The following is a 57,671-nucleotide window of genomic DNA, read 5'->3' on the forward strand; positions in this document are numbered from 1 at the left end:
AACCTGCCAGCACCACCATCGCCAGCGACATAAGGATGCATTGGTTCAGGCCTACCAACAGTGTGGGTGCAGCAGTCGGCAGTTCAATTTTGAACAGAATGTCTTTAGGTGAAGCACCGGACGCCTGGCCCAACTCAAGGAGATCCTTGGGCAACTGCTTGAAGGCCAGAGTCGTCAATCTGAGCATCGGCGGGATGCCGTAAACAATCGTTGCGATGATCGCGGGCACCCGTCCCAAGCTGAACAGCATCACTGCGGGGATCAGGTATACCCAGGGCGGCACCGTTTGCATGATGTTCAGAATCGGCAGCAACGCTTCATCTACACGCTTCACCCGGGCGGCCAGAACCCCCAGCGGGAAAGCAATGGCAACAGAGATCAGGACCGACACGCTGACGAGCGCAATCGTCTGGATGGACGCGACCCAAAGGCCAGCGAACAAACAGAAAGCCAACATCACCGCAGCGAAAACAGCGACTCGTTTATTGGCAAAAAAGAAGGCCGCAACGACGACAATACCGATGAATAAGTACGGATGGGGAGCAAGCAGCGCCCCCTCCACTGCACCGAGTACCGCCTCAATGACCTGACTTATCCCTTTGAACAATCCATGTAAATTAGTGTTCAGCCAATCAACGGCGGGAGCCAGGTAATCGCCTGGAGAAAATTGAATGTGCGTTGTCATTGGGAAGCCCTCACCCGCGCCTGTGCAGCACTCTGCGCCAGACGATCCAGGATCATGGTCAGGATAACGATAGCGATGGCCGCGTTGATCGACTTGGCGATATCCAACGTACGGATGGAACCGTAAATCGCCTCGCCCAAACCGCCCGAACCCACAATGCCGGCGATGACGACCATACCGAACGCCATCATCAGGCTTTGGTTGACACCGGCCATGATGCTGGGCATGGCGAACGGTAAGCGGATCTTGAAAAACATCTGCATTCCAGTCACGCCGCTGGCATCTCCCAACTCGATGAACTCCTTGGGTGTCATGCGAATACCCAGCGAGGTCAGTCGTAGCGCAGGGGGAAGCGCGACGATAAAAGTCGCCAACAGCGCCGTGGCAGGGCCGTAGCCGAGCAGTGCAATGGCCGGTAGCAGGTAGATGTAGGGCGGCATCGTTTGGATCAAATCCAGACAAGGATCAACCACGCGATCAAAGGCCGGCGCCAGACCGGCAATGACCCCCAGCGGAATGGCGACAACCAGTGCCAGGACAGTTGCTGTGAGCACCAGGGCAAGCGTGCTGACTGTCTCTGGCCACAAGCCGATGACGTCGCAAAACAACAGGGCCAAACCTGCAAGAATTGCAAAGCGAACGCCAGCCAGACGCCAGCCAATCAACGCCATGACAATCGCTACAACGTAGTGCGGTGGATAGGCGACACACCACAGCACGCCTTCGTAAATGCCCTTCAGCACCGCATTGACGGCATCGAACACGAACTCGCCATTGTCCGAAAGCCATTCCAGTCCTGTATCAATGGAGGTATCAAACTGACTAGAAAAATCCGGCGTGCTCATGCGGACGCCTCCATCGCACCGGCGGTTGGTACTGGCGCCAACTCGTTGGGAATACCTTGAACGCCACGCAGCAGATCACGAGGCGTAATGATCCCGACCACTGTTCCGTTATCGACGACGGCAAGCCCGTCGCGCTTGGACTTCATCGTCAAGCTGATGAGTTCATCAATATCGGCGTCAAGCGAGGTTTGGGTGAGCCTGGAAATATCGCAAGTCGGCTGTGCAGCCTTGTAGGCCTGGACAGACGTCATGACCGAGTGAGCCTTGACCAGATGCAATCGGGAAATGCCGGCGACGAATTCCGCCACGTAGTCGTCAGCCGGGTTGAGCACGATTTCCTCGGCGGTGCCAACCTGAATGATGGCGCCATCCTTCATGATCGCAATGCGGTCACCGATGCGGATGGCCTCGTCCAGGTCGTGTGTAATAAACACCGCGGACTTGCCCAGCTCCTTGGTCAGCTGGCGGAACTCATCCTGCAACTGTCGGCGAATCAGCGGATCAAGCGCGCTGAACGGCTCATCCATCAAAATTATTTCTGGGTCAGCTGTGAGTGCACGCGCCAGTCCGACCCGTTGTTGCATGCCGCCTGACAGTTCGTTTGGATAGCGTGAAGTCCACTCGCTCAATCCAACCTTTGCTAGCGCCTGCTCGGCCACTTTGTAACGTTCAGCCTTGCCCACACCCTGCACTTCCAGGCCAAACGCGGTGTTCTCAAGAACCGTACGGTTAGGCAGCAAGGCAACGCTTTGAAAGACCATACCGATGTGACGCGCCCTCACCTCTCGCAGTTGTGACGGCGACAAGGATGAAACGTCCTTGCCTTTGACCAGCACCTTCCCCGAGCTCGGGGTGATCAGCTTGTTCAGCAACCTTATAAGGGTGGATTTGCCACTGCCGGACAAACCCATGATGCAAAAAATTTCCCCCCGGCGAACCTGGAGACTGACATCGGAAACCCCGACCACGCAGCCATGGTTTTGCAGGATCTGGGTCTTTGAAAGACCCTGCTGGACAACCGCGTCCATGGCTGCCGGTGCATTTTTACCGAAGATTTTCCAAACCGACTGGCAATCTACCAGCACTTCGTCAGTATTAATTGTGGCCATTGTCATTTCGCAATCCATCGAACCAGTTGTTTGCTGGTTTCTTTAATTAATCAAAGGGCGGCAGTGGCAAACAAACAAAACTTAATAGTTCTTGATATTTCCCCAACGATTAACAAGATCTGTATGACTATCAATCCAACCCTTGATAGCCTCGTCCATGGTCTTGCCATCCTTGACTTCAGCATTCATCGCGGTGATGTCCGTGATAGGCACATAAACACTGGCCATCAGTTCACGCGCACGCGGATTGGCTTCAGCGAAGCCTTTGTGTCCTATCCAGTAATAACCCTGCAACGGCGGGAAGACCCCTTTTGGATCTTTCAAGAATTTGAGATCAAATTTCTTGGTCATCCAGGAAGGATCCCAGACGGTTACCGCCACCCATTCTTTTCGGTCGACTGCCGACTTTAAAGCCGCGGTCATGGCCGAAGTACTGCCTTCGACCAGCTTGAGCTTGATGTCGTACGCTTTGACCACGTTGTTCGCGTCACTCATCAAACCCGAACCTGGCTCAATACCAATGATTCTGTTCCCCAGCTTGTCCGCGTTTGCATTCAGCTGTTCGATGGAGTCGATGTCTACGTAACTGGGTACTGCCATGCCCTGATAAAGACCAAAGGAGACCGGTGACAGCTTCTCGATTTTGTTCTTGTTCTTTTTCCAATAATCGGCAGCGGCGTAATCAATCTGGGATGCCAACACCTGAATATCCCCTTTGCTGAGTGCAGCGTAGGCGATACCCCACTCGGAAAACTCCACGACTTTTACGGTATACCCAGCGTTCTCAAGTACCTTCTTGGTAATGCCGGTAATGGGCACCAAATCCTCCCAAGACATGGTCCCCATTACTATGTTTTTTTCTTCAGCGTGTGCCTGCAAACTCATCATGCCCACAAACGCGAGCGCGCAGAATGCCTTCCAAATATTCTTCATGGATTGTTCCGTTCTTATTAGTGACTTATTAAACGGCCTTTATAGGAAAAGCCGACAACTTAAACTTACTAACCTTCTCGCCCGGCCCAAAATTCATGCCAACGAATGACCGAACTGACGCCCAGCTTCGTTATTATTTGGGGGGGTAGCCTGCTGGGTCCTGGCGCGTGACTGAAACTATCCAGAAAATCAGAACGTATACCCGAAGCCAATTCCGCCGCCATTACACCTGCCAGAGTGCTCTTGACCGTTCCCAACCCATTTTCGCAGCAAGCCGAATACAGGTTTTCTTCGATCTCGCCAAATGCAGCGGCGCTGTTACGACTCAAACACAGACGGCCGGCCCAGCTGAACTCCAACGCAGTGGATTTCAATTCGGGAAAGCGTGCATCCAGAGAATGTCGCTGTTCTTTGGCAACCGCCGCTACACGCTCTGGCGTGACCTGGATACTCGGGTCATAGGTGAACTTTGTCCGGATGACGATACGCGAGAGACCGTCTGTAGAGATTTTACGAACAGTCGCTCCCATTGGATCAGCTGGCAACAATGCCCACTTGGATCTACCCGGCACGTCTTTCTTGAATGCATCATCTCTGTACGCTGCCGTCATGGAGGCGTACGTAAAGACGTGCAGCAGGCGTCCCTGATAATGACCAAAGTCTTCAATGTGACCGTTAACCCCAAGAATGACCTTGGGTGCGTGCACCGTCCCGTTATGAGATCGAGCGATCCAGCCGCTGCCCTGCTTCGACAATTCAATAACTGGAGAGCGCTCAAAGAGAGTGATTTTCCCTTCCAGCCCTGCTGCCAGGTCTCTGATGTATTGTGCGGGTTGAATCAACACAGCTCCGGGGGTATAGATCCCTCCATGGTAATAGGTAGACCCGGTGATTTCACGCATTTGCACTGCATCAAACATCTCGAACTTTTCGCCAATGCGCTCAAGGGATTTGGCATAATTGACGTTCAGCTTCAATCCACGCTCAGTGGCGGCAGCGTTGATCTTCCCTGAAGGGTCAAAGGTGTCTGCGGACATGCCGTACTCGCGTGCGGCTTGCGCAGCAAAATCAATCGCAAAACGATTTTGCGTGATCTCCAGCGCCGTTGCAGACTCACTCGCCACGGAGTATTCCCCTGACGACAGACTGTGCGGCACATCGATCATGAAGCCAGAGTTTCTGCCCGCTGGGCCCTTGGCGACTTCATGAGCATCGACCACAACAATGCTGTCACCCGGGTGTAACTGTGAAAGTCTGCGAGCGGCGGACAGGCCGGCAAAACCGGCACCGATAATCAGCCAATCCGCCGTCACGTTTCCATCAAGCCTGCGGACAGGCGCAGTGCGTGCGGAAATCGCCTCCCAACCTGAAACCCCGGTGTCTACCGGCAGGCGCTTGATGGTATGGGTGCTCATTTTTCGGTCTCTTCATCCGACCGATCAGACACATCGATCCAGATTGTTTTGATTTCGGTGTACTGGTCATGGGCAAAAATGGATTTGTCCCGACCACCGAAGCCCGACTCTTTGTAGCCGCCGAATGGCGTTGAGGCATCGCCCTCACCAAAGCAGTTCACGGTGACAATGCCGGCGCGAATTTCCCGCGACAACTTGATTGCTCGGCGAAGGCTGCCGGTGTAAACCGAGGCCGCCAGGCCGTACACCGTGTCATTGGCCAGGGCAATGGCTTCGGAGATCGTGTTGAAGGTGGTGACCGAGAGAATCGGGCCGAAGATCTCTTCCTGGAACAGCCGGTTGTCTCGACCAACACCGTCAATCACCGTCGGTTCTACGAAGGCACCGTCTTTGGTTGCGCCGCCATACACGACTGCGAGCTTCCCGGCAGTGGCGTGCTCAAGGTACGACTTCACTTTTGCGAAATGCTCTGGGCTGACCAGCGACCCTACGCGGTTCTGCGGATCGAGTGGGTCACCCATCTTCCATTCGCGGATGTAGGCGCCCATGCGCTCCAGCAGCTCGTCCTTAACAGACGCATGGACGATCAGGCGCGAAGTCGCGGAGCAGTTTTCGCCCATGTTCCAGAACGCGCCGTTGACGACGTGTTGAGCGACGAGATCCAGGTCTTGGGCATCGTCCATCACCACGGCCGGATTTTTTCCGCCGCACTCAAGGACGATGCGTTTCAGGTTCGAATCGGCGGCGTAATGCAGGAAGCGGCGGCCGGTAGCGGTGGAGCCGGTGAAGCTCACCATGTCGACATCGTTATGCAAACCGATCGGCTCACCGACTTCTTTGCCCGTGCCGGTCACAATGTTGAGGACACCGGCGGGTATACCGGCGTCAAACGCCAGCTGAGCGACGCGCAACGTGGTCAGCGACGTTTGTTCTGCAGGTTTGACGATGACCGAACAGCCCGCAGCGAGCGCCGGGCCGATTTTCCAGGCGAGCATCAGCAGCGGGAAGTTCCAGGGCAATACGCAGCCCACCACGCCGATCGGCTCCCGGACCACCATGGTCAGCGCGTCGCTGCCCACCGGGGCGGTGTTGTCATAAATCTTGTCGATCAGTTCCGCGTGCCAACGCAGGGTGTGGATGGTGTCCGGCACATCGACCAGCTGACACTCACTCACAGGCTTGCCGCTATCGAGGCTCTCGAGGACGGCCAGTTCGTGTTGATGGCTTTCAAGCAGGCTCGCAAACTTCAGCAGAACAGCTTTACGCTCCCTGGGAGAAATCGATCTCCAGCGTCCATCCTCGAAGGCCTCTTTGGCGTTACTCACCGCAAAGTCGACATCCTCGGACGAACAGGCAGCGACGTCTGTCAAAAACTCACCCGTTGCCGGGTTGTTCGTGGCGAAGGTTTTGCCCGAGATCGCGGATTTAAACGCGCCATTGATGAACGCCTTGGATGGCAGCGAAATGTCTTTGGCCAGTGCGGCGTACTCGGCCTTGCTCAGAAGATCACCCATGGCTGGCTCCCGAAGAAATGTTGGCTACGTTACGTTTGAGTTCAGTAATGATCGACGCGAAACTCTGCTTTTCGTCCGTTTCAAGTGGCTGCAATGGCAGGCGCACGTTACCGACTTTCAATCCGGCAACTTCGCAGCCGTACTTGATCGACTGCACGAACTTGCCACCGTCCAGGGCATTCATCAGCGGCATCATTGCCGACATGATTTGACGGCCTTTGTCGAAGTTCTTTTCGATCACGCAGGCTTCATAAAGCGCAACGTGTTCCTTGGGCAGGAAGTTGGAACCTGCGCACACCCAACTGCGGGCGCCCCAAGCAAAAAACTCGAGGGCCTGGTCGTCCCATCCGCAGGACAAGGCGATGTTGGGGAACTGCCGGGCCAGCATATGCACCTGGCCCATGTCGCCGGAACTTTCCTTGATGGCGACGACGTTTTTCGATTGGCTGACACGCGTGAAATACTCTTCATCCATCGAAACGCACATGCGCCCCGGATAGTTGTAAAGCATGATCGGCAAATCCGCTGCGCGATCGATAGTGAGCGCGTGAATCGCGTTTTCCTGTGAGGTTGGCAGCGCGTAAGGTGGAGACGTGACGAGAATGGCGTCCGCTTTGATCGATTTGGCATCCTTGGCGTACTGAACCGCATCTTCGGTGCGAATCGCCCCGGTACTGACGATCAGTTGCACCCGAGTGCCGATCACATCTTTGGCGTAGGCCGCCAACTCGGTGCGTTCTTCCGAAGTCTGCGCATAATACTCGCCGGTTGAGCCGCCGATAATAATGCCGTGTACCTTCGCCTCAATCAGCGACTCCAAAACTTCCGAGTACACATTCCAGTCAATCTCCCCATCAGAGTTATAAGGAGTTACTGCTGGCGTATAAATACCTTCAAATTTCAAGATAAATGCTCCGAATGCGAGTTAGGTGGAAGATCAACGAGCGCGTCAGCCTTGATGCCTTGAACACGATAAAAGTCGCCATGTTTTCACGGGACAGTTCCCATTGCTCAAACACGAGATCAACTACGGCACTTTGGCTACTGTTGAATCCAGACTGGCATGGGCCAAGAAGGCGGTCAATAGAGTGTATTTCTGACGTATACATTTCTAAATGGACGCATCACTTGTCACAGGAAATAAATATCCCTTTATATTCAATGACATAAGATTTCCTCGCCGCGTCCACGACGTCAATCGATAACATTTGTTTATGCATTGATCAGAGTAAATGTTTCTTGTTGATGCATGATTGCCGTCGTAGCCTTACAACAGCGATATTCTACCGACGAATTGGAGAAGAAGATTTCTCGTACATTCGTCCCGTTAGTTAAGATTCGTTTGCCCGGGATCGAATATGGTGCTGTAGAAATATTGCTGTTGATGCAAACATCGGCATTAAAGAATTGTCTGCATTAGTAATGGATCAGAAACGAAATGAGTGCACGGATGGCACCCCCATCCAAGAAGGCACATTTCGTAAGGCGCTTCCTGGACGTGGCAAACCGTTCCGGTTCGCGGATAGAAGCAGCACGGTTTGATGGGCTTGCATCCACAGACGGTACTGCGAACTCAAGACCGTTTGGCCTTACCTCGCTGAGCAGGCTGAATGTGTCGCCCCCTTGGTATTTTGGAGTGTGTTGACCGTGAGCACTAAATCGGCAGTTTCAAATCTAATCGCGCAGCGCAAGCCTGACCACGCGCTGCCAGGTGCCCTTTATAGCGATCCAGACGTTTATAGGCAGGACCTGGAACAGATCTGGCACAAAAGCTGGATCTTCGCAGGGCACACATTTGAGCTGGAGAAGTCGGGTCAGTACCTGTCGCTGCAAATTGGCGATTACCCTGTCGCTATCGTGCGTGGCGCAGACAAGCAGATTCGTGCATTCCACAACGCCTGCCGCCATCGCGGCTCCAAGGTGTGCCCGGAAGCAAGCGGCAAGGTCGCCAAGCTGGTGTGCCCTTACCACAAATGGACCTTCGAGCTGGATGGCAGACTGCTTTTCGCCGGGAACATGGGGGACGATTTCGACAAGTCTCAGCATGGGTTGAAAACCGTGCATTGTGAGGTCGTCGAAACGTACATCTATGTGTGCGTAGCAGATGTCGCCCCAGACTTTTCGTCGTTCAGAAAATCCGTCACCCCTTTCGTTGCGCCTCATAACCTGGACGACTGCAAAGTCGCGTTTGAGTCGAACATCATCGAGAAAGGCAACTGGAAGCTGGTTTTCGAGAACAACCGCGAGTGTTACCACTGCGATTTTACTCACCCGGAATTGATGCACTCATTCGTCGACAACCCATCAGTGGGTGGCGCCGGCGGCGATGAGGATCTTGAACTCAAAGAGCATTGGGATCGTTGCGAAGCAGCAGGCCTGCCCAGCCAATTGGTCATGGACGAAGACGGTCGCTTCCGCATGACGCGCATCCCCCTTTTTTCCGGGGCCGTCAGCTACACAATGGATGGCAAGCCTGCGGTTGCCGGTCGCTTGGACACAACCGGTGAAGCCAACATCGGTGCGCTGCTTTATTTCAACTACCCATCAACCTGGAACCACTTTCTGGGCGATCACGCGCTGAGCTTCCGCGTTCTGCCCATCGGTCCGGGCGAGACGTTGGTCACTACAAAATGGATCGTCAAGAAGGACGCGCAGGAAGGTGCCGACTACGATATCGATCGCCTGACCAAGGTTTGGCTTGCAACCAATGACCAGGATCGCACCTTGGTGGAAGGCGCACAGGTCGGGGTCAGCTCTCCTGCTTACGAGCCGGGCCCATTGTCGGTGGCCAGCGAAATTGGTGTGTGTCAGTTTGATGACTGGTACTGCAAAACGATGCTTGAGCAACTCAATGACACGATCCCGTTAAGATCTGTCGGCTAAGAGCAAAACTGCCGGTGGTGAGAACCACGAATGATCACCACCGGCATACCCAAACTTCTCCCCTTCTCGCACCCCGAATCACTGCTCAGTCAGTACTCCTATCTTCTAAACAGCTCAGGAAAACTGGGCGAGAATCCAGTCTCGTAGCCGGCAACAGGCGTCGTCATTGATCCGGTCTTCACGAAATGTCAGATAGTGCTGACTTTCATGGAGAACCACTTCCTCTTCTATCGGCCGAATCAGCGTGCCGTTTTCGATCAGGTTTGCAACCAGGTGATTCCATCCGAGGGCGACGCCCTGATGGGTCAACACCATGCTAATTACCAGGTTGTAGTCGTTCGCGTTGAACACGTGAGGGCTGTCGTGGGGGCGTTTCTCGATATCAACATCGTGATAAGCCAGCCAAACGCCCCAGTCAACGTGCTCCGCTACCTGGGATCTGCCATAGGGGCTGAGGTTTAGCAAAACCCCGTCGCGTAATCCTTCCAGGCTGGACAGCTCAGGGTGCTCCTCTTTGTAACGAGGTGTGCACACCGGGTAGATGACGTCATGAAACAACGGATAACTGCGGTAGCCATCCTGAATCCTGGCCATTTTGGTGATGAAGATGTCCGGCGTTACACCCGGTTCCATCGACAAAAAGTTTTGAGTGGTTACCAGATTGAGGTCGATGTCTGCGTTCTTGGTAAAAAAACCTGGCAGCTTCGCTGCGAGCCAGAGGGCTGAAAACGCGGGAGAACAGCAAAGCGTCAACGTGCGCTTGCCTGCATTGTTGGTGCGAATGCGCTCCGCCGCCTGGGAAATGTTGACGAAAGATAGCTGTGCCGCATCAAAAAAGATGGATCCGGCTTCCGTCAACTCGACTGCTCGCCCCACCCTCTTGAAGAGATCCACCCCAAGGTACGCCTCAAGTTCCCGAATCTGACGGCTGATTGCCGCTTGAGTAACGCACAGTGCTTCTGCCGCACGCGTAAAGCTCTGATATTTTGCGGCGGCTACGAATGACTTCACTGCTTTCAGAGACGGCATTTTCAGCAGCGTCATGTCTGGATCGATGTGCTTAACCATAACCTAGAGTATTGAATATCCGGTTCGGGGCCCTTTGGAGGGCCTTAAGGGATGAGATCGGTGGGAGGGTGCCACCTAGAGCCTACGCTGGAGCGTAGCTCAAACACAGGGTCTAAGACAGGGCCAGCCGCAGTCGTCTTCGCAACTAGCACTGCCGCAGTCGCAAATTGACATGATTAAATGATTGATAACATGACGTTATTGATTGGCTGGAAGAAATGTTGTTAGACGCTGACTCTATTAGGTAATAACTTGGTTCTCAAGGTACTGCTTAATTCAGCGCCGATAAAACAAAAATAATAAACATCACATAATAAAGAGGATGGTCACAATGACTATTTCCCAACCTTTCTCCCAGCTTGACTGCCCCCACAAGCACCGTCTGAACTGATCAAGACACGTACACCTAAATTCTTGATCTTACGTCGTAATTGCAGCAGGAGGGGTTATGAGTCTTGGTGACGAGATACTCTCGGTAAAAAACATTTACAAAGTCTTTGGTGCTCAGCCAAAACTCGCGATGGAGATGCTGGCTCGCGGTGCTGATAAAAGTGAAATTTTCAGCAAAACCGGTCAAGTCGTTGGCGTTTTTGATGCCAGTTTCTCCGTAAAACGTGGAGAGATTTTTGTCATCATGGGGCTTTCCGGTTCCGGGAAGTCGACGATGGTCCGCTTGTTCAATCGACTGATCGAGCCAACCTCCGGAACAATCCATCTTAACGGACAGGAAATTACCGGTCTGTCGGATGCTGATCTCCTCAGCGTTCGTCGCAAAGACATGAGCATGGTGTTTCAGTCGTTTGCCCTGATGCCCCACATGAGTGTGATCGACAACGTTGCTTTCGGTCTGGAAATCTCGGGTGTCGAGGAAAGTGAAAGGCATAAACGTGCACTCGAGGCACTCAAACAGGTGGGGCTCGATGGCCACGCCTACAGCTACCCGCACCAACTGTCCGGCGGTATGCAACAGCGGGTAGGCCTGGCCCGAGCGCTGGCTAACGACCCAGCCATCCTGCTAATGGACGAAGCCTTCTCGGCACTTGACCCGTTGATTCGCCACGAAATGCAGGGCGAACTGATCCGCCTGCAGGCAGAACAGCATCGCACCATCATCTTCATCTCCCATGACATTGACGAGGCGATTCGCATCGGCCATCGCATTGCGATCATGGAGGGTGGCCGGGTAGTACAGATCGGTACCCCGCAAGAGCTGCTTTGCAACCCGGTGAACGATTACGTCAGGGCTTTCTTCAAAGGTTTCGATGCCTCGAAGATCCTGAAGGCTGGCGATGTTGCCAAGATTTGTGCAGAGCATCCGTACGCCGTGGACCAATCCACGCCTACGCTGCGCGACGATGTACTCCTGCAGGACGTCTTTCACATCGTTGCTGATGCAGTTAATCCAGTTGCCGTCCTGGATCGCCAGGGTGTGTTCAAAGGCACGATCTCCAAGAGCCTACTGCTTCAGACAATGAGCCGACACTAATAGTCTCTATTTGCTGGCTTGCCAGGCTCGGACATTCAGGTGATGACATGAACGAATTCAGTTTTCTAGACCCGTTTCAATCCATCAACGTCCCTTTGGGCCAATGGGTAGAAGTTGCCTTAAATTATCTGGTTCATAATTTCCGCGAGGTATTCCGCTCAATTAGATGGCCAATCGACCAGGTACTCAATGGTATTCAGTTCGGATTGTTGGCTATTCCTCCGTCAATATTCATTATTATTGCGACGCTCCTCGGCTGGCAGGTAGGAGGGAAAAAGATAGGGATCCTTTGTTTCGTTACCCTTACCCTCTTAGGAGTGATCGGCGTATGGAGTGACGCCATGGTCACCCTCGCCCTGGTGCTCACTTCACTGTTCTTCTGTGCAGTTATTGGCATACCGCTGGGTGTCCTGTGTGCCCGGAGTGACAGACTGGAGATGCTTCTGCGGCCGGTACTCGATGCAATGCAAACACTGCCTGCATTTGTTTATCTGGTGCCCGTGGTGATGCTGTTTGGTATCGGCAACGTACCGGGGGTGCTGGTCACGATCATCTTTTCGGTAGCACCACTGGTCAGGCTCACCAATCTGGGAATTCGCCAAGTACCGGAAGACAAGGTTGAGGCGGCCCGGGCTTTCGGATGCACCCCACGCCAGATGCTGAGACGGGTTCAACTTCCTTTAGCTGCACCGACGATCATGGCGGGTCTGAATCAGGCATTAATGTTGTCACTTTCCATGGTGGTGATCGCATCAATGATTTCGGTTGGTGGGTTGGGAATGATGGTACTTCGCGGGATTGGCCGCCTTGATATGGGCTTGGCAACCGTCGGTGGATTGGGGCTGGTATTGCTGGCGATTTTCCTCGACCGACTGACCCAGGCGATGGGCGAACGCAGTAACAGGGCAACCAAAGGTGAGCACTGGTACCAGACAGGTCCGGCGGGTGTCATTTATCGCCTGAAGAGAAAAAACGCTGTTACGAAAATAGAAGTCAGTCCCAAAGAGAGCTAACTCCGCTAAGCGGCGCGTCGTGAACCAAAAGAAATGCCAACTTCTTTAATCCAGCCAAGGCAAACGATAATGAACTTCACAACCTTCGGAATAAAACAGAAATTCATTCACTCTGTGGCGCTTTTAGTACTAGCGGTTTCCCCTGTTTTCGCATCAGCCGCCACGGCGCAGGAGCCCGGAAAAGGGGTATCGATCACCCCAATTTTCCCGTCAATTGCCGAAGAGCGATTTCGCGGAGAGATCGCAATGGCGGGTCTCAAGGAATTGGGCTACGACGTTGAGACTCCTAAGGAAACCGAGTACTCCACCATGATGATTGCAATTGCCAATGGTGACGCTGATTTCTCGGTTCATCTGTGGGAGGAGCTACACAAATCTTTCTACGAGAAGGCCGGCGGCGATGAGACGATGGTGAAAACCGGCGACATTATGCCGGGCGTACTACAGGGCTACATGATCGATAAGAAAACGGCTGATGAGTATCACATCACCTCTGTCGATGATCTGAAAAAGCCAGAGATAGCCAAGCTGTTCGACAGTAATGGCGACGGTAAAGCCGACCTGACGGGTTGCAACCCCGGTTGGGGGTGTGAGCTGGTCATTGCCCACCATATGAAAGCCTATGGCCTGGAAAAAACCGTCACAAATAACCAGGGCTCCTATTTTGCCCTGATGGCCGACACCATTGCTCGTTACAAACAAGGCAAGCCGGTTCTCTATTACACCTGGGTACCTCAGTGGATCTCCGGTGTTTTGGTCGAAGGTAAAGATGTTGTGTGGTTAACCGTGCCGCGTACGGATCTTCCAGGTGGCAAAAACGATGTCAACACTACCTTTAATGGTAAAAACCTTGGTTTCGCGGTAGACAGTGTCAAAGCGGTAATCAACAAAGAGTTTGCCGAGAAAAATCCGGCTGCCGTGAAGTTCCTGTCTGAAATGCAGATCACTACCGACGATGAAAGCGCGCAAAATCTGAAAATGCACAACGGTGAAAAAAGTGCAGCTGACATTACTCGTCACGCCAAAGAATGGATCGCGGCCCATCGCGCGAAATATGACAGCTGGCTGGCAGACGCACGAGCCGCGGCTAATACCGCCACCGCAAAAAATTAGTCCCTTCATTTAAATCTGCATAAAAGGTTGCCCTTCCCCGGGCAACTTTTTCATCCGTTTCGGCGTTCATCATTCAGGAATCATGAAATGCAGTTGTATTCATTCGTCCAGAATTTCAGTTACAAGGACGCGCCCCTGCATACACGCGAGTTGGTTAAAACTTGCCTGCTCGACATCATTGGTGTGGCCGCCGGTGCTCGCGACAATCAAACCAGCGTGACGCTCAAAACCTACGCTGACACCCACTACTCTGCCAACAAGCTGTCCAGCCGCCTTTGGTTCGACGGCAGAGCCGTACATCCATTGGGCGCCGCGTATGCAGGCGGTTTCTGCGTTGATAGCCTGGATGCACACGAAGGTCACTTCACCTCCAAGGGGCATGCAGGTGCAACTGTTGTCCCGGCCATTGTTGCATTGGTTGACGCGTATCGCAGTCAGGGCAAAAACATCAGCGGCGAAGAACTCCTCAGCGCACTGTGCATCGGTTACGAGACCGCCTTACGGGCGGGCCAGGCATTGATGGCCACCGCCCCTGAATATCATGCCTCAGGCGCCTTTTCCGGGATCGGGGTCGTTTGCGCCGGTGCCCGCCTGCTGAAGCTTGATGAAACGACATTCCGTCATGCGCTGGGTATCGCGGAATACTTCGGCCCGAGGTGCCCGATGATGCGCCTGGTGAGCTTTCCGACGATGTTGCGTGATGCCCACGGCGCCGGCGCGTATGCCGGACTGAACGCATTACTGATGGCACAGCTCGGTGTCACTGGCGCTCCAGCCGCCACCGTTGAACCTTTGGAGATTTCCACTTTCTGGCAGGACATCGGAACCCGTTGGGAGATCGACGAGCAATATTTCAAACCGTGGCCGGTATGTCGCTGGGCGCAACCGGCACTCACGGCCATGACCGATTTGATGCGAGCACATCCAGTCATCTCTGCTGAGTTGATCGAGACCATCGATGTCGAGACATTCCACGAGTCTGTGTGCTTGCAGGGGCATTTTCCGAAGAATGCGGATGAGGCCCAGTATGCGCTCGCATTTCCACTGGCCGCCTTGATCGTTCGTGGAAAGCTGGGCCCTGACGAAGTCACCGGGGATTCCATTCATGCGCCGGACATCTTGAACATCAGCGGGAAGATAACCCTTCATGAGGCGCCCGACCTGTCCGCCAGGTTCCCTGAGGAAATTCTCTCCCGCGTCACCGTTACCCTGAAAGACGGCACGCGTCTTACGAGCCCAACCGCGACGGCCAAGGGCGACCCCGGCAACCCTATGTCGAGTGCCGAACTCACGGCTAAATATCATTTGCTGGCTGATGACAGCTTGGGATCCACGCTCAGCAATGCGATCAAGAACAGTGTTGAAGCACTGTCTGAGAGCGATGACTGCCAGGCATTCTTTGATTTGTTGCTGTCTGCTCCAAAAACCGCTGTCTAGATTGCGCAACGGTTTCGTAGCTATTGGTAAAGGTGTCAAAGAGGATTTATGCCATTCGTATTCGAGAGCGTGCTTAAAGACAAGAACATGGGGTACTCCTATACGGCGCAGAAACCATTAATGCCGCAGGCGGTGACTCGTGTAGCTTTCGTGCTTTTGAACAATTTCTCGATGATGTCGTTCACCGGTGCTATCGATGCGCTGGTGACCGCCAACCTGATTAGCGAGACACCGGCGTTTGAGGTGTTGACGGTCGGCATCAAGAACCGTCTGGTGATGAGCGATCTGGGAATCGCAATTTCAGCGGACCTGGAGTTATCCCAACTACCGGATCGTATCGACGTTCTCATTGTCGCTGGTGGTTTGCGAGTGAAGCTGATGAGCGACCCGCTGTTACGGCGCAAGCTACGTAACGTCGCATCTCTTGGCGCGACCATGGGCGGTTTGTGGAATGGTGCGTTTTTTCTGGCGGAAGCTCAGTTAATGGACGGTGTCGAGTGTGCCTTCCATCCAGATGGGCGAGCGATGATGGAGGATGTTTTCCCCAAAGTCCTGGTCACTTGTCGGACTCACGTATTAGATAGAAACCGTATCACATGCGCCGGCGCCAGCAGTTCGTTACGAATGATGCTGGAGCTCATCACCGCTAAACAAGGCGTGTCGCTGACGCACGCTGTCGAGGAAATACTCAGTTGCGATCAAACCGCTGAAGTCTCCGGGATATCGACTGTCATCGTTGACACTGACCCCACCTTGCCACAAACCCTGAAGCTCGCTTTAGAACTGATGCAAAAGAACATCGAAGAGCCACTATCGATCGACGAACTGGCTGAATGTGTGAAAATTTCCCGACGACAATTGGAGCGGCGCTTCTGCCGTTTCGTGGGCGCCACGCCCACACGCTACTACCTCGAGCTGCGCTTGACTCGAGCGCGACAGCTTATTCTGCAGAGCAATCGGCCGATCACCGATATCGCGATTGCGACCGGCTTCTGTAGTTTCGCCAACTTCCATATGCGCTTTCGTGACTTCTTTGGCGTAGCGCCAAGCAGCTATAGAGCAACGTATGAGCGCAGGCGTTAAGTTTCGAAACCCGGGCACGCGAAAAACATACGAAACCCGCACTGTCTAAGCCAAGTAAACGATGGTTAGCATCATCGATAAGGATTACCGAGAATTATGAATGCTCCATCGCCGGTGTTATTACCCACGGCTAACCACAGCGAGCGGATGTCTACACGCATTGCCTTCCTCATCGCGGGCTTACTCATGTCCGCTTGGGCGCCTCTGGTTCCATTGGTTAAAGCACGCGCCGGCCTGGACGATGGTGGCCTGGGGTTGCTGCTGCTTGGCCTTGGCGGTGGATCTATTGTGGCCATGCCCTTCGCTGGGTATCTCACTGCACACTATGGATGCCGACCGGTCGTAATCTGGGCGACGATTGTCTTGTGTGCCGTTCTTGCGCTGTTGAGCACCTTGGTGTGGCTGCCGGGTCTGGTCATCGCTGTCATTATCTTCGGCGCCAGCATGGGCATGCTTGATTGCGCCATGAACATACAGTCCGTCATCGTCGAGAAAAACAGCGGGCAGGCACTTCAGTCCGGCTTCCATGGCCTTTACAGCGTCGGAGGCATATTGGGCGCCGGGGCGATGACCGCTCTGCTGACCTTGGGCCTGCATCCTTTGATTGCTGCGCTCTGCATCGTTGCCACCGTTTTGGGAGCGCTTTACAAGGCAGCGCCTGCTTTTCTGACTTATGGCACTGAACGGGGTGGACCAATGTTCGCGGTGCCCAGGGGTATCGTGCTGTTTTTAGGGGCGCTCTGTTTCATCGTCTTCCTCACTGAAGGCGCAATCCTCGACTGGAGCGCGGTTTTCCTTGTCTCGAGCCGAGGGTTAGAGCCGAGCATCGCCGGCTTGGGCTACGCATCCTTCGCCGCCGCGATGACGGTGGGCCGCCTGACAGGAGATGCCATCGTCAGCAAACTAGGCGGCGTGCGCGTCGTTGCGCTTGGCGGACTCTGCGCAGCCGCAGGCATGATCGTGTCGCTTGGAATCGATGGCTGGGCCGCGTCCTTGATTGGCTACGCTCTGGTCGGTGCTGGATGCTCAAACATTGTCCCTGTGCTCTTTACCGCCGTGGGCCGCCAGCAACGTATGCCACAGGCAGTAGCCATCCCCGCTGTCATCTCGATGGGCTACGCGGGGATTCTGATCGGTCCCGTATTTATCGGGGCGGTCGCCCATCTGAGCACCTTGTCATTCGCTCTTGGCTGCGTGATTGTTTTGCTGGTTTTTGTCAGTGCGACAGCTCGATTACTTCGCAATTAACCGAATCGTTTCAGGCGCGATTTCAGCATTGGCCATTGCGAATCGAGCTCAATCGTTCAGAAAGCCAAGAGACAGCTCGATGGATGGATCACTGAATTCTCAAAGTGACCTGCCTGGTATGTTCAAGAGGTAAAAGGTGATGCAGTCGTACTCACAGATGTCGGAACAAGCACTCCTGATACAGGGAGTGGTGATGCGGGAGGCACTCCTGCGAATCCTGGCCCGGTATTCTCAAGTGAGTGGTGTTGATGGCGTGGATACAGAAATCTGTGTTCGCTCCTTGAGCAATGCGCGCCTGGACATCGGCTTGCCTCCGTTCTCGGGCACTTCCCTGCCCGCTTGCCTGGAGCCCACGGTAGCGCGGGCATTGGCGGATGCTCCCCGAACGAATCGGGACTTCAAGATTCTGCTATCGGCTCTTGAGACCCTGTTGTCCAGTAGTCGCTGGATAAAGCGATCCGCTTCAGAAGGGGACGATGATGCGTTTGAAGAAAGGCACCGACATGCGCTGATTCTCGGCAAGGGCGCACTGCTTGAATGTTCAACTTTTACAGTGGGGCTGGCGGTAATGGAGCCCGAACTTTGCTATCCGTACCACAAGCATCCTCCGGCAGAGTTTTATGTCGTTTTATCGGAAGGTTACTGGTACCGAAAAGATGTCGGCTGGTGGAATCCCGGGCCGGGCGGCGTAGTGTTCAACCCACCATCGGCTGTCCATTCCATGAGGTCAACCGACAAGCCGTTGCTGGCACTTTGGGGACTTTCCCATGCAGTGGATTGATGCACCGACAATCAGCAGACTGCTCGACTATCCAAGCTTATGTGCCGCTTTTGCCCAGGCACATAGAGAGCCGCTGCCCGTCATCGCCGATCTACACCTTGAGCACCCTGGTAGCGCTGATCGTTTCATGTTGCGCTCCGCTTGGAGCGAACGGCAAATGGTGGGAGTGAAGCTTGCCACCGAGTTTCCTGGCAACCAGCACCGACACCCGGCCTCCCCTTCGATACAAGGCGTCTATGTCGCGTTTGATGGCATCACCGGCGCCCCTATATTCGTTGCTGATGGCGCGGCCCTTACGGCCCGCAAGACTGCTGCCGACTCGGCCCTTGGACTTGATCTGCTTGCGCGCCAGGATGTCCGAACGATGCTGATGGTCGGTGCCGGTGACATGGCAGGCCCACTGATCGAGGCATTCACCGCGTTGAGACCCTCGTTGCGCCAGGTTTTTATCTGGAACCGCACGCGACCTCGCGCAGAGAAGCTGGCTGCCGACCTTCAAATCCGCGACGTTGAACTCACTGTTGTCGATGATCTAGACGCGGCATTACCTGCGGCTGAAGTTATCTGCGCCGCAACCATGAGCGACCAGCCTTTGATCCGTGGCGCCCAGGTTGCTCCTGGCACGCATGTCAATCTGGTGGGTAGTTGGCTGCCGCACATGCGTGAGGCCGATAACGATGTTCTGATTCGCGGCCAACTCTATGCGGACTTTCGACCGACTGCTCTGGCAAGTGGCGAGCTCCAACTTCCGTTAGCAACTGGCGTGATCTCGGTCGACGATATAATTGGCGATCTCTTTGATCTGTGCGGTGGTGGTCCGCCTTGCTTCACTACAGATCAGATCACTGTGTTCAAGAATGCCGGGGGAGCCCACCTTGACCTGTTTACGGCTCAACTACTGGCGAGACGAATGGGAATCGAACAAGCGGTGCGACGGGTCGGAAACGAGTCCACCTAGCCCTTGCTCGCGCCTCGAAGAAAAGACATTTCGATCAGTGCCACCATCCCCGACCGAGCCACACGGCCACGGCGCTCAGCATCCACCAGCCCGAACAGTATGGAAGCGAAGATCTCCGACAGCACGGGGGCGGCGATATCGATTCTGAACACACCCTCCGTCTGACCTCTCAGAAAAAACGCATCCAGTGCATCCGAGTAAGGCAACCAGCGATTACCTGCTTCTCCGTCCAGTGAGTCGGGACGCCATTGAACGATGAGGAAGACCATTAGCTCACGGTGCGTCAAGTGTTGCTCAATGAGTTTGTGTAGAGCGTCAAGCGCTGGTGACTTTACAAGGTCCGCAGCAGCAATCGCTCGCTCCATCACCTCTGAGGCGTAATTCATCAGCATCTCGATAAGGTTATCTCGAGTGCCACAGAAGCGGTTCAGGGTCGCTTTGCTCACCCCGGCGGCTTGGGCGAGGTCTTTGAAAGTGCCTCGGGGACGATCAACGATGGCGATATCCAAAGAGCCCATGCAGGAGCAATCCAGCCCGGGGATTTGAGGCCACAACGCAAGTATTGCGTCGATTGACAGCGCTGGGGCTCGGCTAACCGACCCCAGCTTTATTTTTAGCAGGCTCAGCAGCAACCTTCCTGCCCTCAAGTGTTGGGCAGACGCCATCCACCTTTTCCCGTCTCATGGTAGCGTTCAAAGAAACTCCTTTCGGATGTCGATACTCGACCGTTCGCCAATATCCCGATAGTTCTCTGTGAGCCACGCCTCGGCCTCGCGTCGTCCGTTGTCGCGCAGTCCGCAAAGGAAGTCCCAGCCCGCGTTGTACTTGCTGGACACGGTGAGCGCGCACATCGCTTCGTCGGACCGAATGGAATGGATCAGCATCTCCTTCATCTCGTCGCAATCGACCTTGCCTTGCTGGATGAGGTCGGTGACAAAGGCGATGGTGCGCATCTCACGCATCAGCGACGAATTGAAGCTGATTTCATTGATGCGATTAAGGATATCGGCAGCGGTAGTGGGCACGCCCGGGCGAACGAGCGGGTTGATATGGACGATCACTACATCACGTGTATTGCAGTGGTAGATCAATGGGAAAATGGCCGGGTTTCCCATATAGCCGCCATCCCAGTAGTGCTGACCTTCGATCGTGATCGCCTGGAACAATGTCGGCACACAGGCCGAAGCAAGCACCGCTTTGGCGCAGACGTCCTCGCCCGAGAAGATGCGTATCTTCCCCGTCTCGACATTGGTCGCGCACAGATAGAGATGGAGCGGGCATTGCTTTCGCAAGGCGGCGAAATCGACCTGACTCTCCAGCACCTCTCGCAGCGGATTCAAGTTGTGGCGATTGAACTGGTAAGGCGAGAAGATACGAAGCGCCACGTCCGCGAACGCGTACATGGGCGAATGGTCCAGACCGAAGCTGTGCGTCCCTTTCAGCCATGGCGTCCAGCGCAACGGGTTATGACGCTCGGCGGACTGCGCCACGGCGTACCAGAAATCGTGCAGCGCCTGGCGCGCGCCGGCCTCCTCACCCTGCAGCATGCCGTAGGCCAGCACGACGGCATTCATCGCGCCGGCACTGGTTGCGCTCACCCCTTCAATGGCAAGCCTGCCGTCCTCGAGCAATCGATCGAGCACGCCCCAAGTGAACGCGCCGTGCATCCCGCCGCCCTGCAAAGCCAGCGCGACCGGCTTACGCTCATCACTGCCCCGACGCGCTCCGTTCTTCGTAGTCATTCTTGGACTCCAAGCCGGTGCTGAGCGGCATCGGGCGCTTGGTGCGGTGCTTCGCCCCGTTACGCACTTACCGACGACACACCGATGCTCGATTCAGCGCCATGCGTCATCAATCGTTCACCCCCCCGCATGGTGCCCATGCATCGAGCAGCGCCTTGGTTTGTAGCAAATCAACGCTGTCGAAGCCTTCGGTGAAGAAGCTATAGATGTCGGCCAGCATTTGCCTCGCCGCCTCCTTGTCTCGTGCTTCCCATAACTGAGCAAGGCTCACTGTGGCTCGTAGCTCGAGTGACTTTGCCCCTTGTTGTCGAGCGACCAAGATCGCCTTTTGAAAGCATGCTTGCGCTTCCTGCTGCACGGAAGAATCCTGTCTGTCTTCGCTCTGACATTGGAGGCTAAGAGCTCCCTTGAGCCGGTACAGTTCTGCTTCGTAAAAGTGCTCGCCTGTTCTGTTCACCATAGCCAGAGCGCCGATCACGACATCCAATCCTGCCTGCGGTTGCCCGGAGCGCCCGTGAGCTGCGGCCAGCAGGGCCAGAAAATAAGAACATCCAAGCTCTGCTCCGGCTGCCTGGTAAGTGGCAATACCCTCGGTTATCTGAGCGATTCCCTCGTCAATGTTTCCCTGCTCGGCACAAGCCCAACCTTGGAGAATAGTCCCCCACGCCAAATAAAACGGAAACCCTCGTTCGAGTGAAAGCTTGATGGCGGCATCAGCACACTCTTCGGCGAGTTGTACGTCGTGCCGAAGCTGTCCCAGTATCGACGTAGCCGACAGGGTGAAGGCCAAGCCGAACGGGTCGGAAATCTTATTGGCCAGAGCAAGGGCATCCCGGCCGCGCTTGCTTGCCTGATCGGGGAAACCCAAGAACCAAAGGCACCAGGTCGAAAATGTCAGGGAGTAGCCCGGATCCATACCGTACGTAATGACATGTGTGCGATGACGGTCCGGGTTGTAGAGGACACGCGCCCGCTCCTGGTGCTCAAGTGCATTACGCAGATCACCCTGAAAAAGCAATGTCGCCCCGAGTGCCGCATGGGCTTCCACGAGCAAGTCCGGATCCTGCGCAGTTTGCGCAATACTGAACAATCGTTCACCCAGTTCGCATGCAGTTGAGTATTGCCCGCGCAACTCGTAGTAAGTCCGCAACCCCAGCAGCGCAGGGAAAAGCGAGTCGTCGCCCACTTGCTCGCATAGCGCCAGTGCACGGGTGTAGGTGGCCTCCACCTCGGGCGCACCATAGCCTCGCCCGGCCATCAAGGCCGGCCCCAGGCAGAGCAGCAACGTCAGTTCCTGATGAGCACGCGCGGGCGTGTCGGGCAAATGCTTGAGCAATTCCAGTGCCGCGCCGAGGTGACGCATCGCATCGAGATGGGCGGAATGCTGGAGGGCCTGTTGCCCGGTACGGTGCAAGTATTCCACGGCCTTCGGGACATTGCCGCTCAGCCGATAGTGGTGTGCCAGTTCGCTGCAGTAATCCGCGATGCGATTGGGAAACAGTGCCTCGATGGCCTGCGCCGTGCGTTCGTGCAGTGCGCTACGCCGCTCCATGAGTAGCGAGTGGCCCGCGACTTCCTGGGTAAGCGCATGCTTGAACGAATACTCCACCTCCGGAAATGCGGGCCGCTGGTAAATGAACTCCGCGGCCTCCAGTCGGGCCAGCAGTTCGTGCAAATCGTCGTCCATCCGAGCGACCCGTCCATCACGGATGCGCTGGATCAGACTGAACGGAAACTCCTTGCCGATGACGGCGAGCGTCTGCAGCAATTCCTTTTGCGCTACCGGGAGCCGGTCAATACGGCCGGCGAGCACACCTTGCACGGTGGTGGGAATATGCAGCGCAGCCGGAGTTTGCTCGATCCGGTAACGGCCGGGTTCGCCGAGCAGCGATTTCTCCTCGACCAGCGTTTGGACCACCTCCTCCATAAAGAAAGGGTTGCCTTCCGTCTTCTCCAGGATGAGCTGTTTGAGGGGGACAAGGGTGGGATCGTCCCCAAGCAGAGCCACAAGCAGTCCCTGGGCTTCGGCTGGGCCCAGCGGTTCGAGCCGCAGCTGGCTGCAATGGCCCCCGCGCGTCCAAACAGGCTGATACTCGGGGCGGTAGTTCACGAGGAGCAGAATCGGGGCGCTCGCCACGCGGTCGGTGAGGCACGTGAGGAATGCTTCGGTCTCTCGGTCCAGCCATTGCAGGTCCTCGAACAGCAGCTCGATCGGCTGATCGCGGCTTTCGCGCACCAGAAGTTGCGTAATCGCGTCGAATATTCGATCGTGCCGGATCTGAGGATCCATTTCCGCGAGCGCCGAACTGCGTTCGCCGATACCCAGCAGATAGAGCAGGTAGGGCACGATATCCTCGAAGCCGCGCTCGAGCGTCAGGACCTTGCCCATGACCTTTTCCCGACTCCGCCGTTCGTCGTCCAGGGCAGTGATCTGAAAATAGTTTTTCAGAAGCTCGATCAGCGGAAAATAGGCAAAGGCCTTGCCGTGCGACACCGAGAACGTCTCCAGCACCAGACAGCCGCGCCGCGAGCGTTCCTTGAACTCATGGAACAGCCGCGACTTCCCGACCCCGGCCTCGCCTACCACCGCGACGACCTGCCCGTGGCCCGCTTTGACCTGATCGAGCGCCTGATGCAGGAGGTCCAGTTCGACCTGGCGGCCGACGAACCTGGCCAGCCCGCGATGTGCCGCTAGTTGCAGGCGCGTGCGCAGCGCGCCGAGACCCTGCACCTCGTACACGAAGAGCGGCTCCGGGATACCTTTGACCTGGGTGGCCCCCAGAGTCCTGAACTCGAAATAGCCCTCCGCCAGCTTGTGGGTGGACTCGCTCACCAGGATCGACGATGGCGCAGCGATTCCCTCCATCCGGGACGCAATGTGGATCGTGTGCCCGACCGGATCGTAATCGGTGTGCAAATTGTCCGTTCGGATCGAACGCACTACGACCTCTCCGGTGTGGATGCCAACGCGGATTTGCAGCGGAATGCCTTTCTCCAGACGTATGCGGTCGCTATGTCGGTGTATCGCCTGCTGCATGCGCAGCGCCGCATACAGCGCCCGCTGCGGATGGTCTTCATGGGCGATGGGGGCGCCGAACAGCGCGAGGATGCCATCGCCCATGGTCTTGGCCACGTAGCCTTCGTAGTAGTGGACAGCTTCCATCATCAGCGCGACGACGGGCTCGATCAGGCGCTGGGCCTCTTCCGGATCGAGGTCGTGGATCAGCGCCATGGAGCCGGCCATGTCGGCAAACAGCGCCGTGATGGTCTTGCGTTCGCCGGAGGTTTCGCCCCGGGCTTCCATGGCTGCCTGTTCAGCGCGAATGCGTTCGGCAAGGTGGTGGGGCGTGTAATGAATGGGCGCTGGAGAAGGCCCTGTAACAGCTCGGGAGCGCGGTGATGGCGCAGCAGGCGCATCGGTCAGCGGAGCGCCGCATTCACTGCAGAATTTGGCGGTAAGGCCCGCCTCGTGGCCACAGCGCGGACAGCCGCGAGACAGCCTGGCGCCACACGCTTCACAGAAGCTGGCCCCGGAAGGATTCTCGAATCCGCAGTTTGCACAGCGCATACGACCTCCTCCCTTGCCTGGTGCCTACTACTTAACATTAGGCGCCGAACCCACTGGCGGCAAGACGCGACCGGACGAGACACTCTCCCCCGGTAGGGGCTTCCTGTCGTTGTGCTCCCATGGCGAGCACCGCAACGCTCACGCTCACGCTCAGTCAGAGCCCAGCGCCGTGGGCGTTTTCCGTGCACGCGTCTTGCGCTTGGCTGCCGGAACTTGGCGTACCTGCATCAGTTGCTGCTCCAGCGTGTCTGCTCGGGTCTGCTGCGCCGCGGCGCGTTGCAGGGTTTGGTTGAGCTCGGTTTGAATCGACTCCAGCCGCCATTGCAATTGCTCAACCTGCCGTTCTGCTGTCTTGATTTGGGCGGTCATGGCTTTGCCCGCCTCTCGGGCGTGGTCAACCTCGCGGTGCGCGCGATCCTCCACCCGCAGTTCCAGGTGCATCGGATTTGGCCAGCACGCTTCGTAACCATGATTAGCAACTCGCTGCCCAATGCTGCCTGTTACGGCAACCAGCAAGCGACCATGGCCTGCCGTTAAGCGCGCGGCCCGAGCTCTTGGGCAAGCCCGATCAGAATTCCTTCGGGGCCCCGAATGTAGCAGAGCCTATAGGTGTCTTCGTACTGGACCACTTTGCCGACGAGTTCCGCGCCGCGTTTGTGGAGCCTTGCGAGCGTGTCGTCGATGTCCTCCACGGTGAACATGACGCGTAGGTAACCGAAAGCGTTCACCGGGGCGCTGCGGTGATCGGCGACAACAAGTGGTGCGAGGAATCGGGACACCTCTAGCCGGCTATGACCGTCCGGCGTACGCATCATGGCAATCTCGACGCGCATGTCGCGCAATCCAGTGACGCCATCTGCCCAGTCTCCTTCGATTGGGGCGCGCCCCTCGAGCTCGAGGCCAAGTTCGGTGAAGAACTCAATGGCGGCGTCAATGTCTTCTACAACGATGCCGACGTTGTCCATACGCTTGACCGTCATGATGTCTCCTTGGCACCTAACGTCATAGTAGCCGAGCCCCTAGCTTGGCATTCCCAAGTTAGACGACGAAATAAACTGGACCAGCGGGTCCGATAGAAACTGCGAGACGCGGCGCAGCTTTATGAACGCCAGCCCACCACGGGCGATCCAGTTAATGCGCGTGAGGGCGTTCATAGGGGCGCTCGTCTTAGCACCGCGGTCTGTCTGATACGTCGCGTCGTCTGCATCGCGGGCAGGCCCGGCTCCTGCGGGTGCATGTTCCACCCTCGCTGACAGCAACCGGGCCTCGCGCTCAGGACAGTTCAATGGCGACGAACATGTTCTGCAGGTGACGTGACGACCTGGATCAATACTCGGGTTGAAGCTATACCGAAAGGGTTCAATTAGCGACTGAGGAGAACTTCGCGGTGTCGAATCAGCTGGTCATACGCAACATGACCCGTCCCGAGCTGGACGAGCTCGTCGATTGGGCTGCCCGTGAGGGTTGGAATCCCGGCCTTCACGATGCCGAGCTGTTCTGGGCTACGGACCCTGCCGCCTTCATCGCGGCGTCTCGGGGCGGCGAATTGATCGGCGGCGGTGCCATCACCTCCTACAATGGCGAATTCGGTTTCATGGGTTTTTTCATCGTCCGGCCTGAATATCGTGGTCAAGGTCTGGGCAATACCCTCTGGCACGCACGCCGCGAGCGACTCCTCGCCCGCCTGCGCCCAGGCGCGAGCATCGGCATGGACGGCGTCTTCACGATGCAGGACTACTACGCCAAGGGTGGTTTCGTCTTCTCCCATCGCAATATGCGTTTTCGTGCCAGGACCACCGAACGCCCGACGATCTCGCAGGTGGACGACCAGGACATTGTCCCGTTGGCCACCTTCCCGTTCGATCAAGTTGTCGATTACGACCGCACCTGCTTCCCCGCCGCACGCGCAAGCTTCCTGAGCGGGTGGATAGCCCAAGCCGATGCACTCGCCGTAGGTTGCCAGCGCGAAGGCAGGCTAAGCGGCTATGGCGTAGTAAGGCGCTGCCGGGAAGGCTACAAGATCGGCCCCTTGTTCGCCGATGACGCCCTGGCAGCCAATGCCCTCTACGCGCGCCTGGCGGAATTTGCCGAGGGTGGCCCGCTGTTTCTCGATGCCCCGGAGAATAACCCCGCCGCGATGGCGCTCGTGCACCAACAGGGCATGATCGAGGTTTTCGGCTGCGCACGCATGTACCTCGGCCCTCCTCCGGCGATCGCGCACGAACGTGTGTTCGGCGTCACGACCTTCGAGCTGGGCTGATGTCCGCTCGCGACCTTATCGGGTATGGCGGCTGCCCACCCCACCCGCGATGGCCCGGTGAAGCGCGCGTCGCGGTCCAGTTCGTACTCAACATCGAAGAAGGCGCGGAGTCATGCATCCTCAATGGCGATGCGCAGTCGGAGGCCTGGCTTCACGAGCTACCGGGCCGCCCGCCGCGTGTGGGGGAAGCGGACTTGAGCGTCGAGGGCATGTACGAATACGGATCGCGCGCAGGTGTTTGGCGCATTCTGGAGCTGTTCAGCGCCCGAGGCCTGCCGCTGACCGCCTTCGCCGTCGGCCGGGCACTGGAACTCACCCCGGCGATTGGCCATGCGCTCTGCGCTGCCGGGCATGAGATTGCCGGGCATGGCTACCGTTGGCTGGACTATCGCGACATGCCTGAAGACCAGGAGCGGCGCCATATCCGCCTCACCCTCGACGTGATCGAGCAGATCTGCGGTAAACGCCCCACAGGTTGGTACACAGGAAGGGTCAGCCAGAACACCCGTCGCCTGTTGCGTGAGGAAGGTGGGTTTCTCTATAGCTCAGACGCCTACAACGATGATCTGCCCTATTGGCTCCCCGGCTCGCCCGCCCACCTGGTGATCCCTTACACACTGGTCAACAACGACGCCCGCTATCTGCTGCCGAATGGTTTCGCCTGCGGTGAAGACTTCTTCCGGCTGCTCAAGGATGCTTTTGACCTGCTGTGGCAGGAGGGCGCGCAACACCCGAAGATGATGAGCGTCGGCCTGCATGGGCGGATCAGTGGCCATCCTGGTCGTGCGATGGCGCTGGCGCGCTTTCTCGATTACGTGCAAGGCCACGACGCGGTGTGGATCTGCCGGCGCGAAGAGATTGCCAGGCACTGGATAGCCCAATTCCCCGCCTGAGTGGTAAGTGGTCCGGAACGGCCTGAACCACGCTGGCGTACCAACATCACCCGTTCTGCAGCAGGCGCTCTGCTCCTCCTCGAATACCGCTCTCGGACGCATACTTTTCTGCTGCGCAAACCATGGTCGACTTTTTCAACAGAATCGGCCAGAAGCAATGGGATGGACTCCTCCTCACCTCGGCATCTTGAGTGCCAGACTGAAGGTGCGAACCACAGTCAACCGTGAGAAGGAGTCCACACATGAAGCTTATGCGCATTGGGGTCGACCTGGCCAAGAACGTGTTTCAGATCCACGGCGTGGATTGTCATGAACAACCCATCTGGCGGCAATGCCTACCGCGTGATCGCTGGCTGCAAACGGTGCTGGAGAAAATCGAACCCGGCTGTGAAATCGGTATGGAGAGTTGCGGTGGAGCCCATCATTGGGCGCGACAACTACAGGCACGCGGATTTCGGGTGAGACTGATCGCGCCGCAGTTCGTCAAACCATACGTCAAGAGCAACAAGAATGACGCCAACGATGCCGAAGCAATCTGTGAGGCAATGAGCCGTCCCAGCATGCGCTTCGTCGCCGTCAAGACCATCGAACAACAGGATATCCAGGCGACGCATCGCATCCGGGCCGGCTTAATCGAACAGCGGACGGCCAAAGCCAATCAGATTCGTGGGCTGATCGCCGAGTACGGCCTCGTTGCTCCGAAGGAGTTGCTGATGCTGCGTCGCGCCATACCGTGCTGGTTGGAAGAGGCGGATAACGGTTTGACGGTACGTTTTCGTCGTCTACTGGATGGCTTGTGGGGCGACCTTCGCACACTGGATGAACGCGTGGGCGAACTCGACAGCGAGATATCGGCAATCGCGGCAATCGCGGCAAGTGAACCAACGGCCGTTCGCTTGCAGCAGCTGCGCGGGGTCGGCCCGATGATAGCCACCGCACTCGTTGCTGCCATTGGTGATGCCCGACAGTTTGCCAATGGCCGGCAGTTGGCCGCCTCGTTAGGGCTGACGCCGAGGCAACACAGCTCCGGCGGCAAGGATCGACTGCTGGGCATCAGCAAACGTGGCGATGCTTATCTGCGAACGCTGATGATCCATGGTGCACGATAGGCACTACGCACGGCCAAATTTACAGATGACCGGCTCAGCCAGTGGGCTGTCCGTTTAGCTGAGCGCTCGCATCCTAATGTGGCGGCTATTGCGCTAGCCAACAAAACTGCGCGCAAGGCTTGGGCGATGCTACGCAATGGCACTGATTACCAAGCGGATCGGGCAGCGGCCTGACCCATTTATCCAAGGAGAAGCACCTCTACACCACGATTGCGAAGCAACCCGAACAATGGCAAACCGGTCGAACCGGCGTCGGAAAAACCCTCTAATGACCAGGTGCGTAAAGCACGTAGAAGCAATTGGGAGCCGACGCGCGAATAGCCCATCATGGCCCTGCATCGAATCGATACTGAAATCAGAGGCCGAATATACGTGTGCAGTCGGCACGGGCGCCAAAGCGAAGGGGGCTTGCAACGAGGAGGAGTCCATATACAGCTAGTGGGAAACGTAATGACTTCGACACTGATCGATCCGTTGCTGCTCAAGAGTTTCGTCGCGGTGGTAGAGAGCGGCAGCTTCACCCGCGCCGGTGAGCGCGTGCACCTGAGCCAGTCGACCATCAGCCAACAGTTGAAGCGCCTTGAGGAGCAACTCGGCTGCGAACTGCTCAATCGCAGCGGGCGCTACGTCGTCACCACCGAGAACGGCGAGCGCTTGCTCGGCTATGCGCGCCGGATACTGGGGCTGATGGAAGAGGTGGTGGAAGAGTTACGCAAGGGCCACGCCCAGGGCGAAGTGCATATCGGCGTGCCAGAAGACTTTGCGTCAGACTTGCTGACGCCGACGCTTGGCGCCTTCGCACGCGCACACCCGTCGATAAGGCTTGAGATCAGCAGCGGGCTCAGCAACACGCTATGGCAACAGTTTTGTGCAGGCGACTACGACCTGGTGCTGGTCAAACAGCGCCCGGGACAGGTTGTGGGGCACGCTGCCTGGCCCGAACCGCTCGCCTGGTTCGACAGCCTCAGCGAGCCGACGTACGAGCGCGACCCGCTGCCACTGGTGGTGTTTCCGGTTGGCGGCTTGTATCGCGATGAGATGATCCACGCGCTCGAGAGCGCCGGCCGACGCTGGAGCATCGGCTACAGCAGCGCAAGCCTGGCGAGCGTGCGCTCAGCGGTCGCCGATGGTCTCGGCGTCAGCGTGCTCCCCTCGCGACTTGCCCTGCCCGGCCACCGACGGTTGGGCGTAGCCGAGTCCTTCCCCGAACTGGCGGCACTGGAAATCGCGCTACACCTGCGCCCCGACGCACCACGGCGCGTGATCGATCTGGCTGAACAGCTGACAAGGCTATGCGCCCAGGTGACTGGTCACGTTGGCTGACGTGCCCAAAAAACACATTGGGGTGCGGCGTCCGTAGCGCTCTCGATAACCAGACCGTTGCACGTGAAAAAGGTTGGCCGCAAAGTAGCGATGCACATGAGGTTCGCGCAAGCGGGTGACGCCATTGCCCATGTCCTGTTTTTCGTACCCGTCATCCCCCATGCGACGGGCAAAAAAAACCGAAGCCTTTGACAGGCTTCGGCTGTTGTTATCGGTCTATTGTCGACCCGGTGATCTCAAGGGTTCGAAGATGCCTGGGCATTACCCGCCACCCCGTCCAGCGGGCCTTGATCGACCAGCAGTTGCCCCTTCGGCACGCGCAACGTCCATAGCAGGTAAACCCCTACCAGCCCGGCTGCCGACAGCGACAACATCCCCGCCCGGGGATCGGTGAACCAGACCTCCATATGGGCCTTGAGCATCGGCGCGACGAAGCCGCCGATGTTGCCCATGGAACCGATCAGGGCAATACCGCCCGCAGCGGCGACCCCACCGAGGTAACCGGTCGGCAGCGTCCAGAACAGTGGTTGAACGGTCACGAAACCCGCCGCTGCAAAACAGAAGGCCAGCAGCACCGGGGCAAAGCTGTTGAGCAAGGCCGATGCGGCAATACCGAGGGCCGCCATGCCGAGCATGCACATCGCCATTTTCAGATGCGCCCCACGCCGGTCGGCATAGCGAGTCACGAAGTACATGGCGACGGCGGCGCACAACCATGGCAGCGAAATGAACATCCCCACCTTTAACCCGACCGTAGTACCCAACAGCTCGGCGATTCGCGTCGGCAGGTAGAAGATCACCCCGTACACACTGACTTGAACACTGAAGTAGATCAGGATGAACTTGAGCACGCGCTTGTTGCGCACCAGGCCCAACAGGTTGTTCGGGCCATGGGCCAACTTGAGTTTGTCTTCGGCTTCCAGCTCCTGGCTCAGGGCGGCCTTCTCCTCGCGGGTCAGCCAAGGGGCGTCCTGTGGCTTACTCTTGAGGTAGAACAGCGCAATGATCCCCACGACAACCGCCGCCAGGCCTTCCACCAGGAACATCCACTGCCAGTTGGTCAGGTTGAACATGTCATGCATTTCCAGCAACCAGCCCGACAGTGGACTGCCCAGCATCAAGGCCATTGGCAAGCCGAAGTAGTAGATGCCGATAGCCTGGCCGCGACGCTGGGCCGGAAACCAGTAGGTCAGGTACAGGATCACACCCGGGGAAAAACCCGCTTCAGCCACGCCGAGCAGAAAACGCAGCACATAAAACGTTGTTTCATCCCGGGTGAACATCATGGCGGCAGACACCAGCCCCCAAGTGATCATGATCCGGCTCAGCCAAAGTCGTGCGCCGACCCGGTGCAACATCAGGTTGCTGGGGACTTCAAAGATCGCATAACCGATAAAGAAAATACCCGCGCCCAGGGCGAAGGCGGCATTGCTCAAGCCGACATCGGTCTGCAACGCCGCCTTGGCGAAGCCGACATTGGAACGATCGATCATTGCCAAGGCGAACATCAATGCCAGGAACGGCAACAGCTTCCATCGGCATTTGGCGATGGCGCTCTCGATGGCGGCCGCGTGCTTCGCGCTTGTTGTGTTTTTGCTCATGATTTGTGTGCCTTATTGTTATTGTCCAGCGACCACTGCTTCTAACTGCCAGGAATCTGCGGCAGGTAAATCAGTGGATTGATTTACCTGCCACCAGGCCGCGAAGCGCCAGGTTGCCCATCAATGCGCGCAGGCCGTACGTCCATGGCGTTGCCTGATTGCTGTAGGTGACGCGATTGTGCAGGGTGCCCAGCAACGGACTGCCGATGCTGACGCTATCGCCCTGCTTGTGGGTGAAGCCACTGCCCTGCTCTTCCCGATCCTGAGTCGGCGCAAACAGAGTGCCGAGGAACAGCATGAATCCGTCCGGGTACTGGTGATTGCCGCCTATGGTCTGGGCCACCAGTTCCAGTGGGTCGCGACTGATCTGCGCCATTGAACTGCTACCGCGCAGGACGAAACCGTCATCGCCTTCGACCACCAGGTCGACCACGCACTGGCGCACATCATCCAGAGAAAAGCCTTCATCGAACAGGCGAATGAACGGGCCGATCGCGCAGGACGCATTGTTGTCCTTGGCCTTGCTCAGCAACAAGGCGCTGCGGCCTTCGAAGTCACGCAAATTGACGTCGTTGCCCAGGGTGGCGCCCAGTATCCGTCCATGGCTGTTCACGGCGAGGACGATTTCCGGCTCGGGGTTGTTCCATTTCGATTGCGGATGAATACCCACCTCGCTGCCGCTGCCCACCGAAGCGAGAACCGGCGCCTTGGTGAAGATCTCGGCGTCAGGGCCGATCCCCACTTCCAGGTATTGCGACCACAGGCCCTGCCCGATCAAAACGGCCTTTAGCCGGGCGGCTTCGCTCGAGCCCGGCTTGATCGAGCGCAGGTTATCACCGATGGCGGCCTTGACCACGCTGCGCACGCTCTCGGCCTTGACCGCATCGCCCCCGGCCTGCTCTTCAATCACCCGTTCGATCATACTGGAGGCGAAGGTCACGCCAGCGGCCTTGATCACCTGCAGGTCAGCCGGAGGCAGCAGAAAAGCCTTGTCGGGATCGCAGCCTGCTCCGGTGTTGGCCAACAATGCCTCGACACTGCAAATGTATTGACCGCGAGCGCCGCGAACGGCCTCAAGCGGCGAGGCGCTCTCCAGCAGGTCGCTCAAGGTCGGGAATTCCCGGGACAGATCAAACACGCCATCGGCGCGCAGCACCACTGGCGAAGGTCCGGCGGCCTCTCCCGGGACCCAGGCACGACCGATCAGGGTACCTTGCAGTCCATCGATCGGGAGGGTGTTGTCAGGGGTCAATTTCAGTTCGGGCATATGCAGATCCAGGTCAGATTCGATGACGACCGGGCAAAACTAGTGCACGCCGCTGATAAATCCCAATGACATATATTCAGCATTTGATATCGTTTCGTTATCAACCAGACTTGAGCGCCCTATGGAAAACGACGAGATTTCTTACGCCAGCGTCAGCAAATGGCTGAAGATCAAGCACCTGGTGCTGGTCGATACGCTGGCCCGGACCCGCAACATGCACACGACTGCCGAGCTGATGAACCTGACCCAGCCGGCCATCAGCAAGATGTTGCGCGACATCGAACTGTTGCTCGGCTTTGCTCTGTTCGAACGGCAAACCCGCAGCATGGTTCTGACCGAGCTCGGCGAGTTCGTGGTCCGCTATGCGCGGATGACCCTGGACGACACGCAATCGTTCGTCGATCAGTTGAACAAGCTGCGCAAGGGTGGACATGGCCATTTGAAAGTCGGTGCAATTTTCGCCGCGACCTCGGTCGTGTTGCCCGAGGCCATCACCCGGATCAAGCTGGACCGGCCGATGCTGTCCATCGAAGTGATAGAGCAAACCAGCAATCAACTGTTGGAAATGCTCGAGCATAAAAAGCTCGACCTGATCATTGCCCGCTTCACCGACGAACGTTATCAGCAGCCCTTCGAGTTTCGTGCGCTCGGGCCCGAGCCCTTTTGCCTGGTGGTCAACAGTCGCCATCCCCTGGCACAGTTCGATGAAGTGGCGACCGATCAGCTCGGCGATTGGCCCTGGGTCATGTATCCCTTCAATGCCCCTATACGGCGACGGATGGAAAGTGCCTTCACCGAGTTCAACGTACGTACGCCTACCAATACGGTCGAGACCATCTCGATGCCAACCTTTTTGCAACTGCTGCAATCGGGCCCCATGCTCGCGATGTTGCCCGAGTCGATGGTCCAGCCCCAGGTCCAGAGCGGTTTGCTCAAGGTGCTCAACACGCCGTTCAAGGTCGAACCCCAGGACTACGGCATCATCACGCGCAAGGACGAGCCGCTGAGCGAAGCCGCCCGGGAATTCGCCGATACCTTGCTGGAATTCGCCCGGCTGCGACGGGAAGCCGACGACCGTTGAGCGAGGTTTAACTCAAAAAACCTCGAACTAATGAAAAAAGGTTATCGATCAATCCAAAGGTCTCATTAGGCAGCCACCTGCGGCGGCTCTTATAGTGCGGCAACAAAGGTAAGGCGCGGCCCGTTCGCCAGCGACCTCCCACGCTTCATAGCCAGAGAGTTTGCGATGCAATTGATCATGAAAACCGGTGCAGCCGCCGTACTGCGCCTCAATCCTCTGGACGATGTATTGATCGCCCGTCGGCCGTTGCTGGCGGGTGAAGTACTCGAGCAGGAAGGCGTGACCGTGCGCCAGCCAGTACCCGCGGGCCACAAGATCGCCGCACGCCGAGTCGAAGCCGGCCAGCCCTTGCGTCGTTACGGACAGATCATCGGTTTTTCCACCGGGGTTATCGAAGCCGGTGAGCACGTACATGTGCACAACCTGACCATGGGCGATTTCTCCCGTGACTACGCCTTTAGTGTCGACGTGAAATCCAACAGCCCGTTGAACGAAGAGCCGGAGTTCATGGGCATCGTACGAGCGGACGGTCGAGTGGCGACGCGCAACTACATCGGCATTCTGACCTCGGTCAATTGCTCGGCCACTGTAGCCCGCGCCATTGCCGACCATTTCCGCAGGGACATCAACCCTGCCGCGCTGCTGGCGTACCCCAATGTCGATGGCGTGGTCGCCCTCACCCACTCCGCCGGTTGCGCCGTGGACCCCGCCGGCGAAGGCCTGGCCCTGCTGCGCCGGACGTTGGCCGGCTACGCGAATCATGCCAACTTCGCCGCCGTGCTGGTGATCGGGCTGGGCTGCGAAACCAACCAGATCGACGGGTTGCTCAGCACTCAAGGGTTGAGCCGCAGCGCTACCCTGCGCACCTTCAGCATCCAGGACAGCGGCGGCACTTCCAGGGCAGTCGCCAGCGGCATCGCCCAGGTCAAGGCGTTGCTTGAGGAGGCCAACCAGGTCAAGCGTGAACCGGTCAGTGCCAGGCACCTGGTCGTAGGCCTTCAATGCGGCGGCTCGGACGGGTATTCCGGCATCACGGCCAACCCGGCTCTGGGTAGTGCCGTGGACCGTCTGGTGGCTTGTGGCGGTACGGCCATCCTTTCCGAAACGCCGGAGATTTATGGTGCCGAACACCTGCTGACCCGTCGGGCCGTCAATCGCGCGGTGGGCGAAAAGCTCGTCGCCAGGATCCATTGGTGGGAGGCGTATTGCCAACGCATGGGGGCAGAGCTGAACAACAACCCTTCGGCCGGTAACAAGGTCGGCGGGTTGACCACCATCCTGGAAAAATCCCTGGGTGCCGTGGCCAAGGCAGGCTCCAGCAACCTGGTCGAAGTCTATGAATATGCCCAGTTGGTCAAGGCCAAAGGCCTGGTGTTCATGGACACTCCGGGCTATGACCCGGTATCGGCGACAGGCCAGGTGGCCGGTGGCGCCAACCTGATTGCCTTTACCACCGGACGTGGTTCGGCCTACGGTTGCGCTCCCTCACCGTCGATCAAACTGGCGACCAACAGTGCCCTGTGGAACCGCCAGCGCGAAGACATGGACATCAACTGCGGCGAGATCGCCGAAGACACCATGACCATCGAAGAATGCGGTGAAGCCATCTTCAAACTCATGCTGCGCATCGCTTCGGGCGAACGCAGCATGAGCGAGCAACACGGTTACGGGCAGAACGAATTCGTGCCCTGGCAAATCGGCGCAGTCACCTGACCCCCTGCTCTCCTCCCCTATTGCCCTGAAATCCCCGCAAGGGGGATTCGAACATTCTTTCTGGAGCCAGAAATGCCCACGATCATCGGCCACAACTACATCGCCGGTCAGCGCAGTGCTGCCGGCAATATCATCGTTAACAGTGTTGATGCCAGCACGGGCGAAGCGCTGCCTCACGATTTTTACCAGGCCACTCCGGAAGAAGTCGATGCTGCGGCCAAGGCTGCCGCCGCCGCTTACCCGGCCTATCGCAGCCTGAGCGCCGAGCGCCGTGCGCAATTTCTCGACGGGATTGCCGACGAACTCGACGCCCTGGGCGATGAATTCGTCGCCTTGGTCTGCCGCGAAACCGCGCTGCCAGCCGCACGGATTCAAGGCGAGTGCAGTCGCACCAGCGGTCAGATGCGCCTGTTCGCCAAGGTGCTGCGGCGTGGTGATTTCTACGGTGCGCGGATCGATCTGGCCTTGCCCGAACGCAAGCCCTTGCCGCGTCCCGACCTGCGTCAGTACCGCATCGGCCTCGGGCCGGTCGCGGTGTTTGGTGCGAGCAACTTTCCCCTGGCGTTTTCCACCGCCGGCGGCGACACCGCCTCGGCGCTGGCCGCCGGCTGCCCGGTGGTGTTCAAGGCCCACAGTGGTCACATGGCCACGGCCGAACTGGTTGCCGACGCGATCATCCGCGCTGCGGAAAAAACCGCGATGCCGGCCGGGGTATTCAACATGATCTACGGCGGCGGTGTCGGAGAAGCGCTGGTCAAGCATCCGGCCATTCAGGCAGTGGGTTTCACCGGCTCACTCAAGGGTGGTCGCGCGCTGTGTGACATGGCCGCTGCCCGTCCTCAGCCAATTCCGGTGTTCGCCGAAATGTCGAGCATCAACCCGGTGATCCTGTTGCCCCAGGCCCTGGCAATGCGCGCCGAAAGCGTCGCCCGTGACCTGACCGCTTCAGTGGTACAAGGCTGCGGTCAGTTCTGCACCAACCCAGGCTTGGTGATCGGTATTCGCTCGCCGCAGTTCAGCGCGTTCGTGCAGCAGGTCGCCGGGCTGATGGGTGATCAGTCGGCGCAAACCATGCTCAATGCCGGCACGCTAAGCAGCTATGGCAAAGGTCTGCAAAAACTGCTCGCTCATCCGGGCATCGAGCACCTCGCCGGCAGTCCGCAGCAGGGCAATCAGGCCCAGCCGCAACTGTTCAAGGCCGATGTCAGCCTGTTGCTCGACGGCGATGAAGTCTTGCAGGAAGAAGTCTTCGGCCCGACCACCGTGTTCGTCGAAGTCGCGGACCAGGCACAACTCAGTGCCGCGTTGAACGCGCTGCACGGGCAGTTGACGGCGACCATCATCGGCGAACCGGCGGACTTTGAACGGTTCGTCGAGCTGACGGCGCTGCTGGAACAGAAAGTCGGACGGATCCTGCTCAACGGTTATCCGACCGGTGTGGAAGTCTGTGATTCGATGGTGCATGGCGGGCCGTACCCGGCAACTTCGGATGCGCGCGGAACGTCGGTGGGCACCCTGGCGATCGATCGTTTCCTGCGCCCGGTGTGCTTCCAGAACTACCCCGACTACCTGCTGCCCGACGCCTTGAAAGCTGCCAACCCCCTGGGCATCTCTCGCCTGGTCAATGGCCAGGCTACTCGCGAAGCTCAGTAACACTCGCGGGTTCATCAACGAGGAGCCCGCCAGCGGCTCCTCGTTTCACAGGCGCAGTCGATCGCAGATGCGAAACAATCCATGGGTGCCCGCGAAATAGATGCTGTCATGTCCGCCGGAACAAGCGCGAGAGTTAGTTACCTAAGCCACTGATTGTTGCAAGGCAGGCACTGCCAGACTCACCGCCCGCACCGAAGCCCCCGCACTCAAGCCCAACGCCTTGGCGACTTGAGCGTCGACAATCAGCGTACCGGCTGCAACTCGCGCCGCTGCCGCAGTGATCCGGCAATCGGCAAACTGACGGTTATGAATCAGGTAAGTCGCCGCTTGCTCCCCCGGTGTGCCAATGCTCAGTTGCAGTACCTGGCTATCGCGCACCGCACGAATATCCCCGGTGGCGCATTCGATCAGCGGACCACCGTCGAAGATGTCGATGTAGTCACGATGCTCGAAGCCTTCTGCCTTGAGCATACCCAACGCCGGTTCGGTGTTTGGGTGAACCCTTCCGATGACCGTTCGTGCCGTCTCCGGCAACAGGCAGGTTGGCAGCGGAAACTTGGGCATCAGCTCCGCGATGAAGGTCTTGTTGCCCAGCCCTGTGAGGTAGTCGGCATCGGCAAAATCCATCTTGAAGAAGTGCCGTCCCAGGCCTTCCCAGAACGGTGAAACGCCCTCTTCATCCGAGTAACCGCGCATTTCCGCAATGACCTTGTCACCGAAGCGATCGCGAAACTCCGCCAGAAACAGGAAGCGCGCCTTCGACAACAAACGACCATTCAGACCACTGCGGTGATCGGCGTGTAAGAACAGTGAACACAGCTCGGAATGGCCGGTCATGTCGTTGCCTAGAAACAACGTTGGCAGCTGTTGATTGATACCCAGGTTTTTCGACGCCGCGACGAACAGGCCCAAGCGGTAGTTGTACCAGGGCTCCCGCAGGCCGACAGCACCCGCCAGGGCACAGATACCCAGCACTTTTTTGTGTTCGTTCTCCAGCACAAACAGGTAATCGGCATCGGCGCGCTCGGCTTCGCCGGCGAAGGTTTTGGCCGCCCATTCCAGGCGCTGGCGCAGTCGCGACGCATCAGCTGGCAAGGTGGTCAATCCGGTGCCGGCACTATGGGCCAAGGCCAGCAGAGCCGGCAGATCGTCAGGCGTTGCAGGGCGGACGATCATCGCACTTGTTCCTGGGTGGACGAATGCTTGGGCAGGAACACCTCGGCCAGCATGCAGCGCGCGCTGCCGCCACCGATGCGCTCGATGGTGTCGATGTTCACCGGCAACGGCGTGGTGTGAGCTTCGATCAAGCGACGCTGATTGGCGTCCAGCGATTGCCAGGCTGTACGCGACATCACCAGCAGCGGTTCGCCCGCTGCGTTGTGCACTTCCAGCATGTTGCCGGCAAAGGATTCCAGCTGCGCCCAGTTCAAGGCGATGACCTGTTTACCGCTGGTTTCGAGTCGGTTACGCAGCGCCGTACTTTCGCCCGGATGGGCCACAGACGCCAGGCAGGCCACCGCCAGGCGGGTGCCGACACTCATCATGACGTTGGTGTGATAAATCGCCACGCCCTGGCGGTCCACCGCGTTGAATGCACACAGTTCATAGCCCAGATGGGTGACCAGCTGATCCAGGGCCCGGGCGTGGGTGCGGGTCGAGTACCCTGCGTAGCAGATCCGCTGTTGCCGATCCAGGACCATGCTGCCGGTGCCCTCCAGGAAAACCTCCTGCTCTTCGAGGCTGGACAGGTCCAGCAACTGCTCGACCCGGTATGCGCCCAGCAACCCGTCAAGTACACCTTTGTCCCGCTCCAGACGCCGGTTGTGGCCCTGCATCGGATACAGGACCAAGGTGCCATCCGGGTGGCTGCTCCACCAGTTGTTGGGGAAGATCGAGTCCGGGGTATGCGGCGCTTCGCGATCGTTATGCACCAGGACTTCAACGTCGTGCCGACGCAACGCGTCAACATAGCCATCGAACTCGGCCAGGGCCTTGAGTTGTACGTCTTCGGCAACGGTTGCCGGACGCTGGAAACGGTTGTTCGCCGCCGTGTCCTGATTGAAGGAGAAACGTGTCGGGCGAATCATTAATACCGTGTTGGTGGTTTGCATGGGCACAGACTCAATGAGGGTCGAGAGAGGCTCATTGTCTGTTTCGAGGTGGAAAAAACCCGGTTGATAACGGCTTTTGCGCTGATGAAAACGGCTGAAGATTGCTGGTTGCCCAGCCGATTCGGCGGGGCTGAAAAACAAAAAAAAATCGCTGCTTTGGGCAGCGATTCTTGTCTTATTCCATGGTGGTCTTGACCATCGCCAGCTCCGGGTGGCTGACCAGTTTGTCGATGTGCAAATCCGGGTCGTCAAACCAGACTTCGGTCAACACCCGGTAATGCTCCATGTCACGGCAGCGCATGCGCAGGCTGTAGTCGAACGCGCCGCTGATCAGGCGACATTCCAGCACCTGCGGGCAGGCGCGGACCTTGGCTTCGAAGGCCTTTTGCGCCGCGCGTCCGCTCTGGTTCGACAACGCCACCAGCACCAGCAAGGACAAGCCCGGCGTCAATTTCTTCTCATCGAGAATCGCACCATAGCCGCGAATGACCCCAAGCTGTTCCAGCTTGCGCACCCGTTCCAGGCAAGGCCTGGGGGTCAGGTGTACGCGCTCGGAAAGCTTTTGATAGGTGATGCGCCCTTCGTGGCGCAACACTTCAATGATTGCCTGATCGATACGATCAAGCACGATCGACAGATCGCGGATATCCGCCATGTACGCCTTGCCTCACTTCAAACGACCCGATAGAAATTGCTGCAAACGTTCACTGTTTGGCCGGTCGAGTATCGTAGCATCACCCTGCTCCTCGACACGGCCTTGATGCAAGAACAACACCTGGCTTGAGACCTGCCGGGCAAACCCCATTTCGTGGGTCACCATCAACATGGTCCGGCCTTCTTCGGCCAGTGCCTGAATCACCTTCAGCACTTCACCCACCAGTTCCGGGTCGAGCGCCGAAGTTGGCTCGTCGAACAACAGGATTTCGGGTTCCACCGCCAGGGCCCGGGCAATCGCCACCCGTTGTTGCTGCCCGCCCGACAGGAACGCCGGGTATTGATCGGCCACCCGTTGCGGCAAGCCGACCTTGTCCAGATACGCCCGCGCGCTCTCCTCGGCGGCCTTGCGACTCATGCCCAGGACTCGACACGGCGCCAGCACAATGTTCTCCAGTACTGTCAGGTGGCTCCACAGGTTGAAGTGCTGGAACACCATCGCCAGTCGCGTGCGCAAGCGCTGCAACTGCTTGGGATTGGCAACGCGCATGCCACCGACGCCTTGACGGGTGAGGACTCGCTCGCCATCCAGAGCAATGGCGCCTTCGTCCGCCCGTTCCAGAAAGTTGATGCAGCGCAGCATGGTGCTTTTACCCGAGCCGCTGGCGCCGATCATGCTCACCACATCCCCTGCCCGTGCGTTCAACGAGACGCCTTTGAGCACTTCATTGTCACCAAAACGTTTATACAGATTTTCAACCGTGAGTTTGTACATGCAAATACTCCTGGAGCGGCTCGCTTATCGGCGCCGCTCTGGATAAAGAATGGAAGTCAGTGGGCCGGGCCGAGAAAGCTCAGCCAGCGTTTCTCTGCCAGGCGGAACGCGCCAACCAGCCCGAACGACAGCACGAGGTACAGCAAACCGGCAATGCCGAAGGCCTGAAACGTCATGAAGGTCGCCGCATTCGCGTCCCGGGCGATTTTCAGGATGTCCGGAATCGTTGCGGTAAATGCCACCGAAGTCGCGTGCAACATCAGGATCACTTCGTTGCTGTAGTACGGCAGCGCGCGGCGCAGCGCCGAAGGCAGGATCAGTTGCAGATACAGGCGCCAGCCACTGAGGCCATAGGCATGGGCCGCTTCGATTTCACCGTAGGGAATGCTGCGGATCGCTCCGGCGAAGATTTCCACGGTGTAGGCGCAGGTGTTGAGGGTGAACGCCAGCAAGGTGCAATTCATGGCGTCGCGGAAAAACGCTTCGAGCAATGGTTGCGAACGGACCACAGCAATGCCGTAGATCCCGCTGTAGCAAATCAGCAACTGGATATACAACGGCGTGCCACGAAAGATGTAGGTAAACAGCTGAACCGGCCAACGCAAAACGCCCCAGCGCGAGACGCGCAAGATCGCCAGGGGCAACGACAGGAAAAAGCCCATGGCAATACTCGCCACCAGCAACCACAGGGTCATGGCCAACCCGGTGAGGGTCTCGCCGTCGCTGAACAGAAAGGGTTTCCAGTATTCGGCAATCAACTCGATCATCGCGCCATCCCCCGTACACCCTGGTTGTAGCGCCGTTCCAGCACGCGCAAGACATAGTTCGAAGCGCTGGTGATCAGCAGGTAAAGCGCTGCGGCCAGCAACAGGAAATCAAGCATATTGAACGTGCTTTTGCCGGCCTCCTGCGCGACCTTGACCAGGTCCGACAAACCGATGATCGATACCAGCGCCGTGGCCTTGAGCAGCACCAGCCAGTTGTTGCCCAGGCTCGGCAAGGCGAAACGCATCATTTGCGGGAACACCACGAAACGAAAGCGCTGCCAACGGTTCAGGCCAAAGCACGCCGCGGCTTCCTGTTGCCCGCGTGGCACACTCAGAATCGCCCCGCGAAAGGTCTCGGTGAAATACGCCCCGTAGATAAAGCCAAGGGTGATGATCCCGGCCACAAAGGGGTCGATTTCCATGTAGGGCCAGCCCATGGACTCGGTCAGGGCGCTGAGCCAGCCTTGCAGGCTGTAGAAAATCAGCAGCATCAACACCAGGTCGGGCACGCCACGGATCAGCGTCGTGTAAAAGGTCGCCGGCAGATTCAACAGCTTCAGCGGCGACAGCTTGGCCGCCGCGCCGAGCAGCCCCAGCGCCATGCTCACCAAAAGTGCGAGCGCCGACAGTTTGAGGGTGACCCAGGTGCCGTGCAGCAACAATGGGCCATAGCCTTGCAGGGCCGAAAGGTCGACCCCCAGAACATTCAGGAAGGAATTCACGCCAGTCACCTGTCTTGATGCGCCCCGGTCGCTGCGACACAGCGACCGGGGCACGAGGATCAGTTGTTGTAGAGGTCCAGATCACCGAAGTGTTTCTGCTGGATCTGCGCGTAGATGCCCTTGTCGTGCAGGGCCTTGATGGCGGCGTTGAGCATGCCTTTGAGCTCTTCGTTGTCCTTGCGCACACCAATGGCGATTTCTGCCGGCACCAACGGGTCGCTGATGCCTTCACTGTTGTGGAAGTCCGCCCCTTGTGGCGAGGTCAGGAAACTCATCTGCGCTTGCAGCTTGTCCTGGATCGACGCATCGAGACGGCCAAATACCAGGTCGGCATACACCTGATCCTGATTCTGATAGGCCCGCAGTTTCACCCCGCCCGGCGCCAGTTTGGCCTTGGCGTAGGTTTCCTGAATCGTGCCCTGCATGTAACCGATGGTTTTGCCGCGCAGCGATTCGGCGGTAGGCAGCAGTCCGGAGTCTTTGCGGGTAACGATGGCGGTCGGTCCGGCGTACAGGCGATCGGTAAAGTCGATCTGTTTTTTGCGCGCGTCGGTAACGGTCATCGAAGATTCGATGGCATCGAACTTGCCGGCCTTGAGCCCCGGAATCAGCCCGTCGAAATCATTGCTGACCCACACACAGGTCAGCTTCAACTCGGCACATATTGCATTGCCCAGATCCACGCCGAAGCCCTGGACCCCACCATCGGCCGTGGTGGATTCAAAAGGTGGGTAGCTTGGGTTGACGCCAAATCGCAGCTCCTTCCATTCCTTGGCACTGGCGCCCGTGGTGCAGCACAGCAACGCGAGTGCCGGCAAAGTCAGCCATTTGATGTTCATTTTCTTGAGTCCCGGATTATTTGGATTTATCGCGATCCGGCGCCTGCGTCGGACCACACTTTTTGACAGGGGCAGAGAGTCGATGCGGCATTCACCGCAGCCGTTTTTGTTGTTGTTTTCGACCGGAAGCAGCCAGTCGTCGGAGTTGCACTCCATCTCAAGCAGCGATCAACAAGCGCTTGAAACGGACCGTCAGAATGCCAATTGCCGGGAGGGTGCTGGTGTCGTAACCCCACGTTCAAACAGCGTGCCTGTGCTGAATGAAAGGCTTGCGCAGCCGATTCTGTCGCCTGCCGTAAGTCACTGTTTCTCCACTTAAAGGGAGCGGCACAGGAAGCGTGATGGTCTTTGAGGCCTTCTACTTCACCTGCATGACGATGCGTCGTGAAGCACATCGCGCTTGAGCCGTGCGAGCGAGGTGCGACTGGTCAGTGTCACCCGGCCGATTCCGCTGTGCGCTGCCTGTTTTTCGACTTCTCTCGCTGTGTCCGGGGTCGGTATTGGCCGAAATCTTCTCGCCATTGCCTCGACAATAGGTCCGTTGCAAACACATGGACCGCCTCCTGAGTCTCAGCCGCCAGAGCGAAAGGTTGTCCAGACCGGCACACCAAAAAACGCCCAAAGGAACCCAATATGACCCGTTACATTGACGTCAATGATCTGAGCCGTCTCGTCCAGGAAAAAGGCTTGCCTCGTTGCCTGATCGAAATGGCCGAGTACATCCGTCAAGACTACGTACGCTGGCCGGATTTCGAAAAGTGCGCGCGCCTGGCGAACCACTCACCCGAGGGCGTCATCGAGCTGATGCCCGTGTCTGATGCAGCGCTCTACGCTTTCAAGTATGTCAACGGACATCCGAAGAACACCCACAATGGCATGCTGACGGTCATGGCCTTTGGTGCGCTGGGAGACGTCGATACCGGCAAGCCTGTTTTGCTGAGTGAAATGACGCTGACGACCGCCATTCGCACCGCTGCCACTTCCGCACTCGCGGCCCGCTACCTCGCCCGACCGGACAGTCGCCGAATGGCACTCATTGGCAACGGCTCACAGAGCGAATTCCAGGCCCTGGCATTTCATACACTGCTCGGCATTACTGAAATCAGTCTCTACGACATCGATCCTGCCGCGACAGCGAAGCTGGTAGCCAACCTGCGGGCCTACCCCGCCATACAGGTGAGCGTTGCCAAAACCGTCGCAGAAGCGGTACGTGGCGCCGATATCGTGACCACGGTCACGGCCGACAAAGCCTACGCAACGATTTTGACGCCTGAGATGATCGAGCCCGGGATGCACCTCAACGCCGTGGGCGGCGACTGTCCCGGCAAGACCGAACTGCACCGGGACATCGTCGAGCGTGCGCGGGTCATGGTTGAGTACGAGCCGCAAAGCCGCATTGAAGGCGAAATTCAACAAATGCCCGCCGACTCACCGGTTATCGAGTTCTGGAAAGTCATCAATGGTCAGACTCAAGGTCGCCAGCATGCCGAGGAAGTCACCTTGTTCGACTCGGTCGGCTTCGCCATCGAGGACTACTCCGCCTTGCGCTATGTGCTGGATGTTGCACGAACGCTCAACATTGGCAGCGACATTCAGCTGGTACCAGAGCTGCAGGATCCCAAGAACCTGTTCTCGCTGCTGCAGCCTTCAGCAACTGACGATGTAAGGCTTCGGGCTTGATATCACTCGACACTTCAAAGCATTCACCTGGCGGCCCCTTCGGCTGCCAGGCGCAACCCTGAACAATCCCTCGGTCGTTTGAGCCTTTTTTACAGCGTCATCCGCTGCGCGAGCCGCCTGGTTCCACATAAACAAACGAGGCCTTTGCATAAGAATTCCATGGCTGTTCGCCCCATGCCCAATGGATCTGGCTGATGCCAAATCCACGCCAGCATTGGGCCTTTCCTCATCCACTATGGAAGACTCGATATGCCACGTTTCATGCTCAGCACGCTGACGCTCGCCCTGGCCTTGACGGCAATGATGCCGGTGGCCAATGCCGCCCCTTTACTCGATCCCACACCTGAACATCCCCGCGCCGACAATCAATCAGGCCAGGCCAATACCTGGCTGGAGATTGATCAGGCCGCCTTCGAAGCAAACATCACCAAACTTCAGCAACGGCTGGCGGGTAAAAGCCAGATGTGTGCAGTGATGAAAGCCGACGCTTATGGGAATGGCATTGGATTATTGATCCCTTCCGCCATTCGGATGGGCATCACCTGTATCGGCGTGGCGAGCAACGAGGAGGCGCGTGTCGCACGGGAAAAAGGCTTCAAGGGACGCCTGATGCGTTTGCGCAGCGCAACCGTTGAAGAAGTCGAGAATGCACTGCGCTACAACATCGAAGAACTGGTCGGCAACCTGGAGGTTGCACGTCAGCTCAATGAGCTGGCCACCCGCCAGGGCGTGAAGCTGCCTGTTCACCTGGCGCTGAATTCGGCGGGCATGAGCCGCAATGGTCTGGAAATGAGTACGACTGAGGGGCAACGACAGGCGGTGGACCTGACCCGGCTGGATCACCTGAACATCGTCGGAATCATGACCCACTTCCCGGTCGAGGAACGCGAGGATGTCCTTCAGGGTCTGGCCAAGTTCAAGGAGCAGTCCGGTTGGCTGATCGAACACGCCAAACTGGACCGCAGCCGGATCACCCTGCACTGTGCCAACACTTTCACCACCCTTGAGGTGCCGGAAGGCTGGCTGGACATGGTTCGCCCGGGGGCTGCGCTCTATGGCTATCCAGTGGGTGGGCATAACGAATTTCAACGGGTGATGCAGTTCAAGTCGCGGGTCGCGGCGGTCAATGCCTACCCGGCGGGCAGTACGATCAGCTACGACCGCACCTTTACCCTGAGCAAAGACTCGTTGATCGCCAACATCCCGGCTGGCTACTCCGACGGTTATCGAAGAGCGTTCTCCAACAAAGCCTCAGTGCTGATTCACGGCCAACGCGCGCCGGTGATCGGCAAGGTCACCATGAACACGTTGATGGTGGACGTCAGTGGCATCAAAGGCGTGCAGGCGGGAGATGAGGTCGTTTTGTACGGCAAGCAAGGTGATGACGAGATTACCCAGACGGAGCTTGAAACCATCAACGGCGCATTGTTGGCGGATCTCTACACGATCTGGGGCAACTCCAATCCGAAAGTATTGAAGTCTAAATAAGGAGAAAAAAAGAAGGTGCGCAGGCTAAACACTGCGCCCCTGTGGGAGCGAGCCTGCTCGCGATGGACGTTAACGATAACGCGTGTTTTCTGAATAAACGCGCCGTCCTCGAGTCCATCGTCGGAACGCCGCCCGAAGCTATCGAGTGTCGACCGGCTGCTCCTACACCTCAAAGTGGTCCTTCAGGTACTCAGCCGCCTCATCCGATGCTTGCTTGAGATGCGTTGTCATCAACGCAACGGCCGCCTCCACGTCTTTTGCCCGGTACGCCGCGAGGATCGCACGGTGCTCGTCCTGGCTATCAATCCCTGCGGATCGCAACTGCATATAGATGTGCGTATAGCGCTGCGCAATGGTGTGCGCACGGGTGATCATATTTTCCAGGTGTTTCATTTGCGCAGGTGCATAAAGCGCCGTATGCAGCGAAAGGTTCCATTGACTGCTCAGGAGAGGATCCTGAACTTTCTCGAACTCATCGATGATGCGTTCGACAGCATCGAGTTGCTCCGGTGTCGAGAGCGGTACCGAATGGCGGACGGCCAGCGGCTCTAAAACCGCTCTTAACTCAAAGCACTCATTCATTTCATTCAGGGACGGCTGCGTCACCATGAAGCCGCGGTTTGGCATGAACTGGACCAGCCCCTGACCTTCAAGCTCGCGCAGCGCTTCGCGAACCGGCACCTTGCTGGTGTTGAGTTCGGTAGCGATCAGGTCCTGACGCAAAGGTTCGCTACCGGAGAGCGCGCCGGTGACGATGGCTTCCCTGATAACGGCCGCAACAAATTGCGGTGCCGACACACGTGCCAGCGGGATCAGTCCTGCAATGTATTTCAGTGGTGATTGGTTAGACATATGACACTAAGTGGCCAGGGGAGATTTAAAGGCGTGTCTGGGTTTGGCAGATACGAGGAACAACTACATCATCATGTACAACCGTATACGATTATACGAAAACGGACAAGGACGGCATCCTCAGCCTGGTCCCCTCGAACTGCAGTCCAGCCCCTCTCCCCATTCATCTGAAATACGAGCCTGATTCACCGCTTTGCGGTTGTCGTTGGCGAATCAATAATCGTATACTTTCTACAGTAGGAAGGATCTGATACGCCCTGGCTAGCCATTTGCGATCAGGTCCTCGTCCCTCTTGCGCCATCTGCAACCACATCAGGACAACCACCGTGATCAACATAAAAAATGTTTCCAAGTGGTACGGTAACTTTCAGGTACTGAGCGACTGCTCGACCGCCATACAAAAGAGTGAAGTCGTCGTGGTGTGCGGCCCTTCCGGCTCTGGCAAATCAACGCTGATCAAAACGGTAAATGCACTGGAGCCCTTCCAGAAAGGCGAAATTGTCGTCGACGGTATCAGCCTCTCGGACCCGAAAACCAACCTGCCCAAGCTACGCAGCCGGGTCGGCATGGTGTTTCAACACTTCGAGTTGTTTCCGCACCTGTCCGTGACGCAAAACCTGACGCTCGCCCAGATGAAGGTGCTGGGCCGTGGCCAGGACGAGGCGCTCAAACGGGGTCTGAAGATGCTCGATCGGGTTGGCCTGAGCGCCCACAAGGACAAGTTTCCAGGGCAGCTTTCAGGTGGCCAGCAGCAGCGCGTGGCAATTGCTCGTGCCTTATCGATGGACCCGATCGTGATGCTGTTTGACGAACCCACCTCGGCACTGGACCCGGAAATGGTCGGCGAGGTTCTAGACGTCATGATCAAGCTCGCAAACGAGGGCATGACCATGATGTGCGTGACCCACGAAATGGGCTTCGCCAGGAAGGTCAGTGACCGGGTGATTTTCATGGACGCGGGAAAAATCATTGAAGATTGCAAAAAGGAAGAGTTCTTCGGCACCCCCGAAGCACGCTCTCCGCGCGCCAAGGACTTCCTCTCCAAGATCCTGCAACATTGATCATTCGGGGTCGCTAAGGGAGTGTTCTCACCAACGCAACTCGAAGGCATTTTTCGCGCCCGCCTGGATGCTGCTGCCCAGGCGTGCGCACTCGCGAGAAAGAGTGTCGTGCAGCCATTGACGGTCATCCCCTTCGGCGCGACAGATACGAAAGCGACGCAGGCGGGTGGGTATCAAGTCCAGCGACTGCAGGTGCCCACCCGGGTCCAGGGAGGCAAAGTATAGAAACCCCAGGTCGCCGCGAAAGGCTGTGTAGCCCTCTATGCCTTCGTAATCGTTCAGAAGATCACCGCAGCCATAGAGAATCAGGCGTTCGCGGTACACCTCGATGCCTTTGACGTGGTGCGAGGAATGCCCGTGCACCACGTCAACTCCGGCCTCGTCGATCAAGGCATGGGCGAACCGGACTTGCTCGCGCGGGATATCGAACCCCCAGTTGCCGCCCCAGTGAATGGAGGCGACCACCAGATCCCGCGGTTTTTTGCCCTCGAGAATCCGTTTGGCCACAGGGCGCAGACTTTGCATCGACAGATCCTCCAGCCGCGCGACGCCCGCGCCCTTATCCGTGGCGGCCCAGTCCGACGCAATGCCGCTGTCGGGTGCGCCGAGGCCAAACACCAGCAAGCGCCGCCCGCCAGGCTGCAGCAACACGGCGGGCGCTTCGGCAGATTGCCGGTTGTGCCCGGCGCCGGCGCTGCACATACCATTGCTCGCCAGGGTCTCCAGCGTATCGGCCAGGCCGGCTGCCCCCCAATCCAGCACATGGTTGTTGGCCAGCACGCAGCAGTCGATGCCGGCTGCGCTGATGGCCGGGAAGTTCTCCGGGCTCATGCGGTAATTGATGCCCTTTGGCTCCGGTCGTCCGCGGCGGGACACTGCTGTTTCCAGATTGATGATGCGTGCGTGTGGCTGGCGAAGTTCGAACTCATCCAGCGCAGCGCCCCAGACATAGGTGAAATCGACTGGGCGGGGAATCGAGCCATTGACTCGTTCTGCCAGCCGGACGTAATCGCCAGCATTCTTGACGTAAGCTTCGTAAAGCCGCGGATCGCCAGGATGCGGCAGTACTGCGTCGATGCCGCGGGCGGTCATGACGTCGCCGGCGAGAAACAGCTTCAGCGTATCGGTAACAGCTGCCATGGCACCCTCCCGAATATAAGCCGGGGGATGTTTCCATCCCCCGGCTTATTATTACGCTGAAATAGGCAGAACGACTTCTAAACCTCTACTCAGTTGTTCTTCATATGCAGCTGATAAAGCTCATTGGCAATGGCGATATCCTCCAGCCCCAGTCCGATTGAGCGGAAGAAGGTATGGCGCTCGGGATCGGGAAGTCGGGCGGCTCCCGTCATCAGCTCGGGCAAATCTCCGCAAATACTCTCGGGTAACCAGCCATGCTGGTCTTTTGCCAGACGCATTTCCCCTGCGCTGTCGGGCGTTGTAGCCCGGTAGTCGCAATAGACGCTCATGTTCAGCAAGGACTCTGGCGGTACTTCATGTGCCAGGGGTGCATTGGTACAAATGGACGTGATCAGCGCCGGTTTTTTCAGCACGGCAGGGTCAAGCACCGTTTGACCGGCCGAGGTGCACAGCATGATGACATCCGCATCGTCAACGGCACTGGCAAGTTCGGTATGAATACTGACACGTGGATCGATGTCCCGAAGTGTCTGCTGCTCGGACGCTGGCAGAGCGTCAATGTTGGGGGCGTACAACCTGATATCCGCCCATTCGCGCAGTGCCAGGACATGCCGGGCGTGAGCCTGCCCCAGCCGCCCTACTCCCACCACGGCCAGCTTGCTGACCTGCGCGGGCGCGAGCAAATCGACGGCGAGTGCTGTGGTTCCCGCCGTTCGCTCAACCGTCAGTTGTCCCGAATCACAGAGCAAACGGGGTTGACCGTCTTCCATCGACATCATCAACGTCCAGGCCGTCACCAGGGCCCCTTCCGGACGCGGGATATAGGGCGAGAGCTTTGCGCCAAAGACCCCCTCCTCGGCAAGCGTTCCGAGGTAGCTGATGAAGTTGCCTTGCCCGTTGGGAAACGGATTGCGCAATTGTGGCGGTTGCACAGCCTTTTCCTGCCCCAACGCCAGGAACATACGACGCAATGCGGACAGCACGTCAATCTGGCCGATCAGTTTGGCCACTTGAGTTGAATCAAGTACGGCAATGTCATTTTTCATCGAATACATTCCTTCATCGAGCATCTGACAGAAAACCTTAAACGTCGAAACCACTCGGTTCGAGTTCATGGGAAAGAATATTAAAACAACTAGTTGAATAGCTTATAGCTACCAGGAGAACTGATACTTCTTACACAATACAACCCAGCGCATTCGTCTTCTAAAGATGGGCAACCACATCGATTTCAATATCAAACGGAAACGGCCAAGGCTTGACTGCAACGAATGAGCGAACGGGTGGATTCTCAGGAAAATACTTGCGATACACGGTGTTCACCTCATCCATCATCGATGGATCCGTCACGAAGATCGTGGTTTTCACGACGTTATCGAGGCACGACCCTGCCGATTCAAGGACAACTTTCATCACCTGCAATACCGCGTGCGTCTGTTCAATAATCGTGCCCCGAACAATATTCCCGGTCAGAGGATCGAGCGGCGGCAGGCCACAGGTATAGAGCATCGAACCCGAGCGAATCAGCAAAGAGGTCGGTGTATTCAAACGTCTGAGCGCGTCAGATAAAAACGGTACTTCTATTATTTCTTTCATGGAGGCATCCATTATTGATACAGGCGGGCCCTACGCTCACGTTCAATCGCCGCGACGTAGTGTTGGATATACATGCAAATAACGAAGTAGATGACGCCGACAAACAGATAGAGCTCCTTATAGAACCCTTGCCAGTTTTCGTCATAAAGGCTTGATCTTGCCGATCCAAGCAAATCGAAAAGTCCGATGATCATCAACAGCGAACTGTTCTTGACGAACGCGATGGCGATGTTGGCAATCGGTTGCAGCGAATGGGCGATGACTTGCGGCAAAATGATGTAGGCATGACTGCCCCAATAGCCGAACCCCAGGCTTGCCGACGCTTGGCGCTGCCCGACTGAAAGTGCTTGCAGGGCACCGCGCAAGGCTTCGGAAAAGTAAGCGGCGGTAAACAACGAGAGACCGATACCTGCCCGAAAAAGCTTGTCGAAAATAAGCTCGTCCGGAAGGATCAACGGAATGATCGCAAAGGTCATGAAGACAATGGTGATCGCCGGAACACTGCGGATGAGATCGACATAGAGCCGGCACGGAACAGAGACAAGCGGCATCTGCGACCGACACCCCATCGCCAGCAGCACACCCAGAGGGAACGCACACACAAGGCCGGCAATGCTGATCAGCAGGGTGATCGGCAGTCCACCCCAACGCGCACGATCCACTGACTCAAGACCGAACAGTCCGCCACTCATCAATAGATAACCAATCAACGCGGCCAGCACCCACAGCACAATGGCCGTTGTGTGATGGCGGACCCGAAACAAACACCAGAGCGCAACCGCCGCGATCAATGCAACGAAAGTGATCGGACGCCAAAGCGACTCCGGAGGATAGGCCCCGAACAGGATGAGATTGAGCTTGGTGCCGATGAACGCCCAGCAAGCGCCTCCGTTCTGGTGGCATAGTGCGGCATCGCCGCTAAAGGTTGCATCAAGCAATAACCATTTGAAGATACCAGGGCCAACCAGAACGACGCCCCAGAGAAACAGTGCGCCGAGCACAATCCGGCTTGGCATACCCGAGCCCAGGCCTTTGAGGCGCTGGATTAGCGTCAAGGGTGCGGCAATCGATACTTGGGCACCATTATTCAGATCACCAGACATAATGTTTCTCCCAAAGACCGATTACCCGCGTCGTAATAATGTTTACCGTGACGTAAACCAGCATGAAAATGCTGATCAATTCGATGGCCTGCCCCGTTTGATTCATAGCGGTGTTTCCCGCCGAGACCAGTTCCGGGTATCCCACGGCAACACCGAGCGAACTGTTTTTCATCAGGTTCAGTAGTTCACTGACCACCGCCGGCATCGCGATCCGGAAGGCTTGTGGCATCACGATGTAACGCAGCACGCCAAAGTGCGTCAGGCCCAGCGCATAACCTGCGGCAATCTGTCCCTGGGCAATGGACTGCACGGCCCCGCGGATCGCTTCGGCTATATAAGTGCCCGTGTACACAGAGAGCCCGATGAACATACTCATGAACTCGGGTGAAAAGTGCCCGCCGCCGCCAATTGAAAACTTGCTTGCCGTGGGCCATTCAAATGTCATTTGCCCGGACCACAGGGCATAAGCCGTGGACACAAAAGCAATCAGGCTCAGGAGTATCAGCAAGGCTCCCGGGTTTTTCAGTGCGCTGCCACCGGTCCTCACGCTTCTCAAGATAAACGCCACGACGGTGCAAAAGATTGCGACGATCGCCGTCAATGCGAAGGGGGTCGGCCACGGAAAATTAACCCCGCGATTGCTGATGAACAGACCCGGTAGCGGCTCCAGAGCCTCCCGAACTACCGGTAAACCGTAGGTAAAAACAGCGAACCAGAAGAACAACTGCAGCAGCAACGGCGTATTGCGGATTGTCGAGACATACACTTTGGCAATTCGTCTGGCCAGGCCGAATTTGGACAACTGAGCCAGCGCCGCCAATACCCCGAGCAGCACGGAGAACACAATGGCGCAGAGCGCCACTTTCAACGTGTTCGAAAAACCCGCGAGCAAGGCGTACGCGTATGACTTGTCACCGCTGAAAGCAATCATGCTTTCGCTGAGGTCGAAGCCGGCGCGAGTCCACAGAAAGCCGAACCCGGTATTGATCCCTTTCTGTGTAAGGCGCTCGTTGATCACGTGCCCGAAATACCAAACCGCAATCACGACAGCCGTGAGTACTACAAGCTGGACCAACACCGTGACTGCCCGGTGTTGGTGTTTAACTGCGCCATCTCTTGCCGACATGACCTTCACCTCTCGTTTTTGATTCGCCATCTACGCGGCGTTTGAGCCATTCACATCGCGGATCAGAAAAGCGGGGCGTACAGCAGGCCACCGTCCGACCACAGCGAATTCTGGCCACGCTTCATCTGCAAGGGAGTATTGGCACCCACGTTGCGCTCGAAGATTTCTTTGTAGTTGCCTACCGCGGAGATGACATTGATCACCCAGTCATCCTTGAGACCCAGCCCTGCCCCAACGCCAGGTGTTACACCCAACAGGCGCCGGATATCTTCGTTGTTACTGGTGAGCATTTGTTTAACGTTTTCTTTGGTGATACCCAGTTCTTCTGCAGTAAAGGTTGCGAAGACGGTCCATTTGACGAGGTCTGCAAAGTGCTTGTCATCGCCCCGCACAACTGGACCCATTGGCGACTTCGAGATCACATCAGGAAGGATGGCGTAGTTTTCAGGGTTGCCCGAGTTGAGCCGGATAACCGCCAACTGCGACACGTCACTGGTGATTACATCGCAGCGGCTTGCGAAAAAGGCCGAGAAAAATTCAGTCCCGCTTTCGATCACCACAGGTTTGAATGTGATCTTCAGTTTGTCGAAGAAATTGCGAACCACATACTCGCTGGTGGTGCCCTGCTGAATGCAGACCGTAGCGCCATCGAGTTCTGCCGCCTTGGTGACGCCCAGTTTCTTGTTGATCAGAAAGCCTTGGCCGTCGAAGAAATCGACCACCGGAAATTGCAGCCCCATCGTGGTATCGCGCGTCAGGGTCCAGGTGCTGTTTCGAGAAAGGACATCCACTTCGCCATTCTGCAGCGCCGTGAAACGTGCCTGATCGGACAGCGGGACAAACTTGACTTTCGGCTTCTCGAAAATCGCCGCCGCAAATGCTTTGCAGAAATCCGCATCAAACCCCTGCCAATCACCCGCACTGTTGGGCGCACCAAAGCCGACCAGGCCAGGGTGCACACCACAGACAAGCACTCCACGCTCCCGAATTTTCGACAAGGTATCGGCCTGTACCGGTGCAGAAATTGCCAATGAAAGCCCCAGGGCTGCTGCGGTAGATGCGAAAAAAACTCTTAGACGTGTCATTAGCTTCTCCACTCGGTAGAAAGTATACGATTTCAAGCTATATGACTTTGCGAGCAGCTGTCAAGCCACAAAAATGGTCGCATCGGTAATTTATTTTGAGTTTAGATCGGGTGCGTTGCGAGGTGACTGATCACCGGCGTGAGTCGCAATGGCTAAAGCAGCCTATCGGGATTGGGCAGACCCCAATCACCGATGATGCCAATCAAACAGTCAGTCTTCCTTGCCGAGATCTTGATCGACGGATTGTTCTGCAACGGCGATGGCATGCTGGAAACTTTCAAGAAATACAGTTTCTGCATGGGTCATTTTTTGCTCGCGGTTCCACAACAAGTGAATGTCCACATCGGAGACACCATCCCTGGGCGGCAGGCGCCAGAGCATGCCGTTGTAGAGGTCAACATCGAGTAAGTGCTCTGGCAAACAGCCGATACCAAATCCTGCGATCACCAACCTGCGTATTTCTTCAAAGTTTGATGACGAAGCGACGATCTTTCCGGTGAAGCCCTGTTGGTCACGAAACACGGTAAGCGGCGAAAGATTGCCGCCAATCTGGTCGCTCGTGAAGCTGACAAAGTTTTCCCCTTGCAGCTCAGCCAGATCGAGGCCCCGCACTCCAAAAAAGCGATGGCGTTTTCCGCAAAAGAAGGCATATCGCTGACGTATCAGACAACGCTGCTCAAGCTTGGGTTGAGCGATGCGGCATAAACCGACACCAACGGTGGCGGTCTTCTGCATCAGCGAGCTGAGAATGTCGGAGCTGCGCATTACCTCTATTTCCAACTCCACACGCGGATGATTGAGATGAAAATTCGCGAGAAAATCATCATAGACCGTCGATTGCACCCGGCTGATCGAGAGCAGGCGAACCTTCCCCACCACGTCATCCTGGGGGCCTTCGATGGCCGAGCCGATGCGCGACACGTTGCCATACATCTCTTCGGCAATTCGCAGTATTTCCTCTCCCGCCTCAGTGAGATCAAAGCGTGGCCCCTTACGCGAAATCAAGGCGCACTCCAACTGCTCTTCCAGCCGTTTGAGCGATTGGCTAACGGCCGATTGGGTAATGAACAGCCGCGCCGCAGCACGGCTGATGCTCCCTTCCTGACCAATCGCCAGGTACGTACGCAATAAATTCCAATCCAGACGATCGTTGAGGAAACGCCGCCCTCCCCATCTAGCCTGCATTAGCTCTTCATTCGAGTTTTTGCTGCTCATCTTGATGTCCATTATTAGCGTGGCTTAATCAGCGCTTAAGAATTAGCAAATTGCTTAATTATAGAGGCTACGAGATAAAGCACGAAGGCGCCAGAGGGACAGAGCGTTACCGTGATCCGATTGATCCCTGTCGGAATAATAATCAGAGAAAGGAACTTACATGTACACACCCGACAACATTGCCCCCGCCGAGTGGAAAGCCCGCTGCGAACTGGCCGCGCTGTATCGACTGGTCGCGTACTTTCGCATGACCGACCTGATCGACACCCACATCACCCTGCGCATTCCAGGCCCTGAACACCACTTTCTGATCAACCGCTACGGCGTGATCTTCGATCGCATGAAAGCCAGCGACCTGGTGCGCATAGACCAGTATGGTCAGGTGGTGGGAGGTGCAAACGAGCGCACCCGTGTCAACGCCGCAGGCTTCGTGATTCATTCGGCGATCCACATGGCCCGCCCGGATCTCAACTGCGTGGTGCATACCCATACCGCACCCGGCATGGCCGTGGCCGCCCAGGAGCAAGGCCTGTTACCGATCAGCCAGCATGCGCTGAAGTTCTACGGCAAATTGGCTTATCACACCTATGAAGGCATTGCGCTGTCGCTGGCCGAGCGTGAACGACTGGTCGCCGATCTGGGACCACACAAGGCCATGATCCTGCGTAACCATGGCCTGCTGGCGGCCGGTGGAAACGTGGCTGAAGCCTTCCACGAAATTCACTTCCTGGAGCGCGCCTGCCAGGCGCAGGTCGCGGCACTGGCCGGTGGCAGCCAGCTGGTCTACCCCAGCAAAGAAGTCTGCCAACACACAGCAGAACAGTTCGGCCGCGACGAAGCCGAGGAAATCATGGGGCTGAGCTGGAATGCCGCCTTGACCTTGATTGAAGACCAGCGCGAGTCCTATTGCTCATGAACACCGTTGTACTGCTGTCGCGCGACAGCATCCTGCTCGGCCAGCTCCAGACGGCCTTTGCCCGACAGGCGCCGGACATACGGGTGGTGCTGGCCGATGACCCGGTCGCCAGTGAAGCACAGGTCGCGGCATGCTGGTTCCCGCCGGCCAACAGTTTGGGCGCGCTGCCCAATCTGCAACTGGTGCACTCGGTCGCCGCGGGCGTCGATCATTTGCACACCGATCCCAGCTGCCCGAACTTGACCGTGTGCCGAGTGGTTGATCCCGCGCACCGCCAAGGCATGACCGAGTACGTACGCTGGGCGGTGATTCACTATCACCGGCGTTTCGATCAGGTCTTGCAGCAGCAGCCTGACCAGCTCTGGCAGCGCCCGATACAGATTCAGGCAAAGGATTTCAAGGTCGGTGTGATGGGCCTGGGTTCGCTGGGCGCAGCCATTGCCGAAGACCTTGCCAGCGCCGGCTACAGCGTTCGCGGCTGGGCGCGCAGTGTCAAAAACTTACCCAATGTGGTCTGCCACAGCGGTGATCGGACGTTCAGCGGTTTTCTCGAAGGCCTCGATCTTTTGATCAACCTGCTGCCGTTGACCCCGGCTACCCGAGGCATTCTCTGCACTGAAACCTTCCAGGCTCTGGCGTCTGGTGCTGTGGTCGTCAACTGCGGTCGCGGCCAGCACGTACGCATCGACGATCTACAACAGGCATTGAGCAGTGGTCAGCTGCGCGGTGCGGTGCTCGACGTCTTCGAGCATGAACCCCT

General features: G+C 57.4%; 50 protein-coding genes and 1 pseudogene (1 of these 51 running past the window's edge). 21 read left to right on the forward strand and 30 right to left on the reverse strand.

All coding sequences use genetic code 11. From position 1 onward, the window contains the following. From KGA85_RS11955 to KGA85_RS11985, 7 genes are all read right to left on the reverse strand, one after another. The coding region (locus tag KGA85_RS11955) for an ABC transporter permease (protein ID WP_223543126.1) at nucleotides 1–685 on the reverse strand (685 nt) is incomplete at its 3' end. Continuing rightward, nucleotides 682–1,530, reverse strand: a complete 849-nt coding sequence (locus KGA85_RS11960) for an ABC transporter permease (RefSeq protein WP_223533750.1) — start codon at nucleotides 1,528–1,530, stop codon at nucleotides 682–684. The genes KGA85_RS11955 and KGA85_RS11960, both read right to left, overlap by 4 nt. Further along, a complete protein-coding gene (locus KGA85_RS11965; protein WP_223543148.1) occupies nucleotides 1,527–2,645 on the reverse strand; it encodes a glycine betaine/L-proline ABC transporter ATP-binding protein in 1,119 nt (372 codons plus the stop codon). Before KGA85_RS11965 ends, KGA85_RS11960 begins: the two co-directional genes overlap by 4 nt. A gap of 75 nt (nucleotides 2,646–2,720) precedes the next feature. Then, nucleotides 2,721–3,572 (reverse strand): glycine betaine ABC transporter substrate-binding protein, encoded by an 852-nt coding sequence (locus KGA85_RS11970; protein ID WP_223459991.1) that lies wholly within the window; start codon nucleotides 3,570–3,572, stop codon nucleotides 2,721–2,723. Between the two features lie 68 nt (nucleotides 3,573–3,640). After that, complete coding sequence (locus KGA85_RS11975) at nucleotides 3,641–4,987, reverse strand: NAD(P)/FAD-dependent oxidoreductase (protein ID WP_223543127.1); 1,347 nt, start codon at nucleotides 4,985–4,987, stop codon at nucleotides 3,641–3,643. Further along, nucleotides 4,984–6,501, reverse strand: coding sequence for an aldehyde dehydrogenase (locus KGA85_RS11980; RefSeq protein WP_223543128.1), 1,518 nt, complete (start codon nucleotides 6,499–6,501; stop codon nucleotides 4,984–4,986). Before KGA85_RS11980 ends, KGA85_RS11975 begins: the two co-directional genes overlap by 4 nt. Next, on the reverse strand, nucleotides 6,494–7,405 hold the full coding sequence (locus tag KGA85_RS11985) for a dihydrodipicolinate synthase family protein (protein ID WP_223543129.1): 912 nt from the start codon (nucleotides 7,403–7,405) through the stop codon (nucleotides 6,494–6,496). The genes KGA85_RS11980 and KGA85_RS11985 overlap by 8 nt, the downstream gene beginning before the upstream one ends. Nucleotides 7,406–8,148: 743 nt before the next feature. Between KGA85_RS11985 and KGA85_RS11990 the strand changes: the two genes are divergently transcribed. Then, nucleotides 8,149–9,384, forward strand: coding sequence for an aromatic ring-hydroxylating oxygenase subunit alpha (locus KGA85_RS11990; protein ID WP_223459983.1), 1,236 nt, complete (start codon nucleotides 8,149–8,151; stop codon nucleotides 9,382–9,384). Between the two features lie 114 nt (nucleotides 9,385–9,498). On the opposite strand, the gene KGA85_RS11995 is transcribed toward KGA85_RS11990, so the two are convergent. Continuing rightward, complete coding sequence (locus tag KGA85_RS11995) at nucleotides 9,499–10,452, reverse strand: LysR family transcriptional regulator (protein ID WP_172435296.1); 954 nt, start codon at nucleotides 10,450–10,452, stop codon at nucleotides 9,499–9,501. A gap of 448 nt (nucleotides 10,453–10,900) precedes the next feature. Between KGA85_RS11995 and KGA85_RS12000 the strand changes: the two genes are divergently transcribed. The 8 genes from KGA85_RS12000 (at nucleotide 10,901) to KGA85_RS12035 (ending at nucleotide 19,571) form a co-directional block, all read left to right on the forward strand. Next, complete coding sequence (locus KGA85_RS12000) at nucleotides 10,901–11,938, forward strand: glycine betaine/L-proline ABC transporter ATP-binding protein (RefSeq protein WP_150723827.1); 1,038 nt, start codon at nucleotides 10,901–10,903, stop codon at nucleotides 11,936–11,938. A gap of 8 nt (nucleotides 11,939–11,946) precedes the next feature. Then, nucleotides 11,947–12,951 carry a glycine betaine/L-proline ABC transporter permease ProW gene (proW, locus tag KGA85_RS12005; protein WP_223533757.1) on the forward strand — a complete coding sequence of 335 codons (1,005 nt, stop codon included), beginning with the start codon at nucleotides 11,947–11,949 and terminating at the stop codon, nucleotides 12,949–12,951. Nucleotides 12,952–13,020: 69 nt separating this feature from the next. Next, nucleotides 13,021–14,064: a glycine betaine/L-proline ABC transporter substrate-binding protein ProX gene (gene proX / locus KGA85_RS12010; protein WP_223459981.1), complete on the forward strand. Its 1,044-nt coding sequence runs from the start codon at nucleotides 13,021–13,023 to the stop codon at nucleotides 14,062–14,064. 87 nt (nucleotides 14,065–14,151) lie between these two features. Beyond that, entirely contained in the window at nucleotides 14,152–15,501 is a 1,350-nt protein-coding gene (locus KGA85_RS12015; RefSeq protein WP_223543130.1) for an MmgE/PrpD family protein, read from the forward strand. Between the two features lie 48 nt (nucleotides 15,502–15,549). Continuing rightward, nucleotides 15,550–16,584: a GlxA family transcriptional regulator gene (locus tag KGA85_RS12020; protein ID WP_223459978.1), complete on the forward strand. Its 1,035-nt coding sequence runs from the start codon at nucleotides 15,550–15,552 to the stop codon at nucleotides 16,582–16,584. Between the two features lie 96 nt (nucleotides 16,585–16,680). Further along, nucleotides 16,681–17,832, forward strand: a complete 1,152-nt coding sequence (locus tag KGA85_RS12025) for an MFS transporter (protein WP_223543131.1) — start codon at nucleotides 16,681–16,683, stop codon at nucleotides 17,830–17,832. Nucleotides 17,833–17,971: 139 nt separating this feature from the next. Continuing rightward, entirely contained in the window at nucleotides 17,972–18,613 is a 642-nt protein-coding gene (locus KGA85_RS12030) for a dimethylsulfonioproprionate lyase family protein (protein ID WP_223459998.1), read from the forward strand. Beyond that, nucleotides 18,600–19,571, forward strand: a complete 972-nt coding sequence (locus tag KGA85_RS12035; RefSeq protein WP_223543132.1) for an ornithine cyclodeaminase family protein — start codon at nucleotides 18,600–18,602, stop codon at nucleotides 19,569–19,571. Before KGA85_RS12030 ends, KGA85_RS12035 begins: the two co-directional genes overlap by 14 nt. Here the strand turns inward: KGA85_RS12035 and KGA85_RS12040 are convergent. From KGA85_RS12040 to KGA85_RS12060, 5 genes are all read right to left on the reverse strand, one after another. Beyond that, a complete protein-coding gene (locus tag KGA85_RS12040) occupies nucleotides 19,568–20,089 on the reverse strand; it encodes a TetR/AcrR family transcriptional regulator (RefSeq protein ID WP_223459972.1) in 522 nt (173 codons plus the stop codon). The genes KGA85_RS12035 and KGA85_RS12040 overlap by 4 nt on opposite strands. 174 nt (nucleotides 20,090–20,263) lie before the next feature. Beyond that, entirely contained in the window at nucleotides 20,264–21,313 is a 1,050-nt protein-coding gene (locus KGA85_RS12045; RefSeq protein WP_223459970.1) for a patatin-like phospholipase family protein, read from the reverse strand. 109 nt (nucleotides 21,314–21,422) lie between these two features. After that, entirely contained in the window at nucleotides 21,423–24,881 is a 3,459-nt protein-coding gene (locus KGA85_RS12050; RefSeq protein WP_223543133.1) for an adenylate/guanylate cyclase domain-containing protein, read from the reverse strand. Nucleotides 24,882–25,031: 150 nt separating this feature from the next. Next, nucleotides 25,032–25,322 (reverse strand): hypothetical protein, encoded by a 291-nt coding sequence (locus tag KGA85_RS12055; protein WP_223459967.1) that lies wholly within the window; start codon nucleotides 25,320–25,322, stop codon nucleotides 25,032–25,034. A gap of 92 nt (nucleotides 25,323–25,414) precedes the next feature. Next, complete coding sequence (locus KGA85_RS12060; protein ID WP_223533755.1) at nucleotides 25,415–25,861, reverse strand: VOC family protein; 447 nt, start codon at nucleotides 25,859–25,861, stop codon at nucleotides 25,415–25,417. A 407-nt stretch (nucleotides 25,862–26,268) separates the two neighbouring features. Between KGA85_RS12060 and KGA85_RS12065 the strand changes: the two genes are divergently transcribed. The 4 genes and pseudogenes from KGA85_RS12065 to KGA85_RS12080 all read left to right on the forward strand — a co-directional run bounded on the left by KGA85_RS12065 (nucleotide 26,269) and on the right by KGA85_RS12080 (nucleotide 30,466). Next, complete coding sequence (locus KGA85_RS12065) at nucleotides 26,269–27,141, forward strand: GNAT family N-acetyltransferase (protein ID WP_223533756.1); 873 nt, start codon at nucleotides 26,269–26,271, stop codon at nucleotides 27,139–27,141. Continuing rightward, nucleotides 27,141–28,034 carry an allantoinase PuuE gene (gene puuE, locus KGA85_RS12070; protein ID WP_223459961.1) on the forward strand — a complete coding sequence of 298 codons (894 nt, stop codon included), beginning with the start codon at nucleotides 27,141–27,143 and terminating at the stop codon, nucleotides 28,032–28,034. The genes KGA85_RS12065 and puuE overlap by 1 nt, the downstream gene beginning before the upstream one ends. 242 nt (nucleotides 28,035–28,276) lie before the next feature. Next, nucleotides 28,277–29,317: pseudogene (locus tag KGA85_RS12075) on the forward strand (IS110 family transposase). 276 nt (nucleotides 29,318–29,593) lie between these two features. Continuing rightward, nucleotides 29,594–30,466 carry a LysR family transcriptional regulator gene (locus KGA85_RS12080; protein ID WP_223459959.1) on the forward strand — a complete coding sequence of 291 codons (873 nt, stop codon included), beginning with the start codon at nucleotides 29,594–29,596 and terminating at the stop codon, nucleotides 30,464–30,466. 236 nt (nucleotides 30,467–30,702) lie between these two features. Here the strand turns inward: KGA85_RS12080 and KGA85_RS12085 are convergent, their stop codons facing one another. Beyond that, nucleotides 30,703–32,067, reverse strand: coding sequence for an MFS transporter (locus KGA85_RS12085; RefSeq protein WP_223543134.1), 1,365 nt, complete (start codon nucleotides 32,065–32,067; stop codon nucleotides 30,703–30,705). Nucleotides 32,068–32,137: 70 nt separating this feature from the next. Next, complete coding sequence (locus KGA85_RS12090; protein ID WP_223543135.1) at nucleotides 32,138–33,334, reverse strand: fumarylacetoacetate hydrolase family protein; 1,197 nt, start codon at nucleotides 33,332–33,334, stop codon at nucleotides 32,138–32,140. Nucleotides 33,335–33,455: 121 nt separating this feature from the next. Here KGA85_RS12090 and KGA85_RS12095 point away from each other — a divergent pair, with 121 nt between their 5' ends. The 3 genes from KGA85_RS12095 (at nucleotide 33,456) to KGA85_RS12105 (ending at nucleotide 37,781) form a co-directional block, all read left to right on the forward strand. Then, nucleotides 33,456–34,415, forward strand: a complete 960-nt coding sequence (locus KGA85_RS12095) for a LysR family transcriptional regulator (RefSeq protein ID WP_223533476.1) — start codon at nucleotides 33,456–33,458, stop codon at nucleotides 34,413–34,415. Between the two features lie 165 nt (nucleotides 34,416–34,580). After that, nucleotides 34,581–36,128 (forward strand): UxaA family hydrolase, encoded by a 1,548-nt coding sequence (locus KGA85_RS12100; RefSeq protein WP_223543136.1) that lies wholly within the window; start codon nucleotides 34,581–34,583, stop codon nucleotides 36,126–36,128. Nucleotides 36,129–36,200: 72 nt separating this feature from the next. Continuing rightward, entirely contained in the window at nucleotides 36,201–37,781 is a 1,581-nt protein-coding gene (locus KGA85_RS12105; RefSeq protein WP_223543137.1) for an aldehyde dehydrogenase (NADP(+)), read from the forward strand. Between the two features lie 141 nt (nucleotides 37,782–37,922). On the opposite strand, the gene astA is transcribed toward KGA85_RS12105, so the two are convergent. From astA to KGA85_RS12140, 7 genes are all read right to left on the reverse strand, one after another. Then, nucleotides 37,923–38,957, reverse strand: coding sequence for an arginine N-succinyltransferase (gene astA, locus KGA85_RS12110; RefSeq protein ID WP_223543138.1), 1,035 nt, complete (start codon nucleotides 38,955–38,957; stop codon nucleotides 37,923–37,925). Further along, complete coding sequence (gene ctlX, locus KGA85_RS12115; RefSeq protein WP_223458371.1) at nucleotides 38,954–39,892, reverse strand: citrulline utilization hydrolase CtlX; 939 nt, start codon at nucleotides 39,890–39,892, stop codon at nucleotides 38,954–38,956. The genes astA and ctlX overlap by 4 nt, the downstream gene beginning before the upstream one ends. A 175-nt stretch (nucleotides 39,893–40,067) precedes the next feature. Next, a complete protein-coding gene (locus tag KGA85_RS12120) occupies nucleotides 40,068–40,547 on the reverse strand; it encodes an Lrp/AsnC family transcriptional regulator (protein ID WP_007974731.1) in 480 nt (159 codons plus the stop codon). 12 nt (nucleotides 40,548–40,559) lie between these two features. Beyond that, nucleotides 40,560–41,321 carry an ABC transporter ATP-binding protein gene (locus KGA85_RS12125; RefSeq protein WP_007986657.1) on the reverse strand — a complete coding sequence of 254 codons (762 nt, stop codon included), beginning with the start codon at nucleotides 41,319–41,321 and terminating at the stop codon, nucleotides 40,560–40,562. Nucleotides 41,322–41,377: 56 nt separating this feature from the next. Continuing rightward, nucleotides 41,378–42,088: an ABC transporter permease gene (locus KGA85_RS12130; RefSeq protein ID WP_102700408.1), complete on the reverse strand. Its 711-nt coding sequence runs from the start codon at nucleotides 42,086–42,088 to the stop codon at nucleotides 41,378–41,380. After that, entirely contained in the window at nucleotides 42,085–42,810 is a 726-nt protein-coding gene (locus KGA85_RS12135; protein ID WP_223458373.1) for an ABC transporter permease, read from the reverse strand. The genes KGA85_RS12130 and KGA85_RS12135 overlap by 4 nt, the downstream gene beginning before the upstream one ends. 59 nt (nucleotides 42,811–42,869) lie before the next feature. Continuing rightward, entirely contained in the window at nucleotides 42,870–43,649 is a 780-nt protein-coding gene (locus tag KGA85_RS12140) for a transporter substrate-binding domain-containing protein (protein WP_150755301.1), read from the reverse strand. 633 nt (nucleotides 43,650–44,282) lie between these two features. Between KGA85_RS12140 and KGA85_RS12145 the strand changes: the two genes are divergently transcribed. Together KGA85_RS12145 and alr are read left to right on the forward strand one after the other, a co-directional pair. Further along, nucleotides 44,283–45,329 carry an ornithine cyclodeaminase gene (locus tag KGA85_RS12145; RefSeq protein ID WP_223458377.1) on the forward strand — a complete coding sequence of 349 codons (1,047 nt, stop codon included), beginning with the start codon at nucleotides 44,283–44,285 and terminating at the stop codon, nucleotides 45,327–45,329. Between the two features lie 249 nt (nucleotides 45,330–45,578). Then, nucleotides 45,579–46,817 carry an alanine racemase gene (gene alr, locus KGA85_RS12150; protein ID WP_223543139.1) on the forward strand — a complete coding sequence of 413 codons (1,239 nt, stop codon included), beginning with the start codon at nucleotides 45,579–45,581 and terminating at the stop codon, nucleotides 46,815–46,817. Nucleotides 46,818–46,979: 162 nt separating this feature from the next. Here alr and KGA85_RS12155 read toward each other — a convergent pair whose 3' ends face one another. After that, on the reverse strand, nucleotides 46,980–47,669 hold the full coding sequence (locus KGA85_RS12155) for a GntR family transcriptional regulator (protein ID WP_223458381.1): 690 nt from the start codon (nucleotides 47,667–47,669) through the stop codon (nucleotides 46,980–46,982). Between the two features lie 326 nt (nucleotides 47,670–47,995). Between KGA85_RS12155 and KGA85_RS12160 the strand changes: the two genes are divergently transcribed. Further along, nucleotides 47,996–48,730: an amino acid ABC transporter ATP-binding protein gene (locus tag KGA85_RS12160; RefSeq protein WP_007991043.1), complete on the forward strand. Its 735-nt coding sequence runs from the start codon at nucleotides 47,996–47,998 to the stop codon at nucleotides 48,728–48,730. Between the two features lie 27 nt (nucleotides 48,731–48,757). Here KGA85_RS12160 and KGA85_RS12165 read toward each other — a convergent pair whose 3' ends face one another. The 7 genes from KGA85_RS12165 to KGA85_RS12195 form a co-directional block, all read right to left on the reverse strand. After that, a complete protein-coding gene (locus KGA85_RS12165; RefSeq protein WP_223533481.1) occupies nucleotides 48,758–49,870 on the reverse strand; it encodes a CapA family protein in 1,113 nt (370 codons plus the stop codon). 89 nt (nucleotides 49,871–49,959) lie between these two features. Further along, entirely contained in the window at nucleotides 49,960–50,916 is a 957-nt protein-coding gene (locus KGA85_RS12170) for an ornithine cyclodeaminase family protein (protein ID WP_223458429.1), read from the reverse strand. Between the two features lie 160 nt (nucleotides 50,917–51,076). Then, nucleotides 51,077–51,466 (reverse strand): RidA family protein, encoded by a 390-nt coding sequence (locus tag KGA85_RS12175; RefSeq protein WP_150813082.1) that lies wholly within the window; start codon nucleotides 51,464–51,466, stop codon nucleotides 51,077–51,079. Between the two features lie 11 nt (nucleotides 51,467–51,477). Next, nucleotides 51,478–52,569, reverse strand: a complete 1,092-nt coding sequence (locus KGA85_RS12180; RefSeq protein WP_223458384.1) for an amino acid ABC transporter permease — start codon at nucleotides 52,567–52,569, stop codon at nucleotides 51,478–51,480. Continuing rightward, nucleotides 52,559–53,695, reverse strand: coding sequence for an ABC transporter permease subunit (locus KGA85_RS12185; RefSeq protein WP_223458386.1), 1,137 nt, complete (start codon nucleotides 53,693–53,695; stop codon nucleotides 52,559–52,561). The genes KGA85_RS12180 and KGA85_RS12185 overlap by 11 nt, the downstream gene beginning before the upstream one ends. 62 nt (nucleotides 53,696–53,757) lie before the next feature. Beyond that, nucleotides 53,758–54,780: an amino acid ABC transporter substrate-binding protein gene (locus tag KGA85_RS12190; RefSeq protein ID WP_223458387.1), complete on the reverse strand. Its 1,023-nt coding sequence runs from the start codon at nucleotides 54,778–54,780 to the stop codon at nucleotides 53,758–53,760. Nucleotides 54,781–54,990: 210 nt separating this feature from the next. Next, a complete protein-coding gene (locus KGA85_RS12195) occupies nucleotides 54,991–55,995 on the reverse strand; it encodes a LysR family transcriptional regulator (protein ID WP_223458389.1) in 1,005 nt (334 codons plus the stop codon). A gap of 160 nt (nucleotides 55,996–56,155) precedes the next feature. Between KGA85_RS12195 and KGA85_RS12200 the strand changes: the two genes are divergently transcribed. Both KGA85_RS12200 and KGA85_RS12205 read left to right on the forward strand, forming a co-directional pair. Beyond that, a complete protein-coding gene (locus KGA85_RS12200; RefSeq protein WP_223458392.1) occupies nucleotides 56,156–56,911 on the forward strand; it encodes a class II aldolase/adducin family protein in 756 nt (251 codons plus the stop codon). Next, nucleotides 56,908–57,671 carry the 5' portion of a 2-hydroxyacid dehydrogenase gene (locus KGA85_RS12205; RefSeq protein ID WP_223543140.1) on the forward strand. Its footprint extends 166 nt past the window's final position, so the window shows 764 of its 930 coding nt (coding positions 1–764); it begins with the start codon at nucleotides 56,908–56,910; its stop codon lies off the right edge, out of view. The genes KGA85_RS12200 and KGA85_RS12205 overlap by 4 nt, the downstream gene beginning before the upstream one ends.

The sequence above is a fragment of the Pseudomonas sp. GL-B-12 genome (genome assembly GCF_019955895.1).
GTDB lineage: Bacteria > Pseudomonadota > Gammaproteobacteria > Pseudomonadales > Pseudomonadaceae > Aquipseudomonas.

Coding starts and splice junctions, on each gene's coding strand:
- KGA85_RS12185 (WP_223458386.1), bottom strand. CDS start 53,695: ATGTCGGCAAGAGATGGCGCAGTTAAACACCAACACCGGGCAGTCACG.
- KGA85_RS12090 (WP_223543135.1), bottom strand. CDS start 33,334: ATGCCCGAACTGAAATTGACCCCTGACAACACCCTCCCGATCGATGGA.
- KGA85_RS12195 (WP_223458389.1), bottom strand. CDS start 55,995: ATGAGCAGCAAAAACTCGAATGAAGAGCTAATGCAGGCTAGATGGGGA.
- KGA85_RS12200 (WP_223458392.1), top strand. CDS start 56,156: ATGTACACACCCGACAACATTGCCCCCGCCGAGTGGAAAGCCCGCTGC.
- alr (WP_223543139.1), top strand. CDS start 45,579: ATGCCACGTTTCATGCTCAGCACGCTGACGCTCGCCCTGGCCTTGACG.
- KGA85_RS12095 (WP_223533476.1), top strand. CDS start 33,456: ATGGAAAACGACGAGATTTCTTACGCCAGCGTCAGCAAATGGCTGAAG.
- KGA85_RS12030 (WP_223459998.1), top strand. CDS start 17,972: ATGCAGTCGTACTCACAGATGTCGGAACAAGCACTCCTGATACAGGGA.
- KGA85_RS11995 (WP_172435296.1), bottom strand. CDS start 10,452: ATGGTTAAGCACATCGATCCAGACATGACGCTGCTGAAAATGCCGTCT.
- puuE (WP_223459961.1), top strand. CDS start 27,141: ATGTCCGCTCGCGACCTTATCGGGTATGGCGGCTGCCCACCCCACCCG.
- KGA85_RS12175 (WP_150813082.1), bottom strand. CDS start 51,466: ATGAAAGAAATAATAGAAGTACCGTTTTTATCTGACGCGCTCAGACGT.
- KGA85_RS11975 (WP_223543127.1), bottom strand. CDS start 4,987: ATGAGCACCCATACCATCAAGCGCCTGCCGGTAGACACCGGGGTTTCA.
- KGA85_RS12130 (WP_102700408.1), bottom strand. CDS start 42,088: ATGATCGAGTTGATTGCCGAATACTGGAAACCCTTTCTGTTCAGCGAC.
- KGA85_RS12015 (WP_223543130.1), top strand. CDS start 14,152: ATGCAGTTGTATTCATTCGTCCAGAATTTCAGTTACAAGGACGCGCCC.
- KGA85_RS12155 (WP_223458381.1), bottom strand. CDS start 47,669: ATGTCTAACCAATCACCACTGAAATACATTGCAGGACTGATCCCGCTG.
- KGA85_RS12035 (WP_223543132.1), top strand. CDS start 18,600: ATGCAGTGGATTGATGCACCGACAATCAGCAGACTGCTCGACTATCCA.
- astA (WP_223543138.1), bottom strand. CDS start 38,957: ATGATCGTCCGCCCTGCAACGCCTGACGATCTGCCGGCTCTGCTGGCC.
- KGA85_RS12145 (WP_223458377.1), top strand. CDS start 44,283: ATGACCCGTTACATTGACGTCAATGATCTGAGCCGTCTCGTCCAGGAA.
- KGA85_RS12055 (WP_223459967.1), bottom strand. CDS start 25,322: ATGCACCTGGAACTGCGGGTGGAGGATCGCGCGCACCGCGAGGTTGAC.
- ctlX (WP_223458371.1), bottom strand. CDS start 39,892: ATGCAAACCACCAACACGGTATTAATGATTCGCCCGACACGTTTCTCC.
- KGA85_RS12050 (WP_223543133.1), bottom strand. CDS start 24,881: ATGCGCTGTGCAAACTGCGGATTCGAGAATCCTTCCGGGGCCAGCTTC.
- KGA85_RS12140 (WP_150755301.1), bottom strand. CDS start 43,649: ATGAACATCAAATGGCTGACTTTGCCGGCACTCGCGTTGCTGTGCTGC.
- proX (WP_223459981.1), top strand. CDS start 13,021: ATGAACTTCACAACCTTCGGAATAAAACAGAAATTCATTCACTCTGTG.
- KGA85_RS12100 (WP_223543136.1), top strand. CDS start 34,581: ATGCAATTGATCATGAAAACCGGTGCAGCCGCCGTACTGCGCCTCAAT.
- KGA85_RS11960 (WP_223533750.1), bottom strand. CDS start 1,530: ATGAGCACGCCGGATTTTTCTAGTCAGTTTGATACCTCCATTGATACA.
- KGA85_RS12000 (WP_150723827.1), top strand. CDS start 10,901: ATGAGTCTTGGTGACGAGATACTCTCGGTAAAAAACATTTACAAAGTC.
- KGA85_RS12105 (WP_223543137.1), top strand. CDS start 36,201: ATGCCCACGATCATCGGCCACAACTACATCGCCGGTCAGCGCAGTGCT.
- KGA85_RS12040 (WP_223459972.1), bottom strand. CDS start 20,089: ATGGGCTCTTTGGATATCGCCATCGTTGATCGTCCCCGAGGCACTTTC.
- KGA85_RS12180 (WP_223458384.1), bottom strand. CDS start 52,569: ATGTCTGGTGATCTGAATAATGGTGCCCAAGTATCGATTGCCGCACCC.
- KGA85_RS12125 (WP_007986657.1), bottom strand. CDS start 41,321: ATGTACAAACTCACGGTTGAAAATCTGTATAAACGTTTTGGTGACAAT.
- KGA85_RS12025 (WP_223543131.1), top strand. CDS start 16,681: ATGAATGCTCCATCGCCGGTGTTATTACCCACGGCTAACCACAGCGAG.
- KGA85_RS12190 (WP_223458387.1), bottom strand. CDS start 54,780: ATGACACGTCTAAGAGTTTTTTTCGCATCTACCGCAGCAGCCCTGGGG.
- KGA85_RS11965 (WP_223543148.1), bottom strand. CDS start 2,645: ATGACAATGGCCACAATTAATACTGACGAAGTGCTGGTAGATTGCCAG.
- KGA85_RS12020 (WP_223459978.1), top strand. CDS start 15,550: ATGCCATTCGTATTCGAGAGCGTGCTTAAAGACAAGAACATGGGGTAC.
- KGA85_RS12080 (WP_223459959.1), top strand. CDS start 29,594: ATGACTTCGACACTGATCGATCCGTTGCTGCTCAAGAGTTTCGTCGCG.
- KGA85_RS12060 (WP_223533755.1), bottom strand. CDS start 25,861: ATGACGGTCAAGCGTATGGACAACGTCGGCATCGTTGTAGAAGACATT.
- KGA85_RS12045 (WP_223459970.1), bottom strand. CDS start 21,313: ATGACTACGAAGAACGGAGCGCGTCGGGGCAGTGATGAGCGTAAGCCG.
- KGA85_RS12170 (WP_223458429.1), bottom strand. CDS start 50,916: ATGAAAAATGACATTGCCGTACTTGATTCAACTCAAGTGGCCAAACTG.
- KGA85_RS12120 (WP_007974731.1), bottom strand. CDS start 40,547: ATGGCGGATATCCGCGATCTGTCGATCGTGCTTGATCGTATCGATCAG.
- KGA85_RS11970 (WP_223459991.1), bottom strand. CDS start 3,572: ATGAAGAATATTTGGAAGGCATTCTGCGCGCTCGCGTTTGTGGGCATG.
- KGA85_RS11980 (WP_223543128.1), bottom strand. CDS start 6,501: ATGGGTGATCTTCTGAGCAAGGCCGAGTACGCCGCACTGGCCAAAGAC.
- KGA85_RS12165 (WP_223533481.1), bottom strand. CDS start 49,870: ATGGCAGCTGTTACCGATACGCTGAAGCTGTTTCTCGCCGGCGACGTC.
- KGA85_RS12085 (WP_223543134.1), bottom strand. CDS start 32,067: ATGAGCAAAAACACAACAAGCGCGAAGCACGCGGCCGCCATCGAGAGC.